Annotated in this window: 39 protein-coding genes (1 of these 39 running past the window's edge); 17 read left to right on the top strand and 22 right to left on the bottom strand. The window is 55.6% G+C overall.

Translation table 11 applies throughout. From position 1 onward, the window contains the following. A protein-coding gene (locus AB1724_18430) for a DUF362 domain-containing protein (GenBank protein MEW6079790.1) crosses the window boundary here: on the bottom strand, positions 1 to 327 show its 5' portion. Its footprint begins 855 nt before the window's first position; the window shows 327 of its 1182 coding nt (coding positions 1–327); the start codon lies at positions 325 to 327; the stop codon falls past the left edge of the window. 436 nt (positions 328 to 763) lie between these two features. Here AB1724_18430 and AB1724_18425 point away from each other — a divergent pair, with 436 nt between their 5' ends. Continuing rightward, on the top strand, positions 764 to 2563 hold the full coding sequence (locus AB1724_18425) for a response regulator (protein ID MEW6079789.1): 1800 nt from the start codon (positions 764 to 766) through the stop codon (positions 2561 to 2563). Here the strand turns inward: AB1724_18425 and AB1724_18420 are convergent. After that, positions 2560 to 4110 carry a B12-binding domain-containing radical SAM protein gene (locus AB1724_18420; GenBank protein ID MEW6079788.1) on the bottom strand — a complete coding sequence of 517 codons (1551 nt, stop codon included), beginning with the start codon at positions 4108 to 4110 and terminating at the stop codon, positions 2560 to 2562. The two genes, AB1724_18425 and AB1724_18420, sit on opposite strands and share 4 nt — an antisense overlap. Before the next feature lie 592 nt (positions 4111 to 4702). On the opposite strand from AB1724_18420, the gene AB1724_18415 reads away from it, so the two are divergent. Further along, positions 4703 to 5902 carry a DUF4382 domain-containing protein gene (locus AB1724_18415; GenBank protein ID MEW6079787.1) on the top strand — a complete coding sequence of 400 codons (1200 nt, stop codon included), beginning with the start codon at positions 4703 to 4705 and terminating at the stop codon, positions 5900 to 5902. 54 nt (positions 5903 to 5956) lie between these two features. Here the strand turns inward: AB1724_18415 and AB1724_18410 are convergent, their stop codons facing one another. Continuing rightward, complete coding sequence (locus AB1724_18410; GenBank protein ID MEW6079786.1) at positions 5957 to 6478, bottom strand: flavin reductase family protein; 522 nt, start codon at positions 6476 to 6478, stop codon at positions 5957 to 5959. 419 nt (positions 6479 to 6897) lie between these two features. Between AB1724_18410 and AB1724_18405 the strand changes: the two genes are divergently transcribed. Further along, positions 6898 to 7257, top strand: coding sequence for a hypothetical protein (locus AB1724_18405; protein MEW6079785.1), 360 nt, complete (start codon positions 6898 to 6900; stop codon positions 7255 to 7257). On the opposite strand, the gene rsmG is transcribed toward AB1724_18405, so the two are convergent. Continuing rightward, a complete protein-coding gene (gene rsmG, locus AB1724_18400; GenBank protein MEW6079784.1) occupies positions 7254 to 8666 on the bottom strand; it encodes a 16S rRNA (guanine(527)-N(7))-methyltransferase RsmG in 1413 nt (470 codons plus the stop codon). The two genes, AB1724_18405 and rsmG, sit on opposite strands and share 4 nt — an antisense overlap. Positions 8667 to 8747: 81 nt before the next feature. Between rsmG and AB1724_18395 the strand changes: the two genes are divergently transcribed. From AB1724_18395 to AB1724_18385, 3 genes are all read left to right on the top strand, one after another. Next, the gene (locus AB1724_18395) at positions 8748 to 9518 is read left to right on the top strand and encodes an RluA family pseudouridine synthase (protein ID MEW6079783.1); all 771 of its coding nucleotides are present in this window, start codon (positions 8748 to 8750) and stop codon (positions 9516 to 9518) included. Between the two features lie 396 nt (positions 9519 to 9914). Next, positions 9915 to 10961 carry a C40 family peptidase gene (locus tag AB1724_18390; protein MEW6079782.1) on the top strand — a complete coding sequence of 349 codons (1047 nt, stop codon included), beginning with the start codon at positions 9915 to 9917 and terminating at the stop codon, positions 10959 to 10961. A 107-nt stretch (positions 10962 to 11068) separates the two neighbouring features. After that, entirely contained in the window at positions 11069 to 12706 is a 1638-nt protein-coding gene (locus AB1724_18385; protein MEW6079781.1) for a hypothetical protein, read from the top strand. On the opposite strand, the gene AB1724_18380 is transcribed toward AB1724_18385, so the two are convergent. From AB1724_18380 to AB1724_18345, 8 genes are all read right to left on the bottom strand, one after another. Then, positions 12699 to 13874, bottom strand: coding sequence for a GGDEF domain-containing protein (locus AB1724_18380; protein ID MEW6079780.1), 1176 nt, complete (start codon positions 13872 to 13874; stop codon positions 12699 to 12701). The genes AB1724_18385 and AB1724_18380 overlap by 8 nt on opposite strands. A 210-nt stretch (positions 13875 to 14084) precedes the next feature. Continuing rightward, positions 14085 to 15764 carry a methyl-accepting chemotaxis protein gene (locus AB1724_18375; GenBank protein ID MEW6079779.1) on the bottom strand — a complete coding sequence of 560 codons (1680 nt, stop codon included), beginning with the start codon at positions 15762 to 15764 and terminating at the stop codon, positions 14085 to 14087. Between the two features lie 209 nt (positions 15765 to 15973). Continuing rightward, positions 15974 to 16225 carry a hypothetical protein gene (locus AB1724_18370; protein ID MEW6079778.1) on the bottom strand — a complete coding sequence of 84 codons (252 nt, stop codon included), beginning with the start codon at positions 16223 to 16225 and terminating at the stop codon, positions 15974 to 15976. An 8-nt stretch (positions 16226 to 16233) separates the two neighbouring features. Further along, on the bottom strand, positions 16234 to 16407 hold the full coding sequence (locus AB1724_18365; protein MEW6079777.1) for a hypothetical protein: 174 nt from the start codon (positions 16405 to 16407) through the stop codon (positions 16234 to 16236). Between the two features lie 16 nt (positions 16408 to 16423). Continuing rightward, the gene (locus AB1724_18360; protein ID MEW6079776.1) at positions 16424 to 17875 is read right to left on the bottom strand and encodes a putative sulfate exporter family transporter; all 1452 of its coding nucleotides are present in this window, start codon (positions 17873 to 17875) and stop codon (positions 16424 to 16426) included. A gap of 24 nt (positions 17876 to 17899) precedes the next feature. Continuing rightward, a complete protein-coding gene (locus AB1724_18355; protein MEW6079775.1) occupies positions 17900 to 21127 on the bottom strand; it encodes an efflux RND transporter permease subunit in 3228 nt (1075 codons plus the stop codon). Further along, complete coding sequence (locus tag AB1724_18350; GenBank protein MEW6079774.1) at positions 21124 to 22290, bottom strand: efflux RND transporter periplasmic adaptor subunit; 1167 nt, start codon at positions 22288 to 22290, stop codon at positions 21124 to 21126. The genes AB1724_18355 and AB1724_18350 overlap by 4 nt, the downstream gene beginning before the upstream one ends. Positions 22291 to 22572: 282 nt before the next feature. After that, on the bottom strand, positions 22573 to 23952 hold the full coding sequence (locus AB1724_18345; GenBank protein MEW6079773.1) for a TolC family protein: 1380 nt from the start codon (positions 23950 to 23952) through the stop codon (positions 22573 to 22575). 249 nt (positions 23953 to 24201) lie between these two features. On the opposite strand from AB1724_18345, the gene AB1724_18340 reads away from it, so the two are divergent. Further along, complete coding sequence (locus AB1724_18340; GenBank protein ID MEW6079772.1) at positions 24202 to 24660, top strand: iron-sulfur cluster assembly scaffold protein; 459 nt, start codon at positions 24202 to 24204, stop codon at positions 24658 to 24660. 31 nt (positions 24661 to 24691) lie between these two features. Here AB1724_18340 and AB1724_18335 read toward each other — a convergent pair whose 3' ends face one another. Further along, the gene (locus AB1724_18335) at positions 24692 to 25321 is read right to left on the bottom strand and encodes an RIO1 family regulatory kinase/ATPase (GenBank protein ID MEW6079771.1); all 630 of its coding nucleotides are present in this window, start codon (positions 25319 to 25321) and stop codon (positions 24692 to 24694) included. A gap of 326 nt (positions 25322 to 25647) precedes the next feature. Here AB1724_18335 and AB1724_18330 point away from each other — a divergent pair, with 326 nt between their 5' ends. Further along, the gene (locus tag AB1724_18330; GenBank protein ID MEW6079770.1) at positions 25648 to 26955 is read left to right on the top strand and encodes a putative porin; all 1308 of its coding nucleotides are present in this window, start codon (positions 25648 to 25650) and stop codon (positions 26953 to 26955) included. Positions 26956 to 27102: 147 nt separating this feature from the next. Here the strand turns inward: AB1724_18330 and AB1724_18325 are convergent, their stop codons facing one another. Next, positions 27103 to 28461 carry an alginate export family protein gene (locus AB1724_18325; protein ID MEW6079769.1) on the bottom strand — a complete coding sequence of 453 codons (1359 nt, stop codon included), beginning with the start codon at positions 28459 to 28461 and terminating at the stop codon, positions 27103 to 27105. 289 nt (positions 28462 to 28750) lie between these two features. Between AB1724_18325 and AB1724_18320 the strand changes: the two genes are divergently transcribed. The 4 genes from AB1724_18320 to AB1724_18305 all read left to right on the top strand — a co-directional run bounded on the left by AB1724_18320 (position 28751) and on the right by AB1724_18305 (position 34284). Next, positions 28751 to 29224 carry a DUF3015 family protein gene (locus AB1724_18320; GenBank protein MEW6079768.1) on the top strand — a complete coding sequence of 158 codons (474 nt, stop codon included), beginning with the start codon at positions 28751 to 28753 and terminating at the stop codon, positions 29222 to 29224. A gap of 42 nt (positions 29225 to 29266) precedes the next feature. Continuing rightward, a complete protein-coding gene (locus tag AB1724_18315) occupies positions 29267 to 31171 on the top strand; it encodes a DUF4105 domain-containing protein (protein ID MEW6079767.1) in 1905 nt (634 codons plus the stop codon). A gap of 235 nt (positions 31172 to 31406) precedes the next feature. Continuing rightward, on the top strand, positions 31407 to 31835 hold the full coding sequence (locus tag AB1724_18310; GenBank protein MEW6079766.1) for a PGPGW domain-containing protein: 429 nt from the start codon (positions 31407 to 31409) through the stop codon (positions 31833 to 31835). A 76-nt stretch (positions 31836 to 31911) separates the two neighbouring features. Continuing rightward, positions 31912 to 34284 carry a LamG-like jellyroll fold domain-containing protein gene (locus AB1724_18305; GenBank protein ID MEW6079765.1) on the top strand — a complete coding sequence of 791 codons (2373 nt, stop codon included), beginning with the start codon at positions 31912 to 31914 and terminating at the stop codon, positions 34282 to 34284. Between the two features lie 63 nt (positions 34285 to 34347). On the opposite strand, the gene AB1724_18300 is transcribed toward AB1724_18305, so the two are convergent. From AB1724_18300 to AB1724_18285, 4 genes are all read right to left on the bottom strand, one after another. Then, positions 34348 to 40989: an SDR family NAD(P)-dependent oxidoreductase gene (locus tag AB1724_18300; GenBank protein ID MEW6079764.1), complete on the bottom strand. Its 6642-nt coding sequence runs from the start codon at positions 40987 to 40989 to the stop codon at positions 34348 to 34350. A gap of 18 nt (positions 40990 to 41007) precedes the next feature. Then, complete coding sequence (locus tag AB1724_18295; GenBank protein MEW6079763.1) at positions 41008 to 42660, bottom strand: PfaD family polyunsaturated fatty acid/polyketide biosynthesis protein; 1653 nt, start codon at positions 42658 to 42660, stop codon at positions 41008 to 41010. Positions 42661 to 42831: 171 nt separating this feature from the next. Further along, on the bottom strand, positions 42832 to 43737 hold the full coding sequence (xerD, locus tag AB1724_18290) for a site-specific tyrosine recombinase XerD (GenBank protein MEW6079762.1): 906 nt from the start codon (positions 43735 to 43737) through the stop codon (positions 42832 to 42834). Next, complete coding sequence (locus tag AB1724_18285; protein MEW6079761.1) at positions 43737 to 44855, bottom strand: aminopeptidase P family protein; 1119 nt, start codon at positions 44853 to 44855, stop codon at positions 43737 to 43739. Before AB1724_18285 ends, xerD begins: the two co-directional genes overlap by 1 nt. A gap of 403 nt (positions 44856 to 45258) precedes the next feature. On the opposite strand from AB1724_18285, the gene AB1724_18280 reads away from it, so the two are divergent. The 5 genes from AB1724_18280 (at position 45259) to AB1724_18260 (ending at position 51852) form a co-directional block, all read left to right on the top strand. Further along, on the top strand, positions 45259 to 47430 hold the full coding sequence (locus tag AB1724_18280) for a molybdopterin-dependent oxidoreductase (protein ID MEW6079760.1): 2172 nt from the start codon (positions 45259 to 45261) through the stop codon (positions 47428 to 47430). A 231-nt stretch (positions 47431 to 47661) separates the two neighbouring features. After that, positions 47662 to 47847: a hypothetical protein gene (locus AB1724_18275; protein ID MEW6079759.1), complete on the top strand. Its 186-nt coding sequence runs from the start codon at positions 47662 to 47664 to the stop codon at positions 47845 to 47847. Between the two features lie 122 nt (positions 47848 to 47969). After that, complete coding sequence (locus AB1724_18270; protein MEW6079758.1) at positions 47970 to 48707, top strand: RluA family pseudouridine synthase; 738 nt, start codon at positions 47970 to 47972, stop codon at positions 48705 to 48707. Positions 48708 to 48734: 27 nt separating this feature from the next. Continuing rightward, on the top strand, positions 48735 to 51155 hold the full coding sequence (locus AB1724_18265) for an O-antigen ligase family protein (GenBank protein ID MEW6079757.1): 2421 nt from the start codon (positions 48735 to 48737) through the stop codon (positions 51153 to 51155). A gap of 4 nt (positions 51156 to 51159) precedes the next feature. Then, positions 51160 to 51852: a CpsB/CapC family capsule biosynthesis tyrosine phosphatase gene (locus AB1724_18260; GenBank protein ID MEW6079756.1), complete on the top strand. Its 693-nt coding sequence runs from the start codon at positions 51160 to 51162 to the stop codon at positions 51850 to 51852. Positions 51853 to 52112: 260 nt separating this feature from the next. Here the strand turns inward: AB1724_18260 and AB1724_18255 are convergent, their stop codons facing one another. The 4 genes from AB1724_18255 to AB1724_18240 form a co-directional block, all read right to left on the bottom strand. Beyond that, complete coding sequence (locus tag AB1724_18255) at positions 52113 to 54257, bottom strand: polysaccharide biosynthesis tyrosine autokinase (protein ID MEW6079755.1); 2145 nt, start codon at positions 54255 to 54257, stop codon at positions 52113 to 52115. A 12-nt stretch (positions 54258 to 54269) separates the two neighbouring features. After that, a complete protein-coding gene (locus tag AB1724_18250) occupies positions 54270 to 55085 on the bottom strand; it encodes a polysaccharide biosynthesis/export family protein (GenBank protein MEW6079754.1) in 816 nt (271 codons plus the stop codon). Positions 55086 to 55299: 214 nt separating this feature from the next. Then, on the bottom strand, positions 55300 to 56574 hold the full coding sequence (locus tag AB1724_18245; protein MEW6079753.1) for an outer membrane beta-barrel protein: 1275 nt from the start codon (positions 56572 to 56574) through the stop codon (positions 55300 to 55302). A 48-nt stretch (positions 56575 to 56622) separates the two neighbouring features. Next, positions 56623 to 57516, bottom strand: coding sequence for a FecR family protein (locus AB1724_18240; GenBank protein MEW6079752.1), 894 nt, complete (start codon positions 57514 to 57516; stop codon positions 56623 to 56625). Between the last annotated feature and the right edge of the window lie 155 nt (positions 57517 to 57671).

Here is a 57671-nt window from a genome sequence, read left to right as displayed (position 1 = left end):
CGCGTAGGCGAGGCCTTCGGCTTCCATCACGGAATCCAGCCCGACCGCCTGCATGACGCTTCTGGCCCGGTGCCGGAACTGTCCCGGCGAATCGCCCAGATGCAGGTTGGTGTTACGCTGTTTGACATACCGCACCACTGCCGCCAGGAAATCGCCTTCGGTACAGGCATTCTTTATTTTCATCAGCAGGTTGGGTTTGATCAGGATCCGGTCATCAGGCGTGATGTATGCTTCGGCTTTGATCAGGGTCAAGGCGGCGGCAACCGCCTCGTCAATACCGGTATAGTCATCGGTCCGGACAACTGCCACAATGGTCTTGTACCCCATGGTCTCCCTCCTTTTTTTTGATGAGCATGATCCCGGAAAATCAGAATGGTGAAGGCGGTAATACAGACGGTTTCGGATACCGCCTTTTCCGCGCACCATACCACGTCATCTTTTTAAAATTCAATCATTATCGCGCCCTGAACCTTACACCTTAAACCCTGCACCTTATACCCTGCACCTTAAACCTTGAACCTTAAGGCCACCTCTAAAAATTAGAATTTTGGTTCGAGTTCAAGGCGCGCGAAAATTTTAACCGCAGGAATACATGGAAGTATTTCGAGGATTAAAATTTGAGCGCAACACAGAAATCGGGCCAAAAGGCAATTTTTAGAGGTGGCCTTAAACCTTACAAACATTGACTTATCCTCCCCTTTAAGATAAGTAAACGAACAGGGGGAGTTTTTTTCGGGTTCTTTTTTCAATCAAGTGACATGGCATGAAAAATTTTCTGGAAAAGTGGTACAGCCAGGCACTGACGGCTTATGCCGGATCAGACCTCGACCGCCAGTTGAAGGCCCGGTTTTTCTTAACGCTGTGCCTGTCCATACTGGCCGTGATTGTTGTCCTGGCTGTTGTTGTCGCGGTTATTCAGCGTCAGATAATGGGGTATGTTCTTACTCCCGTCACCCTGGCCACGATGGCGAGTTTTATCGGCGTTTCCGTCTGCATTTTTCTGTTAATACGCGGCCGTTTTTTTCTTGCCACGCATCTGTTTGTGATCATCATTATTATTGCGGTCTGGCTGGTGATTATTTTCGATCCGGGTGTTCCCGTCGTCCGGTTAAACTCTTTTATCTTTATTGTCTGCCTCATGGGGCTGATGCCGCTGATCATCCACAGGAAGAAATCCGTCATTATATTCTACGGGCTGATCAATATCGGTTTTCTTTTCGGGTTTATCTATTTCTTCCGGCAGGAATTACCGATTCCGGATTATGCCGTTGTTGACTTTCTGTCCGACAATTCCCTGGCGTTAATTATCGCCTGCTGTGTCGCTTCCGCGGTTTTCTCCATTAACGACCAGGCCATCAAGCGGGCCAAAGCGGAAATTGAAGAGCGCAAACAGGGGGAGGAAATCAGGGCCCGGCTCGAAGCCCAGCTCCATCAGGCCCAGAAGATGGAGGCCATCGGCCAGCTGGCGGGCGGCGTGGCCCATGATTTTAACAATATGCTGTCGGTCGTCATCGGCAACACGGAACTGGTCCTGATGAAACAGCCGCTGGATGATGAGGCCAGAGAACAATTGAGCACCATCCGCAACACCGTCACCCGGTCCGCCAGGCTGATACGGCAATTGCTGGCCTTTGCCAGAAGACAGACCGTCGTACCGGAAACGCTCGACATCAATGAAACCGTTTCCGATATGCTGCCCATGCTCTATCCGCTCATCGGGGAAAACATTACCCTGCAATGGATGCCCGGAGAGAACATCGGCTATATCATGATTGACCCGTCCCAGATCGACCAGGTCCTGACGAACCTGCTGGTCAATGCCCGGGATGCCATCGGCAACGTCGGCCGGGTGACCATTGAAACCCGGAACATCGTCCTGGATCAGCCATATGACGACACATTCCCGGATGACATCAAACCCGGTCTTTATGTCCTGTTGACCATCAGCGACACCGGCTGCGGCATGAGCCAGGAGGTCTGCGAGCAGATTTTCGAACCTTTCTTTTCCACCAAAAAAGGAATGGGCACCGGACTGGGGCTGGCCACGGTCTACGGGATCGTCCGCCAGAACAGCGGCATCATCACGGTTTACAGCGAGCCCGGGCTGGGGACGACCTTTAAAATCTATTTTCCGGTGGTCGAAAGCCGGGAAATCCCCGAAAAACTGAACAATGAATCCAGCGCTATTATTCCCAAGGGGCACGAAACCATCCTGATGGTCGAGGATGACCAGGCCATTCTCAAGTTCGGCACCACCGTTCTGGAACAACTGGGATATACCGTGCTGGCCGCTTCCTTTCCGGAAAAGGCGCTTGATCTGATACAATCCGGAGAACATTCCATCGATCTGCTGCTGACCGACGTGATCATGCCCGGGATGAACGGCCGTGAACTGGCGCAGCGCATCCGGGAAATGATGCCGGGCATCAGCTGCCTTTACATTTCCGGATATACAGCCGATGTACTGGGTAAAGCGGAACTGACGGAAAAAGGGACCGGCTTTTTATCCAAGCCGTTTACCATCCGGGAGCTGGCGGAAAAAGTCAGGGAGGCGCTGGGTTAAACGGCGCCCGATTGCAGCTTACCGAAAAAAAGATCCAGCAGCTCCTCATCCATATCCGGGACCGGCACTATTTCCCTGCCGCCGCGATTCCGCGATTCCGTGTACAACCGCCGTTCGCGAATTGATTTCGCGATCAGCGTCCGGTCCGCGTCGGTCCGCCGTTCCGATTTCATCAGATTGACCAGGCGGCTCAGCCGGAAGGCCGTGACCAGTTCCCGGGTGGTCAGGGATCCGTTCCAGGGATAGGCGGATGATCCCGCGCACCGGCAGGGATCAATTCCGTCAAAAAAAGATTTGTCCTGATAATCCGGGATGCCCGGAACGGGATAAAACAGGGAGATCCCCACCCGGGTCTCCTGCCCGGCAAGGTACGCCAGAGTCGCCGCCACCTTCTCCCGGGTGTCGTTTTTCAAACCGCAGATAAAGTAGGTGATACAGGGAAGGTTGTTGCGCTTCAGGGTGGCGGTAATGGTCTCGTAAAGCTGCCGACTGGCCGACCTGTTTTCACGATCAAGCAGTTTTTCGTCGGTGCTGACCATGGAAAGGTTGAACTGTCTGAAGCCGGACCGGATCAACCGGTCCAGCAGGTCGGGTGTGATCAGCGTATAGTCAATGCCGTTTTCAGCCAGAAAACCGGCCTCCGGGAACACGGCCCTGAAACGGTCCAGCACCGAAAAAAAATACGCGGGATCGCAGAGGAAATTATCATCTTCAAAGTTGATATAAACCGGTTTCCCGCGTGTCTCCCGGGCAATTTTCATTCCGGCCAGGGTCGCCTCGATGGTTGCCGGCGGGATGGTACGAAACTGCCTGCCGTGAGAAATGAAGTTGGAACAGAAGCGGCATTTTTTGGGGCATCCCCGGCTGAGGGTTGTTGAAAAGTAAACCGCGGCGGTGGTTTCCATCGTCTTTTTGAGAGTAAAGGCGATTTCTCCCGGAAGCGTCTGTCGGGTACCGGACGGGGCGGTGATCAGCCCGTCGCTGTTTTTCCAAAACAGATTGGCAATCCGGCTGAAGTCACGCGAACCTGAGGCAATGGTTTCCAGAAAGTCCGGCAGAAAGACTTCCGCTTCTCCGGTAAAGGCGTAATCAACAGCCGGATGACGGATAAAATATTCAGGATGGGCACTGACCCCGGCGCCGCCGCAGGCAATCACAGGGCGCGGATCGGCCTTTCGCAATTTGGCGGCGAGATCGACGGCGGCGCTGGCGTAACAGAAGGCAAAACAGGAAATCAATATCAGATCAGGGGCATCAGCCAGTACCTGCCTGACGCAGTCTTCAGGCGCGGGACCGAATCGTTGATAGCGGGTAAAAAACGAGAGCTGGCCGGTCTCGCCTTCCATCAGATAGGGTTTCAGATAACCCAGGGCGGAAGGGAGATCCTGGTTTACGCCTTTTTTCGATTCCAGCGGGAAATTCAACAACCGGGTCTGCCAGCCTTTGGCTTGCAGAAGTTTACACAGGATTTCCGCGCCCAGACCGGCGGAGCGATGGGGGGTGAAGTAAAAATCGTATACCGGCGGGATAAGAACGACTGCTTTCAAACTTGATAGCCTTTCAAACGCGTTTTTAACTTTTTGGCCACCTCTAAAAATTGCCTTTTGGCTCGATTTCGGCGTTGCGCTCAAATTTTAATCCTCGAAATACTTCAATGTATTCCTCCGGTTAAAATTTTCGCGCGCCTTGACCTCGAACCAAAATTCTAATTTTTAGAGATGGCCTTTTGCTTTCGTTATCCGGCGAGGATGTTCTTTCCGGATATATCAAAAAATTACCATGAGAACGGCCCCCGCTCAACAACAAACCCTCTTCTTTCGGGGGTGCCATGACCCCAGATGACGGGCCCGGTCGTTCAGGTCAAAGGCCGTGGTCGAAGCACATTATTCCTATCGCCCCGGATGAGGGGATATCCGGAAAAAGTTGACTCCCGAATCCGGTCTGATATTATAGGGCACCTCTAAAAATTGCTTTTTGGCTCGATCTCGGCGTTGCGCTCAAATTTTAATCCTCGAAATACTTCAATGTATTCCTCCGGTTAAAATTTTCGCGCGCCTTGACCTCGAACCAAAATTCTAATTTTTAGAGATACCCTATATATAAAGGATGGGTTCATTGAATTTAAAAAGGGAGGTCGTCATGAAAAACCATTACCATTATTTCCGGATTCTCCCCGTACTGTTCCTGTGCCTGCTGCTGTCCGCCTGCGGCGGCGGTGGCGGCGGATCGTCCGATGGCGGGATCGGGACCATGTCCTTATATCTTACCGATGCCGCTACCGAGGAATACAGCGCTGTTTATGTCACCATCGATGAAGTCCAGGTCCACCAGGGAGACGCGGATGGAGAAGCCGACGAAGGCGGCGAGTGGACCACCGTGGCGGTCCCGGAAACAACTTACAACCTGCTGGAACTGGTCAACGGCGTCATGGAACAGCTCGGCCTGACGAACCTCCCGGCCGGGGTCTACACCCAGGTCCGCCTCTATCTGGGGGATACCCCGGACACCGGCCGGAACATCCTCAACGGTTCCCATCCCTTCGCCAATTACGTGATCGACACGGATGATAACGAGGTGCACGAACTGAAAGTGCCCAGCGCCTATCAGTCCGGCATAAAACTGGTGCACGAATTTGAAGTCTTGTCCGGCCGAACGATTGAACTGATCCTGGATTTTGACGCCTCCGCTTCGGTTTTCAAAGCCGGCCAGAGCGATCAGTACATTCTCAAACCCGTCATCAAAATCGTTGACACCGCCGGCAACGCCATCGTCAGCGGGACGGTAACCGGCCCGAACAACACCGAGGGCATAAGGGTTTCGGCCCAGACATTTCATCCGGCGGCGACAGATGATAAAGACCGGGTTCAGATCGCCGCCTCCACGCTCACTGATGAAGACGGGCGCTATTCCATGTATCTGGAAGAGGGTGAAGAATATACCGTCGTGGCTTACGCCCCGGGTTATTCCCCGGCATGCGATACCTTCCGGGCAGAGGCCGGGTCCGCCTACACGCAGAATTTCGTGCTCCAGGCCGCCTCGACTGGAATTATTGCGGGGACTGTGCTGATAACCGGCGGAGATCAATACGCCGGCGCCACCCTCAGCTTCCGAATGGAGCGTCAGTGCGGTGAAGGGCTCCGGGAGATGGAAGTCGACGCGGTCAATGTTTCAAACGGAATGAATAACGGGAACAATATCGCCGCCGGTGAATACGACCTGACCCTGCCCGTGGACACCTATAAGCTGGTAGCCGGTTCACCGGGGAGAACGACCCAGGTGGAAGATGCGATCGTACTGATACCGGGGAGAACGACGACCGTGAATGTCATATTCCCCTGATCCGTGCAGACGCCGCGGAAAACCAGCCTTTTCAGCTGATAAGACGGGTATGCATCACTTCGTCACGGAATTGTAAGTCGGCGCGTTAGCGGACGTTTTCCCTTTCAGGTAGTGATGATAATAGGTGTAGGTCAGGGGGTTCCCCTCCTTGAAGAATCCGGTGTTGACCACGTCACCGATGAAAATGGTATGCGTGCCGACATCCACGTCGTTGATCACGCTGGCCTCGGCCCACGACAGAATATGATCGTTTAGAATCGGGCATCCGTTTTTTCCGGTGCTGAAGGCAAGGCCCTTGAATTTATCAATGTCGCGCCCTGATCGGAACCCGAAAGGCCCGAGAAACTGCAGGGAAACGTTCTCTTCCACGACGCAGGCGGCAAAAACCCGGCTCTTCATGATAAATTCATGGGTCAGGTTCTTTTTATTGATGATCACGCCGATGCGGGGCGGGTCCGATGTGACCTGAATGACCGTGTTCACCAGTTGACCGTTCAGCCGCTCGCCATCACATGCTGTGACGATATACAACCCATAGCTCAAATCCTTAAAGACTCTCTTGTCCAGATCCGGCATTTTCTCTCTCCTTTCCATACCTGTGTTAAGGGCATCTCTAAAAATTGCCTTTTCAGAAATACCCTTTAGGAATAAAGGCCCTGAATATATCCTGTAACTGAAAATTCGTAAAACGCATATTTCCTTTTTTGGTAAACAATATAGGAAGAAACGCCCGGCCTCAATCTTTAAGTTGTCTTCTCTTTACCGGCCGCTGCCAACATCCGTTTTGATTTAAGGTCTTCCCGATGTTCATGAATAAATACCGGCCAACCGAAATGCGGACGGTCTTGTCCACAAGAAATGATCTTCACAGTTACTTCCCAATAATTAACAACGATAAAATATTGTTTAATTTTTTTTCTTGACTGAGCGGTCTAATAAAGGCTATAAAGAATCAGGTTTTACCGGACCACAATATATTTTCGGAAGGGTTTGGCATGATGAATAAAAACTTCAAATGGATCCGCCATAAAAACAAGCGCATCTTTTGCACCAATTATTCCGGTCTTAACGAAGAGGAATATTGCCGGACAGCGGATGAAGCCCGCCTGATTCTGGAACAGGAACCGGAAAACTCCGTTCTATGCGTGGCCATCATTGATTCCGGAAAAATTACCGAAGGAATCCGCCGGAAAGCCAGGGAACAGCGGGAGGCGACGCAAAAATATGTCAAAGCCCTGGCGGCTGCCGGCATGAAGGGCCCGGCCAAAATTCTGGCACAATTGATTTACCGGGACGTTCATTTTTCCGCTACTCTTGATGACGCGCTGGACTGGCTGGTGGAACAGGATCGCTAACCCCTCTTTTGTTTCCAGGCATAAAACGCGATCGCAACAGCGGTGGCGGCGTTCAGGGATTCCACCGCTTTGTCAATGGGAATAGCCACCGCCCGCTTCCGGAAATGAAGCGGCAACCCCTGCCCTTCCATCCCCGGCAGAAAAGCGAAGGTCCGGGGGAATGTTACGGTTGAAATATCCTCCCCTTCAGCGGAAAGAGCGATGACCGGCAGATCGCCGGGGATGTCTTTCAGGGCCGGCCCCTCCATCAGGTCCGCTTTCAGGACGGCACCGCCGGATGCCCTCAGCGCCCTGGGATGATAAGGATGGGCGCTTTCCGACAGGAGAATAATGTGGTCGACGCCAAAGGCCATTGCCGACCGGATAACGGCTCCGACATTCTCCGGGTCCTGAAACGGTACCAGCAGGGAACAGCCCGCTGGGAGGCCTTCGGACGGTTCCCAGCGCCGAACAGGAGGGGTGGTCACCATCAGGAGGGGCGCGTCCGTTCCGATGGTATCGATTTCCTTAAATAATGCGCCGGCCAGTTGATACCAGACGACAGGCGCCGGCAGGTCCGCCGGAGGCGGCAGGTGGTGTTCGGCGCTGATCCAGGCCCGGCATTGCCCGGGAAAATCCCGAAGCGTTTCTTTCACCTGTTTGGATCCGGAGATCAGGGCCAGCCCTTCCTTTTTAATTCCCCGACCGGACTGGAGGCGTTTTAACTCTTTAAAAAAACTGTTCTGATCGCTCTCGACGCGACGAAACACATGCCGGTTCATGGCCGTGGACCTTCTTTCCCGGACGGGTTCATCCGTCCGCTCAAACACGATCAGCCGCCTGGCGTGGGGCGTATGGGGTATCTGGTAGTCGATATTCTGCGACAAACGAAACCGTGAAGGAAATTGTTCAACGGCTTCGGCAACTTCGGCATCACATTCCGGGCCTTTCATAAAGATGGCCAGGCCTCCGGACGAAAGGCAGCCACTGATCCGGCCCAGGGTGACGCCGATCTCTTCCACGGCCCGGGTGATCACCCCCCGGACCGGGGTTTCAAAATCAGCGGTAATGCTTCTGCCGACTACGGTAACGTTGTCCAGCTTCAGCCGTTCCACCGCCATTTTCAGAAAGTCCACACGCTTGCCGCGGCTCTCCGCCAGGATTATTTTCAGCTGGGGATTAACGATTTTAAGCGGTATGCCCGGCATGCCGGGACCGGTGCCCAGGTCAAGAAGCGAATCCGGAAGGCGCATGAGCCGGCCAGGTAAGATAGAGTCCGCATAAAGTTTCAGGACCATATTGGAAAAATTATGGATGCGGGTCAGATTCAATTCCGCATTGTGCCGGCGAATCAGGGTATGGTATATCCAGAGCTGTTCCAGTTGACCTGAAGTAAGAACGATGCCGGACCGGCGCAGAAGTTCCGCCATGTCGTTTGACCGGTAGTTTTCATCGCGCGGTGAAGCCGGTTTTTTCCGGTGATCAGGCTTTGCGGGTTTCATACTATTATAATGAATGATCAGGTTCTCAATTTTTATATACCGTCATGGCCGGTTCTCTTTTCCGATAACCACCTTCTGGCCCTTTATAAACCAGCCGGGCTTCTGGTTCAAGGGGATCGTACCGGAGACGCTACGTTAATCGCTATGGGCCGGGAGTGGGTGAAGCGGCAATATCACAAACCGGGGAACGTTTTCCTGGGAATGGTGCATCGCCTTGACCGGCCGGTGGCCGGGGTGGTGCTTTTCTGCCGCACCTCCAAGGCCGCCGGTCGCGTCAGCGAACAGTTCCGGTCCGGTCAGACGCGGAAAAAGTATATGGCCGTGCTGGAAGGAAAATTAAAAGATCAATCCGGACGGCTGGTTAACCATCTGGAACGCCGGGGTAACTCCGGTCGGGTGGTGACGCGGGCGACGTCAACCAGCGATGAAGCCCGGCTTTCCTTCCGGCTTCTGGACACCGCCGGCGATTCAAGCCTGGTTGAGATCGACCTTGAAACCGGCCGGCACCACCAGATCCGACTCCAGTTCGCCCACATCGGTCATCCGGTTCTGGGAGACTTACGATATGGCGCCTCCGGTCCCCTGCCGGAAAAGCAGATTGCCCTTTTTGCCGCCAGCCTCACCGTAACCCATCCCACCCTCGGCCGGGAACTGACCTTTTCCGCCCCCCTGCCCCGGAAATGGCCCTGGCCGAAAATACCCTCTGGCGGTGAAGCCCCCCCCTGGAACTGGCGGGAAATCGAGTCGGAAGTGTCGCCGCAGTTATCTTCAACACAATGAATATACTATTAAAATTATCATCGACAACCCGCCGGACCAGGATAATCGCGAAAGGCAAATGGTATCTATTTGTAATCTCGAGTTTTAATATAATCAATTTTCTTTGGTTTTTTGAAAATTTTGTTTGACAACCAGGGAGTCAGCCGGTATACATTCCCTAACTTTAAGTAACCTTGAATTAAAGAGGCCAAAATCAAAAAAGCGGATAACTCTCAATCCCGACTGACTTTTTACAGAGAATTGATTGTGATTCCTTTGAATCTAAAAAACAAGCAGCACCCTACCCGACCGACGCGATTTTGCCTTTCCCTCTGCCTCATCTTTTTCCTGTTGATCAACCTTTCTGCCAGTTCCGTACTCGCCCTTGAAGAATCATACTACAAGTTGAATACGGATGTGCGTGAAAAAGATTTTCTAAAAGAAACAAGTAAATACCTGGGAATTCCCTACCGGATAGGCGGAAGTACACGAAAAGGAACCGATTGTTCCGGTCTGATCCGGCAGATTTACGGTGACCTTTTCAGCCTCGATCTTCCCCACAATGCGGCGGCGCAAAAGAAATTTACCCAGAAAGTGCCGCAGCAGGAATTAAAAGCAGGCGATCTGGTGTTCTTCGGCTCCAAAAACGGCAGGATTAATCATATCGGCGCCTACCTGTCCGACGGAAAATTTATTCATGCCTCCAGAAAAAGCGGAGTAACCATTTCCAGGCTTTCCGACCCCTACTGGCGGAAACGGTTCGTCTGCTCCGGACGTATTCCCGGGATTGAACTCAATGAATCCGAAACCTATTGCGACGCGGACAATCAGGGGTCGCCGGGAAATCATTTTCGATGGAGCATGGCTACGCTTCAGTCGGACACAGGATCGGGAATGTCCAGTGATGTCCTGTTGGATTCCTTTGTCGATCTGAAAATGGAAACTTTCTTTCTGATGCAGGATCTGCAGCCCTTCCAGTCAGGCCTTCTGGACCCGCCAACTGAAGGAAAATTCATCGGTAATATGGAACAATTCTCCCTCCGCCACGGGGTCCGACTGTCCACGGGCTGGACGCCTTTTACCTGGCTTCAACTGGCGCCCTACTGGACTTATGTCATTGACAGCGATCCGGCGCTGGAACGGTCCTCGGACATGACGAACATGGGCTTGAGCGCCGAAATCGTCCATCCGGATCTGCGGTGGTCATTCTCCTTCGCCGCCCAACCCTCCCAATACTCTCTTCAAACCGAACGGTCTTATCTGTGGGACACGGACTGGCGTGACATGGATCTGTTTTTCGGGTGCCGTTACCGGATTTCGGATACCTGGAAATTCTCCCTGTTCGGAACCGGAAGATTCGGCATGGAAGAAACAGATACCTTCTCTTCGCTCGGCAATAGAGAGTTGAGCCTGCTGCCGGATGGCATTGATGAACTGGCCGTTCGCCTGGACTTTGCTTTTTAAAATATCCCCGAATTACCGATCATCACCATATTTATCCCTGACCATGGTTGCGCTGTCCGGAGCTTTCATGCCGCTATTTTCAGGCCCACGAATCACAGGATAACATCATGAAAATAAAAGAAATTTTTTTATTCATGCTGCTCTTCATTACCCTGCTGATAACGGGCCTGGCCGTGGTGGATGACTACGGCATTTCGTGGGATGAATACCGAAACCGGATTAACGGTTTTTTCTCTTACAACTATCTGGTCAACGATGACTATTCCCTTTTCAACTACCAGGACCGGTATTATGGCGTGGCCTTTGACCTTCCCCTTATTGTCGCTGAAAAACTCCTGGGGCTGCGAACGTTCCGCCATATTTTCCTTATGCGGCATTACGCCACCTTCCTTTTTTTCTATTGTTCCTGCCTGATCTTCTATTTTTTATCAAAACGGATGCTGAACAGCATTCCGCTGGCCTTTACCGCCGTCGGACTGCTGGCCATCAGTCCACGGATATTCGCCGACGCCTTTTACAACTCCAAAGACATTGTTTTCATGGGGATGTTTATCATCGCCGTCTACACCATGATGATTTTTCTGGAAAAAATGAGCGCCGGCAGCGCCCTGCTGCATGCCGCCGCCTCCGCTTATCTGACCGATATCCGGGTCATGGGCATCATGGTGCCGTTCTTGACGATTGCCTGGGTACTGTTCCAAACCGCCGGCACCGGCCGAACCGTTGTCATGATCAAGCGGACATTGCTTTACCTGGTCGCCTATGCGGGCCTCACCACCCTGCTCTGGCCCTATCTCTGGCCTGCCCCCCTCGGAAACTTCACGGACGCGTTTATTCACATGAGCCGCTATCCGAATGCAGTTGAAACGCTCTACCGCGGGAAAACCCTTATGACCGACGCCCTGCCCTGGCATTACCTGCCGGTATGGATGGCCATCACTATCCCTCCGGTGTATACCTTTTTTTTTGTGACGGGCGCGTCGGGCATTCTGGCCGGTCTCATCCGCGGGGCAAAATCAGATCCGGCGGGAAAAACGGAAGATCTGCTGGTCATGGCCTGGTTTTTCGGGCCGGTCATCCTGGTCGTTGTTCTGGGATCGACCCTTTACGACGCCTGGCGTCAGGTGTTCTTCATCTACCCGGCTTTTGTGCTGCTAAGCGCAAAAGGCTTGAAATCGATACTGAAAATAACGTCCCGATGGGGCGGCCGATTAAAACCCATCCTCCGGGCCGGCCTGATTTCCTGCCTGACGGTTCAAATGGTCTTGGTTCTCTGGTTCATGATCAAAAATCATCCCCACGGTAATGTCTATTTTAATATCCTGGCCGGAAAAAACTATGACGGGATTAAAAACCGTTTTGAAATGGATTACTGGGGGCTGGCCTACAGGCAGGCGCTGGAAACCATTCTCAAAACCGACCGGCGGGAGGAGATCACCGTGTTTGCCGCCAACGATCCGGGCGTGATCAACTCCTTCATCCTTCCGGAAAAGGAGCGAAAGCGGCTCTGGTATGTCATCGATCCGCGGGAGGCGGACTATTTTATCACCAACTACCGCTGGCGGAAAACGCCTTACGATCTGGATAATGAAGTGTTTTCCGTCAAGGTCAAGGGCGCTAAAATCGTGTCGGTTTTCAGGCTGGACCGTTCACCGGAAAAGGCCGAAGCCGCGGGACGATTCAGGGGACGTTTTTTTGAATATTTTGATGACGCCTCCGGAATAGCGGTCAAAGGAATCAACTGATGGTGACCCGGTTCCGGCCTTTTTTCTTGGATTTATAAAGGGCGATGTCAGCCTCTTTCATCACCCTGATCAGTTTTTTCCCGCCCCATGAATCGCTTGCCCCGAAACTCAGGGTAATTTTTATCGTTTTGGGTTCCGCTGGTTTGGTCTTTACGCCGGTCTTCCGATAATTCTCACGGCTTTTTTTATTTCTGACGATAAACGGTGTCTGCGCGATTTTTCTCCTGAGGGTTTCAAGATGTTCGGCCGCCGTCTCCCTGCTTTTTCCGCTGAAAACGATAACGAACTCCTCGCCGCCGAGACGGAACGTCTTCCCGCCGCCCCCGACCGAGGACAATATTCCGGCGACCAGTTTCAAAACCTCGTCGCCGGTATCATGGCCGAATTTGTCGTTAAACTTTTTGAAATGATCGATATCCGCCATGGCAATGGCGTATTTGGCCCCGAGCGTCGCCGTGAATTCATTGTATGACCGCCGTCCCGGCAGGCCCGTCAGTTCATCCATATATGAAATAATATAAATGGAAGAAAGCGCCCCGATGAACATCAGAAAAAAAGCGGACACCATGTGAAGTTCGGTTGGTTTTATTCCCCGGGCGGCCAAAGCGGTAAAACCGATCATGATCCCCAGGGCAACGGAAATGTCATGGCTTCTGTCCCGGAAAACATGACGGACAGCCGCCGCAAAAAGAAGAATGAACGGCAGCACCGGAAACGGCAGGTTCACCGCGGCATAAATCGCGCGCACGGCGCGATGGTCGGGCTTCAGATACAGGGAATGGTCGTAAACCGTAACATAGAAAAGCAGGCCGACCTGGACCAGGATGAAAACGGCCTTGTTCAGCCCGTGCACGGTAAAGACGCCCCGTTCGCGAAAACCGGCCAGAAAAAGAACATTCAGGCAAAAAAAGGTCATGAATTCTTGTTGGGGGATGGCGGAAACAAAAGGGATGTTGCCTTTGAAAAACAGGAGGAGAAGCAGGGCCAGCAGAAACGACAGCCGGCTTTTATTGAACCGCAGGCAGACAGCCAGGGTCAGACCGGCAAAAACCCAGACCAGATGAGGAGAAAGTTTCAGAAAATTTTTTACAAAATCAAAATCATCGCTGAGATAAACAAGCGTGGCGGCACCCGCGATCAGGACGCAAGAGAAGATATGCTTGATCATGCCCTGTTCTTATTTTCTCCAGTGCCCGGAATTACGATTCCCCCTCGATCCTGCGTCCTCGGTCCTCGCACCCTGCGACTCTGGAAGGCTGAAGCCTTCCGCTAAACCTTAATCACTTCCAACTTAAAACTTAACACTTAAAACTTAACACTTAAAACTTAAAACTTAAAACTTATAGTTTTAATTCCGGGCCGCGCCCGGTTGTGACGCTTAAACCTTGAACTGCCCCACCAGCCGATGGAGCTGATCGGCCAGTCGGGAGAGGCCGGCCGCGTTTTCCTTCAGACGCGAACTGTTCTCCGAAACATCAATCGCGCTCTGGGTGACGCCGGCAAGGTCCTCCGCCACCTGGGTGGTGAAATTCGAACTTTGCGAAACGCTGTCGTTGACGTCGCCGATGGCCTTGGAGATTTCCGACACGTTGATGGCGATTTCCTTGGTGGAAGCGGACTGCTGTTCCACGGAGGAGGCGATAATCGTCACCGTTTCATTGACCTTGTCGATGATATCGCCTATTTCCTTAATATCCCGGACCGTCCAGGAAGTGGTCGCCTGGATCCCGGAAATTCTTTCTTTGATGTCCAGTGTCGCTTCCGCCGTCTGACGGGCCAGAACCTTGATTTCATCCGCCACCACCGCGAAGCCCTTGCCGGCCTCTCCGGCCCGGGCGGCTTCGATGGTGGCATTCAAGGCCAGCAGGTTGGTCTGTTCCGATATCTCGTTGATCATTTCGGTAACCTTGCCGATCTCATCGGCCGCGGCCCCCAGTTCACCCACCCGTTGCGACGCCTGATGAGATTTCTCCACGGCCTTGCGGGTTACTTCAGCCGCATTGTGGGAACTCATGGCGATTTCATTGATGGTCGCGGTCATTTCTTCGGCAAAACCGGCCACCTGATCCGTACTGGAGGTGGCTTCCTCCATGGAAACGGCGATGGTTCTCATGCCGGCGTCCATCTGTTCCATGGCCGCGGACACGGAGTTGGTTTTCCCGACCATTTTATCGGAAGTTCCGCTCATCACGTCGGACATGCCGGACAAAGCCGTGGAAGCGTCCTTGAGGGTGCCGACATCGGTTATAATGGAACGAGTCATTTCCTGCATGTTTTCAACAAACGTATTAAACCAGCGGGAAAGATCTCCTACTTCGTCTTCATTCCGGATGGCCAGTCGTCTGGTCAGGTCTCCTTTGCCTTTGGCGATGCTTTTGACCATGTCCGCGGCGCTCCGCAGGGGCAGAATGACGGAGCGGCGTAAAATCAGACTGACGAAAACCGTCGATATAGCAGCGATCAGACAGAAGGCCAGGAGATTCAGGTAGCGCTGCCTCTGGCTGTATACGATAATTCCGGACAAGTCCTTTTTCAGCCTGTCACTGTATCCGGTCTGCAGCTCCTGCAGTCTTTTTTCAAGGATCCTGGTTTCTTCCGCCAGCGTACTCATCTGATTCTGCCCCCCGTTGCCGGCAGCCTGATCACCATCCGTTTTGACAATAAAAGCCAGGTAGGTCCGACGGGCGGAATCGGAAAAGACGGTAACCTTTTTTATCAGGTTATCAATATCTCCGTTTTCCCCCTCGTACTGCAAGGCCAGACGGCTGATGTCCTGAAGAGACTGAAGAAGGATGGCGGACTCCCTGTCGGCTTCTTCAACGAGGGTCTCGTCACCGGTCAGAAAAATGTCCTCAAACGCTTTTATCTGCCCTTTGAAAGCCGCCAGAGCGGCCTGACTCTGATGCGCCGCGGGGGAAAGATAAGCATGAACGGATCGAAGCCGTTTTTCCGTATCGACCGCTTTTACAAACCCGAACAGCATGGAAACAAAATAACCCGTCAGCAGGATACCGAGGCCGATATAAATCTTTTTGGAAATACTTAATGAACGCCACATGTCACAATCACTTCTGGTTAAGACTTTAGACCACCTTAAAACCATGCCTTTTCAGGCAACACCTCTTATTTGTTATAAAATCTATTAATAATATACCAGAAAAAGATAATTATCCAGAAATATCTTGCGGAGAAAAAACGTTTACGGGAAAAAACGAAAAGGGACAACCTTCAATGGATTACAAAAATAAACAAAGAACATCCCCGCCGTTACATTTCCATTATACGGAGATGCTCGCGGAGCCTCTCTCGCCAGCGCTCAAGCGCCAGGCGACTGTCTTGCCACCGGGTCTGATCGCCGGATGGAACGGGGGCAGCCGGGTTCAATTGATCATTGAAAACATCACCGGCGTGCGGATATTTTTCCTCAAGAAGGCGGATGACATTTTCCAGCTTCCGGATGGCGTCCCGGCAGATGCCGATTTCCCGCCGGGTGGTAATCCTGATCTCGTCGTATTCCATAAAAAATATCAGTGCCCGCCCGGGAAAAAGGTATAGCTGACAAGCAACAAAATGCCGAGCAACGCGGTCCCCAGGATCAGGCTGTAGGCGATGAGCTTTTTCTCCACCGGCATCAGGGGTTCATACTCTTCCGCCATTCTGGCGATCTCTTCCGACAGTTTCGGTTTTTCTGACGCTGACATGGTATCCTCCCCGAACTTATGAAATGACAGGCGGTTTGACGCCATGGAAAAAAAGCCACGAAATGGCCAGTCCGATCCAGATAATGAATCCGAACAATGATATGACATATACGGCGGCCAGGCGGCCGATCCCCTCTTCCCAGAGTTTCTTGAAATTGGAAACCAGGCCGATGGAAAAAAAGGTCAGGGCGAAGAAAAAGGACCGGAAGACGTCCGCTTCGCCGGTGGCGGTTTTGGCCGCGTCCTTGAGAGAAGGAATGTTGAGCAGAAGCGTCAGCATGAGGGCAAAGGTCAGGACATAGCCGATGACGAACTTGGGAAACCGCCGCCAGATTTCCCCGGCACCGATCTTTTCGCCGGGCTTGCATTCAATCTTGGCGCACCAGATCCAGGCCAGCACAAACGCCCAGACACCGATGAACACGTCGATGAAGATCTTGACCGTGGCGGCCGTGTTCATGATCCAGTCCGATTCGTAGGCGATGCCGTCCACGGCCAGGGCCTTGGCCCGGATCAGGGAATCGACGATCTGGCCGCTGGCCACGGCGGCCCCGTCGGTTTTCACCGCCAGCCCCATCCAGGCGCCGGCCACCATGGGTTCCCGGTAGAGGAAGGACTGGGCCAGAAACGGCAGAAACAGCAGTTCCACCACGGCGAAAATCACCACCAGCGAAGATACCATGATGGGAACAACGGGCCTGGCCCGGATGGCCCCGCCGGTGGCGATGGCGGCGGACACCCCGCAGATGGATATGCCCGACGCCAGGGGCGCGGCCCATTCCCTGCTGAATCGGAAGTATTTACGGGCTACCAGATAGACCAGGGCCCAATATATAAGGTAAGCCTCCACAATGGCGCACAGCCCCCGGAACATGACGGCGGAAGCCAGACCCAGAGCGCCGGCCGCCTTGACGCCGACCAGGGCGCCGAGAATGACGATGGCGGTTTTGATGTACCACTCCGGCCGGGTGGCTTCTTTCAGGGTTTCGGCAAAAGCCGGGAAGAAGTTGCCGATCACCAGTCCGCCGAGCAGCGCGAAAATAAGGCCCGCCTCACCGGTCAGTTTCAGCGACCAGCTCAAACCGAATTTGGTCATATCGGCCGGGTTGTTGGCGGCGATGTTGGCCTGGTGGCCGAGAGCATAGCAGAGAAAGGTCAGCCAGAAAATAACGGTGAACCCATAGAAGAATTTTTTCAGTTCACCGCCCAGGGCTTTGATGCCGATGCTGAGGATGGCCATGAACGCCAGGTAGGTCAGCACCAGCGACAGCCACCCCGACAGGGCCGCGTAGTTTTTAGATACCGGTGACAGCAGCTTGGTGATATCGGTCCACAGGTTGACTTTAAACCCCCAGCCGAGCAGATCGGTACCCGCCATGGTCCCCAGGGAAAGGATGAAAATAAACAGACCGATCCAGACCGACCACCAGTCTTCGCTTTGGAACAACCCCTCCTTTTCGCTTTCCATTTCACGCCCTCCTGAGAAAAATATTTATAAATGTCCCCCGTGGGCAAATTCCCATCTTTTCTCCAGATAATAGAGCACCGGCACGGTCATGCGGGAGAACAGCAGGGACGCCACTTCACCGGCCATCAGGGAAATGGCCAGGCCCTGAAAAATCGGATCAAACAGGATCACCGAAGCGCCCACCACCACCGCCGCCGCCGTCAGCATCATGGGTCGGAAGCGGATGGCGCCGGCGTCAATCACCGCCTGGTCCAGGGGCACCCCTTCCTTTACCCGCAGTTCGATGAAATCCACCAGGATGATGGAGTTGCGGACGACAATGCCGGCCCCGGCGATAAATCCGATCATGGAAGTGGCGGTGAAAAATGCCCCGGCCAGCCAGTGGGCCGGCAGAATGCCGATGAGCGAAAACGGAATGGCCACCATGATCGTCAGGGGCGTGGTAAAGGAATGGAACCAGCCCACCACCAGCACGAAAATCAGCACCAGCACCACCGCGAAGGCAATGCCCATGTCGCGGAAGACCTCGTAGGTAATGTGCCATTCCCCGTCCCATTTCATGGAAAATTGACGATCGCTGTCCGGCAGGCCGGCCGTGTGCTGCCGGATGCCATATCCTTCCGGCAGGCGGAGGGCGTCGATCTTCTTTTTCATCTCCAGGATGGCGTAAACCGGGCTCTCCCTTTCACCGGCCACGTCGCCGATGACATACACCACCGGCATCAGGTTCTTGTGGTAAATACTCTTTTCATTGATCGTCCGGACCGGGGTCACCAGGGTCGACAGGGGCACCAGCGTGCCGTCGGCCGCGGCGACTTTAATGCTTTCCAGCTGTTTTACGCTCGCCCGGGACGCCAGGGGCAGTTGCAGGACAACCGGGATATCCTCTCTTTCCAGGGGCTGATGCAGCAGGCCGACCTGCCGACCGCTGACGGCCAGTTCCAGGGTCCGGGCGATCCTGGCGGTATCGATGCCGTTCAGCGCGGCCCTTTCCCTGTCGATGACAAAATCGTATCGCGGCTGATCGTCTTCCATGTACCAGTCCACGTCCACCACGTCCGGTGTCTGTTTAAATATCGTCATGACCTGACGGGCGATCTCCCGCTGCCGGTCGTAGTCCGGACCGTAAATTTCCGCCACCAGGGTGGACAGAACCGGCGGCCCGGGCGGCACTTCGGCCACCTTGATCCGGGCGTTATACTTTTTCGCGATCTCCTCCAGGCCGGGCCGGACCCGTTTGGCAATGGCATGGCTCTGCTGCTCCCGGCGGCCTTTTCCAACCAGGTTGACCTGGATATCGGCCATGTTCGGTCCCTGCCGCAGATAATAATGACGGACCAGCCCGTTGAAATTAAACGGACCGGAAGTGCCGGTGTAAATCTGGTAATCCGTCACTTCATTCACCGCGGCGATATAATCTCCCATTTCCATGGCGGCCGCGGCCGTCTCCTCCAGGGTGGCCGATTCCGGCAGGTCAATGATCACCTGGAATTCGCTCTTGTTGTCAAAAGGCAGCATCTTGACGCGGACCAGCCCAACCCCCACCAGGGCGCAGGATATCAGCAGCAGCCCGAAAACCCCGGCAAAGAACAGCCAGCGTGTTTTCGGATGATGAATCAGGGGATCCATGGCGCGACGGTAAAGTCGCGTGCTCCAGTCTTCGCTCTCATGGCTCATTTCATGACCGGACCCGCTCTGGTCATGCTTGATCAGGCGGATGGAGGCCCAGGGCGTGATGACAAACGCCACCAGCAGGGAAAAAATCATGGCGGCCGAGGCGCCCACGGGAATGGGCCGCATGTAGGGGCCCATGAGGCCGCCCACGAAAGCCATGGGAAGAATGGCGAAGATCACCGTCAGCGTTGCCAGAATGGTGGGATTACCGACCTCGCCCACGGCTTCCACCGCCACCTGGGCCCGGGGCCGTCCCTGGTTTTCGGGAAGCCGGAAATGGCGGACCACGTTTTCCACGATGACGATGGCGTCATCCACCAGGATGCCGATGGAAAAAATCAGCGCGAACAGGGTGATGCGGTTTAAGGTATACCCGTATAAATAGAACACGGCCAGGGTCAGGGCCAGGGTGACCGGGATGGCCAGGGCCACCACGCCCGATTCCCGGCGGCCGAGGGTGAACCCGATCAGCAGGGTGACCGAAACAATGGCGATCATCATATGATACAGCAGTTCGTCTGATTTTTCCTTGGCCGTCTCACCGTAATGACGGGTAACGGTGACGTTCAGATTGTCGGGAATGACTTTACCCCGGGCGTCTTCCACCCGCTTTAAAATTTTTTCCGCCACGCTGATGGCGTTGGCCCCTTTCCGCTTGGCCACGGTCAGGGTCACGGCCGGATGGACGCCGCTGATTTTTTTCCGGTCAAGCCCTTTCTCGTCCGCGGCCGGACCTGCCCCGAAAAACACATACTGGTTCGGTTCGCCGGGACCGTCCGTGACCGTGGCCACGTCACGCAGGTAAACCGGCCGGTTGCCGGATACGCCGACCACCACCGCTTCCACCTCCTGGCGGTCCTTGAGAAAACCGCCGGAATGGATCAGCACCTGGCCTTCGGTCGTGGGGACCGTGCCGGCGTCAGTCTCCTGGTTGGCTGCCTGAAGCATCATCGCCACCCGATCCAGGTCCAGACCATAGGCGGCCAGACGGACCGGATCGATGTGAACCTGGACTTTCCGGGGTTCGCCGCCGATCAGGGTGGTGAGGGAGACGTTGTCTTCCCGCTTGATCAGGTTTTCCATCTCCGCGGCGGCCCGGCGGAGTTCATGGTGGTCAAAATGCTCTCCCCAGAAGGTCAGGGCCAGAATCGGAACGTCATCAATGTAGCGGGGCTTGATCAGGGGCGGAGACGCGGCCCAGGGGATCCGGTCATAATGGGCCATCAGCTTGGACTGCAGACGGACGATGGCCTTTTCCTCATCCTGTCCCACCAGGAACCGGACAATAGCCATGGACATGCCCGGGCTTGAGGTGGAATAGACATATTCCACGCCGGGGATCTCCCAGAGCAGTTTTTCCATGGGAGACGTGATCCGCTGTTCCACCTCTTTCGCGTCGGCGCCCGGCATCTTCACAAAAATGTCCACCATGGGAACGATGATCTGGGGCTCCTCTTCCCGGGGAAGCGCGATGACGGCCGCGATGCCCAGAAGAATGGAAGCGATGATGACCAGGGGCGTCAGCTTGGAGTCGATGAAATACTCGGCCAGAGCGCCGGCAATTCCTTTCCTGCTCATGAAACGACCTCCACTTTTACACCGTCTTCCATGTCCGGCGGCGGAGCCGGCAGGTACCGGTCGCCGTCCTTCATTCCGGAAATGACTTCCACCGACGGTCCTGATTCCCGTCCGGTCCGGAGCAGGCGGAACCGCGCGATATTCTGATCATCCACCAGATAAAATCCGGTCAACTGACCCCGCCGCACGATCGCCGACCCGGGGATCATCATCATGCCGGCCTGGCCCACGGGCAGGGCCACCCGGGCGAAAATCCCGGACCGGAAATCATGGCCCTCGGGCAAGGCCACCCGGACATGAAAAGAACGACTCTGCTGATCCGCCGCCGGATCAATCCGGCCGACCGTTCCCTGGACCACCAGGTTCTCCATGGAGGGAATGGTGACATCCAGCTTCTGGCCGAGGGAGACGGTTCCGATATGGATTTCCGGCACCTCCAGCAGGACGCAGAAGATGCCCTCCATTTCCATGGTGAGAAGCGGCGTGCCGGGCGAGGCCATGGCCCCCACGTCGATCAGCTTGGCCGTGATGGTCCCCTTGTAGGGCGCCCGGATGATGGCGTCGGTCAGGGTGGTATCAGCGGATTCCGTTCCGGCTTCGGCCTGCTGCACCCGGTTGGCGGCGGCCGCCACCATGGCCTCGGCCTGGGCCAGAGCGGCGGAGGCCTGCCGGTTGCGGGCCTCTATCTCGTCGAACTCCTGCCGGCTGACCGATTCTTCCTGAAGCAGCTTTTTATAACGGTCATAAGTGGCACGGGCCAGATCCGCGCCGGCCCTGGCCGCGTCCCGGGCGGCTTGCGCCGAAGCCAGGGATCTCCGGGCCTCATCCAGGGATGCCCGGGATCCGCGCGATTGAGAGGCGGCCTGCCGGTCGTCCAGCTCCATGAGCAGGGCGTTCTTTTCCACCGTGTCCCCTTCCCGGACATGAACCGCCTTGACCGCCCCCATCATTTTGCTGGCAATGGTGCTGGAGGTTCGGGCCTGGACGGTTCCGACGGCCTCGTAAAAAGACTGGCCGGCGTTCATGGAAGCCACGGCCACCTGCGCCCTGACGGTTTTCCCGGATTCACTCCTGGTGGCGCCGGGTTCTATCTTGTCCCCGCAGCCGAATCCCAGAAAAACAAACGCAAGACACAAACCATATGAAAAAATTCTCTGTGCCATTCATCCCTCCTGACAACTTATAAATAATGTCATCACTAACGCTTATCCGTCCATCATCCGATATGAGAATAATCGCCCCGTCGTCATCCCGGCCCGTGGAGCGAAGCGAAACGTGAGCCGGGATCCAGTATACATATTAATTTTATTCATTTTTCTGGATTCCGGCTCGGAGGCCGGAATGACGAATGTTTTGGTTTATTGGACAGCCTGTGAAGCCTTCCGCTACATTTCATCTTAAACCCTGAACCTTAAACCTCAAACCTCAAACCTTATACCCTGCCCCTATTCCCCGTCCTTATCGTAAGCCGAATTCTCGCTGATGGTTCCCGCGGCCAGTTCCAACCCGGCCATGGCTGCCTTGAAATCATGCAGGGCCGCACAGTAACTCATTTTCGCCTGCTGGTTGGCCAGCTCCGCGTCCAGCAGGCTGACGATGTTCAGCAGTCCGTTCTGATAACGGTTCTTGACGATCCGCAATCCTTCATCGGCCTGATTCAGCGCCGACCGGGCCACTTCAATCCGCTGCGATGCGCTTTGGGCCTCGAGAAAGGCGCTCTGGACCTGCACCCGTATGGCGAGTTCCATGCTTCTGATCATCTGACGGATCTGGCTCACGTCCGCCCTGGCCCCGCGAATACCGGATGTCGTGTTGAACCCGTTAAACAGGTTCAGGTTCATCACGGCCCCGACCGTATAGCTGTCGGCCGTGTCATGAAAATCCTCGGTGTTGATGTCATAAGATCCGACCAGCCTTACGCTTGGCAAATGTCCGGCCTTGGAAACAGTCACATTCCGCCGGGCCATCTCTTCCAGGCAATTAAGCCTCTTCAGATCGTGCCGGTTGGCCAGCGCGACCCCGATCCAATGGTCGACATCCCCTGAAAGCTGGCAGCATTTTTCAAAAGGAGACGTTAAGACCAGGGGCGTGTCCACCGGTTTCCCCATGGTGGCGTTCAACGCGGCCTGGGCCGTTCTGACCTGACTTTCGGCCTGAAGACGCTGCTGTTCCAGATCGGCAAGGGTCACCTGGGCGCGCAACAGATCGCTTTTCACGGCCAGTCCGCTGTCAAACCCGGATTGAACCATTTTCAGGTTGGCGTTGGCGGATTCGATGGACTGGGTCACGACCTTCAATTTTTCCTGGGACAGCATCATGCCGACATAGGCGACGGCAGCCCTGGCAATAATTTCCTGCCGGGTGCGGTTATAAACGAGCGTGTCCGCTTCCAGATTCTTTTCGGCCTGCTTGAAACCATTATAAATTTTCCCTCCGGCAAATACCGGCCAGGACAGGGCCAACACCGATGAGAAGTTGTTGAGTTCTCCCGGATCATTCAACACCGTCGGGTCAAAATCCGTTAAGGCAATGTTTTCCTGATTCATTTTGGCGCCGAACACCCACATGGGGGTAGTGGTCCGGTTGAACATTTCCATGAAATCGACCTGGGGCATGAATCCGGAACGAGCCTGTCCCAGACCTGCCGACGCCTTGTCCACCCGAAATCCGGCGGCCAGGATCTCCGGATTCTCGGCTGCCGCGTTCTTCATGGCCTCTGCCAGGCTCAACCGGATCGCCTCCGGATGAGGTGTTTCCGAATAGACCGGAAAAGAGAGAGCCAGACAAACTGCCGTAAACAACCATACGCACCGCATTCTGCTCATGCCTTTGCTCCGCTGGTAACGTTGTAAATTAATAACCATTATAAACCAGACGAATCGCCATATATAATGAACACCGTTGAATATATTCTTGTTATCACAAATCAAGCCTGTTTCTCAAGCCCGATGGTTGACATTAGGGATAAGATATATATAAGGTTCGGGTGCAGGGTGCAGGATGAAACGTAGCGGAAGGCTTTAGCCTTCCAGCGCCTCAGCGTGCAAGGTACGGAAAAATAAGGAAAGCAAATCATGACGGACCCGTTGGATCAATTTGTGGAGCAGCTCCAGAATCAGATTTACGAAGAAACCCGGGCGGAGTTCGGCGAGACGGTCTATAACCGCTGGCGCAACCCGAAATACATGGGACGCATGGATCTGCCCGACGGGTACGGAAAAATCAAGGGAGACTGCGGCGATACCATGGAAATTTTTTTAAAATTCAAGGATGACCGGGTCACCGCCGCCGCCTTCATGACGGACGGCTGCGGGCCCAGCCAGGTCTGCGGTTCTTTCGCGGCGGAACTGGCGATCGGTAAAAATCCTGAAGAACTGAAGGCGATCAGCGGTGACGTTATCCTGAAGGTGATCGGGGGACTTCCCGAGGAAAACGAGCACTGCGCCTACATCGCCGCCGAAACCCTGCACCAGGCGCTGCGACAGCACCTCGATCAAAAAATCAAAACCACACCGGCCGGCAATCAGCCCTAACGGGTGTGTTCAGAGGATCTTTAAGGTATCTCTAAAAAATCGCCTGTATGAATGACCGCAACCGGTCACGTATTGCCCGGATGCTCTTTTCCGCCCGGCTGCGGTAATCATATTGTTCTTTTTCTTCCGGTCCCACGGCATCAGGGCAGCAGCGCAGCTTGTGCTTGGTGATCGCCCGGCAGTCATCGACCAGGAAACGGCCGTAAATTCTGTTGAGTACGGGCCAGCGGAACTCACCGGCGGAGATAGACGCGCCCCAGTCAATGATATAAGGATTACCATCCTGTCCGACCAGGATGTTCCCTGAGGCCTTTAAATCACAATGGGCCATGCCTCTTTCATGAATCCGGTCGACCAGGGCCTTAAGGGCGTCGAAAAAAGCAGAACCGACTTTCCGCTGCCTGATGGCCTGCTTTAAATCCATGCCGGTTATCGCTTCCACCACCAGAGACGGACCGGCGTCAATCCGCAGCAGACGCGGCACGCCCCTGACACCTTCCAGTTTCCGGTAGGCTTTGACCTCACGCCAGATTAAAAAACGCCCGACAATATTTCGGAACAAAAATCCGTTGGCGCTGAAATCCTTGACAATGGCCGGGCCCCCGTCTTCCTCTTCCACCCGGATCAACGGCCGGGTGGATGTCGCCTGCCTGAGAATCACGGCTTTATCTTCCTTGCATTCGTATCAACCATACTACGACCGCATTAAAATTGTTCATAAATATCCGTTTATAAAAACTTTCCTTATTTATCCAACACCCGTAAATATATCAATAAAATATTTCCCCCCGGCACCTTCACCCCTTAACCTTGTACCTGTACCATATTTCACACGGTTTTTATCATTCCCTAACAATCCCTTAATATTTCAGATTTAATTTTCTGGCAGTAGAAAACATAAAACCAGAAGGACACCGCAAAAAAGACAAGTTGAGAATAACAATGTTAAAGTGGAAAACAAACCAAAACCAAGCAGGGAGGAAAGAAATGAAGAAAGCGTTATTGATGTGGATGGGTTCGTTGACGCTGGCGCTGGGGTTCACTTGCGTGAATATGGCGACAGCAGGTGAAAGCACCAAGTTGCTCGACAAGCTGGTGGAAAAAAACGTCCTGACGGCGGAAGAAGCCAAAAGCATCCAGGTGGTTCCCTCCTGGGTCGAAAAAATCAAGCTGAGCGGCGACCTGCGGCTGCGTCATGATACCCAGTGGCGGGAAGAAGGGGATCATGATTATGACCGGCACCGGGAACGCTTCCGTCTTCGGCTTGGATTGGATGCCAAAACGTCCGATACCACCAAGGTGGTTGTGAAACTGGCCTCCGGTTCAGGCGAGCAGAACTCCACCAACGCCAGTTTTGACGATCATGCCCGGGGAAAGGAAATCTGGATCGATCAGGCCTATGCCGCCTGGGACGCTACGGATTATCTCAAAGTAACCGGCGGGAAACAGGCCAATCCCCTGTTCACCTCTTCGATCGTATGGGATTCGGACGTGAACCCGGAAGGATTGTCCGAGTCATTTAATTTTGAAATGACCGAAAACGCCAAAATGTTTATCAACCTGGGGCAGTGGGTGGTGGAGGAACTGAACAGCAAGGAGTTCAACACCGATCCCATGATGACCGCCTGGCAGGCCGGCGGAGAATTCAACCTGGCCGAAGATATCGGCCTGACGGTAGCCGCCACCTATTACGATTTCACGCATCTGGATGACCTGGCCTGGGGCGATGGCGTTCTGGGAGACGATGAAACATTTCTGGGCGGCAACAAGAGCCTCGGCCAGCAGATGATATTCGACGCCGACGGCAATCTCCTGAATGAATTCGGTTGCGTGGAAATCGGGACCAGGCTCAAGATGAAAAAGGTCCTGCCTGTTCCCGTTTCCCTGTTCGCTTCCTATATCACCAACCTTGAGCAGGATATCGATGACCTGGTCGAAGACGGCGTCAACCCCGGTGACAGCGACCCGGCCAAACTGCTGGCCTACGGCGGTGATGACCGTGACGCGGGCTGGCAGGTCGGTTTTGACGCCGGCAGCAAGAAGAAAAAAGGCGATATTTACTTCCAGTACCTCTATCAGGAACTGGAAGATTACGCCTTTCCGGCGGTATTCGTGGATTCGGATTTCCACGGTGGCGGCACCAACTGCAAAGGCCACAAGCTGGATGTCGTTTATTGCGTGACGGACAATGTCTCCCTGGCGGCCGCGGGTTACATGACCGAGCGCGAAGACGAAGACAAGGACGGCCAGAAGGATGAAGACCGGCTGCAACTGGACGCGATATTAAAATTCTAAAGGTGCAGGGTTCAAGGTATAAGGTGTGAGGTTTGAGGTGTAAGGTGTAAGGGGCAATATAGGGGCACGGCACGCCGTGCCCCTACAATAAAAAAAAGCGGGACGACCGTCAGGCCGTCCCGCTTTTTTTATTGAATTCAAGAATGCTTAGAACTTCAGGTTGGTTTCCACAAAAACCTCATGGGCCATGTCATCATTGGTGTCGGGGAAAGCGTCACCCGGATCAATCATGCTGGCGTCAATAGCGAAGGACAGGTATTTGTTGTAAGGAAAGGTTACGATCGCCTGATAATAATCACCGTAATCATTATCATGCTCGAAATTGGCGCTGGTGGTGGAAATGTCATCGATGATCAATTTGGTATAGGAAAGAGTCGTTTTGACTTTGCCGATGGTAACATCGGTACCCACGCTGGCCAGGTTCAGGTTAGAATAGTTAACTTCACCGGCAACCGAGGTGGATTGAGGATAGCCGGTGGAAAACTGGGCCGGCCCGTTAATAAACACCCAGGAGAGCAGGTCGCCGAACTGGGGCCAGCCGCCGTAGAACGCATCCCAGCCTTCAAAATCATCATCGCCGGCATCCTGATCACCGCTCATGGAAGTATAGCCGACAAAGGGCCGCAGCTTGACGGAATCTACCGGAACGGCATAGCCGAGTTCCAGCTTGTAGCCCAGGGCCTGCTGATCCAGCACATCGTCGGTTGCCGCGTCCCGGTAGGCATCACCCCACTGATAGGCGGCTTCAGCCGAGTAGTTCAATCCGGAGTCAAAGGTACGGGACAAACGGAAACCGCCCATCCAGATATCCTTGTCGATTCCGTCATCCGTCCGGTTCAGGGCGTAAACTTCCTGCTTGCCGCCCATGACCGGGCATTCGCCGGTCAAATAAGCGCCCATTAAATTGACATCATCGCCGCCGCTGATTTCCGCCCGGTTGTTCTCTTCGTCCTTCAGGTAAAAAGCGTCGATCTTGGCGGTTTTGGACATCCGCAGGGTCGCCTTGATACCGTCAAAATAAAAAGCAGTGGACGCTGCATCCGATTCGCCGTCGGCGACCACGAACCCGGTGCCGTAAAACAGGTCCTGACGGCCCATACGCAGATCCAGGGGCGCGCCGAATAAATTGGTCAGGTCGATATAAGCGTTGTCGGCAAACACGTTCTCATCGGTGTTGACACCGGTACCCACGTTTTCACCATAAGTCTGGTTAGCAAAACGAATATAACCGGACACGTTCTCCGCCACGCCCACCTTGGCAAAAATTCTGGAGCGCAGGCGATAGGTTTCATAATCATCGCCGTCATAGGATTTGCCCGTAACCGGATCCACGCCGCTGTCGGCAAAATTCCAGAAGTTATTAAAATCATACCCCCGGAAACGGATGTCGCCGCCCAGATCCAGTTTCACCCCGCTTGTCGCCTCCCCCTCCGCGACCGTCAATTGCACGGCAAAAGCCGGCACGGTCAATAACAGCATCATTAAAACCAGTAATCCTTTTTTCATTTTCTCCTCCCGTTGTTGGTTGAAAATTACCTTCTGCACATCATATAAGAAGTAATGATGATGCCCCATTCCCGTTAATTTTGATTATCATGGCCAAAGAAATCCGTGCTGTCAATATTTTAATACAAGGCAAAGATCCGGTTAGAATATTGTAATTGACAAACAAACGACGGATGTGTAAATTTTTTATTACGATCAAACAAAAACAGACCCCAGAGGCAGGGGTCACCGTTCTGTCGAACAGTCGTTTCTAAAAGGCCTGCAATCAACCAAAAAGGAGGACATGAGGATGAAAAAGAAGATTCTTGCAGTTGTGTTATGTCTCGTCATGATCAGTATGGCCGGTATCGCCGGCGCCAATACCGTTCGCCAGGATTGCGGTTGCGGACTGGGCGGAATGGCTCTGGCCGACAAGGAAGGCTTTCTCTGGAACATGGTCGGTACATTTCTGAACGGATTGTGCGGGAACCAGACCTTTGCCATGTCTACCGGCACCCTGGACTGCGGCGCGCCGAAGAAGTTCGCGACCAACGACAAGATGAAGGTTTTTGTCGCCGACAACATGGATGTCCTGGCCGTCGACATCGCCCAGGGACAGGGTGAATCCCTGGACGCCCTGGCCGAGATCGCCGAAGTGCCGGCCACTGAAAGACCGACCCTGTACGCCGCGCTTCAGAACAACTTCGACACGATCTATCCTTCGGCCCAGGTTTCTTCCACCGAAGTCGTCGATCAGATCTCCCGGATCATGCAGACCATCTAACCGTTCTTGATGGTTCACCTCGCAAATATAAAAAAAGGGCGCATGGCTTCTTTTTGCCATGTGCCTTTTTTTTTCATATTCGTCTTTCTGCTGGCCTCATTTTATCCCGCCCGGGCCCGCGCCGGACAGCCGGACGTGGATGGGCTGATCGCCCTCTCCCGCGAGAAAAACCTGTCGGAAGACCGTTACTGGCATATCCTGATGCATTACCGGAAAACGCTTTTCGGTTTCAGGAGCCAGGTGGATGACCCGCGTTATTTTCTGGCGCCCGACGGTAAAACCAATCCCCGGGCCGAACTGGAATCTTCCATCACCGCCCTGTTCCAGCCGGACGACGGAGCGGCCGCGTCCTATGTGTGCCGATTTTACGGCCGGTACATGTGGCTCAGGGAAACCCTGGCCATCCCTGCCGATGCTTTTGCCGACCGGATGTGCCCGGAGATCGACCGCATTGATCCGGTGACGGCAACGCTGGTGTTCCCATCCAGCTACCTGAACAACCCGGCCTCCATGTTCGGTCATACGCTCCTGGCCATCAACACCGAATATGAAAACAGGCGCCTGGCCTATGCCGTGAATTACGCGGCCAGGGTCGACACCACCAGCGATCTGGCCTTTGCCTTTAACGGTCTGTTCGGCCTCTTCCAGGGATATTATTCAGTGGATCCCTATTATAAAAAAATCCAGGAGTACGGCGATATCAATCAGCGGGATATCTGGGAATATCCCCTCAACCTCACTCCGGATGAAATCAGGCGCCTGATCCGACACGTCAAGGAATTCGACAAAGGCGTCTATACCGACTACTTTTTCTTTGACGAAAACTGCTCCTACAACCTGCTTTTTCTTATGGAAGCGGCCCGGCCGTCGGTCGACCTGGTTTCGCGATTCGATGGGCCGGCGGTTCTTCCCCTGGACACCGTCCGGGAGATCGGCAGGGCCGGCCTGATCGCCGACGCGGTTTTCCGGCCGTCAAAAGCCACCCGCATCCGTCACGCCATGGAAACCCTCGATCCCGTGTCTGTCGAATCGGCCCTTGACGTTATCAACGGCCGGATGGCACCGGCGGAAGTCGGCACTGCCCTTCCCTCGCTTGCTGCCGACCGACAGGCCGGCGTGCTGGACCTGGCCGCCGAACAGTTGCAATACCTTCTGGTTAAAAAAGACATCGACCGGGAGACTTACCAGGAAAGATTCCTGCAGACACTGAAGGCGCGCAGCAAACTGGGCATAATGAACGGCACGGATGATGAGGAAATTCCACCTCCGCCCCGGCCGGATACCGGCCATGACTCCGGCCGGATCAGTCTGGCCGGCGGGGAAAGCGGCGGCGACGTCTTCGGTGAGGTGCGCTACCGGCCGGCTTTTACCGATGTGCTGGATATGGATCATTTCCAGAACCAGGGCGCTCAGATTGAATTCATCGACGCCAGGCTCAGATATTTCGCCGCTTCAGGTCGGTTGAAGCTCCAGCAGATGGATATCATCGATATCATTTCCATCCCCGGCCGGGATGACTTTTTCAAGCCCCTCTCCTGGAAAGTGGATACCGGTTTCCATCGCAAACCCATGGCCGACGGAGATGAATCCCTTTATTACCGGCTTAACGGCGGAACCGGACTGGCCGCCGAACTCCCCGTTTCCGGGATAACCTATGCCATGGTAACGGCGGAAGCGGATGTTTCCGGGGCGATGGAAAAGAATTACGCCATGGGGCCGGGCGCAACCTGCGGACTGATCAAAACAATAACCCCTGAGGTAAAAATGCATCTTTATGGGGAAATCAAAGGATTCGCCCTGGGAGATACGCATACGGAACAGGCTCTGGCCTTCTCAAACAACCTGAAGGTTTCGAAAAACAACCACCTGGCAGTAGAATTGAAATGGTCGCACGTCCGGCAGTGGGCAGGAATAGAAGCTTCGGGTGTATGGCATGTTTTTTTCTGATAAGTTATAAGTGTTAAGTGTTAAGTGGTTAAGTTTTAAGCGTCCCAGCCGGGCGCGGCCCGGGACCAAACCGATAACTGACAATTACTTGCGGTCTTGTTAGCTTTAAGTGATTAAGTGGTTAAGTTTTAAGTGTTAAGGGTTTAGGGTTTAAGGTCCAGGGCTCGTGGGCCCTGAACCCTTCACACTTAAAACTTAACCACTTAATCACTTAAAACTTTTAAACGGTTAACCGATGACGGAAATCATTCCGACCCAGATCGAATTTTTCAAGACCCACGGTGAATATATCGGAGGAATGACCCTGGTATCGATTATTTTATTCGCGGGTACCCTCGTCATCGTTCCCTGGCTGATCGTCCGACTGCCCGCCGACTATTTTTCTCATCGTTCCCGCCGGGAAGCCCGACAGGAACTAAAGCATCCCGCCGTCAGGCTCATGATCCGCATTTCCAAAAATGCACTGGGATTATTCCTGATCGTCGCCGGACTGATCATGCTGTTTATTCCCGGCCAGGGTCTTCTGACTATCGGGATCGGTATTCTGCTGATGGATTTTCCCGGGAAATACAGACTGGAGCAGTGGATCGTCAGGCACAGGCCGGTGATCAAATCTATTAACCGGATCCGCCGGCGCGCCCATCGTCCGCCGCTGGACCTTTGACCTTATCTTGTGTAAAATTATAAATTCGAAAGCAAACCGGATAAAGATTAATCCAAGCACATGAGGAAGCATCAACATGATGAAAACAATGGCCAGGCTGATTTCAGGAGTGGGTTTTCTGTTCTTTTGCGTGCCGCTGATTTGTTCCGCGGACCTTTACTTTCCGCATGTTTCAACCAAGTCCCTCTGGCAGACGGAAATCGCCGTTATCAACACCGGCGACCAGACCGTCACCGGGACATTGAACGGCTACAGCGATGCCGGCCTGATTCTTGACACCATCGTTATCTCTCTTCCTCCGCTCGGCCGCCGGCAAATCACTGTCGAGACCGAATTCGCGGACTCCGACAATATCGGCTACATCATATTTGATACCGACGGCACCGGACTCCAGGGATACACCAAGTTCTACCAGAACGGGAAATTCCGGACGGCCATTCCCGCGGTAACCGAGATCAACACCGGCGATATCTATATCCCTCACATCGCCTCGAACGACACCTTCTGGACCGGCATCAGCCTGCTGAACACAAACGACGCGCCGATAAACGTGCGTTTCAGCTTCAACGACGGCGCCATGAATTATCACACCACCCTCGCCGCCGGGCAGCATAAAGTCATCAGCAGTTCCACCCTGTTCGGCGGCCAGGAACGGCCGGACATGAAGTCCGGCGTGATCACCGGCGCCGCCGGCGTCATCGGTGTGGAGCTGTTCGGTAACGATACCCAGCTCGACGGCCTGTTGCTCACGGACGATACGGCCGCCACTATCTATTACCCCCATGTGGCCGACATGACCAAGTGGTGGACCGGTATTGTGGCCTACAATCCGTCGGATACGGCCTGTGACATCACCATCACCCCCTACAGCGAAACAGGTACGGCGCTTGCCCCTTCCATCCTGAATATCGGCGGAAAGGAAAAGTATGTCGGCGTGGTGAAAAACCTGGACCTTCCCGCTCAGACGGCCTGGTTCAGGATAGACGCCACCCAGCCCCTGTCCGGGTTTGAGCTCTTCGGCACGCTGGACGGAAAGGTGCTGGCGGCTTACGCCGAACAGAACGGCGGCGGATCGAAACAGGGCGTATTCGCCAAGATCGAGCAAAGCGGCTGGACGGGCATCGCCTTTGTCAACACCGAGGACGATGCGGCGTCCGTCACCCTGACCGCCTACAACAATACCGGCTCGGTCGTCGCCACCGACACCATCACCGTCAACGGCCATGCCAAGGTGGTCGACAGGCCGGAAAACATCTTCTCGCCCCAGAGCATTGCCAGTGCCACCTTCATCACTTATGTCTCCGATAAAGATGTCGTGGGCTTCCAGCTCAACGGCTCTTCCGACGGCAAGATGCTGGACGGACTGCCGGCCCTGGCCGGAGAATCCCTCGATAACGGAGGAGGAGACGATGACGGCAATGGCGACGATCCGCTCATCGGCGAATGGCGGCTGACCCGGATGGAAGATAACGAGGGTTTCGGTTGTTCGGTTTCCTGCCCCGGAAGCACGACCTGCGTTGGGTTTGACGTTACCTGCGGGGAGGAGACATCCCGGTTCAACACCGACGGATCGGTCGTATACACATCCGACGGGGAAAGCGTCAGCGGCACCTACACCGTCAGCGGCAATGAAATTACCGGATGCCTCGCCGGGGAGGGTTGTGAAACGGTTCAATACAGCATTTCCGATGACACCCTGATCCTGGAGGAAGAAGATCTCTCGGGGTTTAAGGTAAAAACCTACTGGGAGCGGATCTCATCCGATGATGGATCGGGCGGCAGCGGACCGTCGGGCAATGTTCTCCTGCTGGAAAGCAACAACAGCTACGCCCAGGCAGGCACGACCATCTTCCCCGCTTCCGGCACTCCGGCGGACTTTACCGTCGAGGCATGGATTTACCCCACGGCCGGCCAGAGAAGCTATATCCTGTCGGATGACGCCTATGATTTCTTTGTAGATTATAATGCCGCCTATTCCAACAACGGCCTGGGAATAGGCTTTTATGTCTGGGGAGAAAGCGGAAGCGGATGGGACGGTCAGACGGTGTTCGAGTCCGTCGCGCTCAACCAGTGGAATCATGTCGCCGGCATGTTCGATGCCTCGACAAACCAGATAACGCTTTCCATAAACGGCGTGTTGTACCCTCCGTCCGACTTCAGTTACAGCGGCTTCTATACATCCTCGAGCCAGAAATTCGCCGTCGGCCTCAATTCATATGATTTCACCGGTCCCTTCTCCGGCAGAATCGACGAGGTCAGGGTTTCAGATAGCGTCCGCTATACGGCGGACTTTTCTCCACCGGCCGGAAACTTTACCACTGATGCCGATACCGTGGGCCTGTGGCATTTTGATGAGGCGGCCGGCGCGACGTCCTTTGGTGATGATTCCGGCAACATCCATTCGCTGACCGGTTTGAACGGGGCGCATACGGGGGCCGACACGAACTGATGGCCACCTCTAAAAATCACCTTAAAACTTAAAACTTAACACTTAAAACTTAACACTTAACACTTAAAACTTAAACGCCTTCTCCAGCGACTTGTCCATGACCGCTTCGTAGCCGGTCATGCGGGCCACGACAATGCCGTCCGCGTCCAGGAAGGTAAAATCACCGCCGATGCGGTGACCGGACCGCTGGTTCACTTCCAGAACCGTGATCACGCCGTCCGCCGGGAAAGACGGCCGGTACTGCCGGAACGTTTTAAAGGAAACCGGCAGGCAGACCATGCCGGCGTTTTCGTAGCACCAGACAATGCCCAGCTGGAAAGCGGTGTCCAGCACCAGGGGATCGGCCAGCCAGGTGTTTCGCAGGGGCTGGGAGATCCATTGACGCGGCGGCGGCGCGCAGGCCACCAGGGCCTTGATCCCGTCCGGAGTGCAGGCGGGTATTTCACGGATTCCGGCCAGTTCCCGGCCGTGGAACAAAATTTTCTCATAGACTTCCCGGACCGGCCTGGCGTAACCGCCCGAGGCCAGGGAAGCGGGTTCACGAAAAGCCGGCGGTGTTTCGTAGTCGGCGCAAAGCACGGCCCGGGCGGCATACTTCAGGCGTTTGCCGGCGGCATCTTTCCCGGCACTGACCTGGACCTCGACCTCGAACACCGAACCGTTTTTCTTCGGCTTTCCCGTCATCACCGCCACGTTTTCCGAAGCGCCGTCCAGAACGATACCGGAAAGGACCCGCATGTCATCGATACCGGTCAACAGCAGGCCGGGGTTGGCGTGAAGCGCGCCGCTGCCGACCCATTCCGCGGCCAGGGCAAAAGGCACCACCGCCTTGCCGCCCAGCATGTGCGCCTTTAACACCGGAAAAGTCGACAGGCTGACCTCGCGTTCAAAGGCCACGGACAGGTCGCTGTTATTGACGGACACATCCGGTTCTTTGTTCGCATGGCCCGCGTCAGCCGGAGAGGCAGTTCCCGGAATCAGGTCGGAAAATCCGGCGCCGATCACAATCTCGTTCTCGTCCCGGTCGCGGCCGCCCATTTCGGCCAGCAGGCATTGAGCGCCCGCTTCCAGAGGAATCAGGGCCAGCCCGTTCTTTTCAAATTCCCGTTTCAAAGACGGCGTCACCATGCCGCCGTCCCATGGCCCCCAGTTGATGGCGATGACCCGGCATTCCGGCAGGCGAAAGGAAAGCTTACGGGCGGTTTTGTTCAGCACCTCGTTGGCCATGGCATAATCCACCTGCCCTCTGTTGCCCATGCGGGCGCTGACCGAAGAGAAAAAGACAACATAGCGCAAGTCCGCCGGATCAACGGCGGACAAAAGCGCCCGGGCGCCCGCCACCTTGGTATCAAAGACGCGGTCAAACTGCGGCCGGGTTTTTTCGACGATAAACCGGTCTTCCAGGACGCCGGCGCCGTGAATGAGACAACGGATGGTGCCCTGGTCCCGGCGGATGACGTCAATCGTTTTTTTAACGGCCTCCGGATCACGGATGTCCACCGGGTAATAAACGACCTTCCGGCCCAGGCCCCGGACATAAGCGATGGTATCGGACACTTCACGGTTGGCTATATATTTCTTATAAGATGCCTCCAGTTCCATGGGAGAGATCTTGCGGCCGGAAAACTCGTTTTCCATGATCTTCTTCTTGATCTCCGCTTCTCCGTTGACGCCGCCCAGCCATTCGGGTTCGGCCGCCGGCAGAGGGGATCGGCCCAGCAGCGCGATGGCGGCGGGCGCGCGTCCGGCCAGGGCCTTGACGCACTGTGCCGTCACGCCCCTGGCGCCGCCGGAAACGACGATCACGTCCCCCGCTTCCAGCCGGATATCACCTTCCGGACAGGCAGCTTCAACCAGCGCGATCACCCGCCTGGATCCTCTGGTCAGGCCCACCTCGACCGGGCCCGTCTGGTTCAGGATCTCCGCCGTAACGGCCGCCGCCACGGCGTCGGTGTCCGTCCAGCCGGGATCCGCGTCAACGGCCCGGCAGGCCACTGTCGGCCATTCAATGGCGGCGGTTTTGACCAGGCCGGCCAGGGCTCCCTGCAGGGGGTTGAAATCGGCCTTATCGCCAAAGCCCATGGCGCCGTCCAGGCGGGTAATGGCCGCGAAAACCGTGTCCTTTCCACCTTCCGAATTTTTCACCAGTGCCGGACCGGCCTTGGCCGCCAGTGCGAACACGTCCTTTACGTAAGCTTCATCGGCAGCGGACCAGAGCGTGTCAACCCCGACCTCGATCCTGGAAACGATCACCAGTCCGCCGGCTTTTGAAAAATCTTGGCCGGAGTCAATGGTATTTAAAAAACAGGACCGGACGCCGGAAGATATCATCCGGTCGCAGATGGCCTGTCCCAGGTCCGGATCATTGCCGGTCACAAAAATCATCAGACCGTCGGCGATTGTCACCGGCCGTCGGTCCGTCAACGGCATGTCACGTAATTCGATCCGCCGTCGCGGGACTCGAACCGTCGCCGGTTCGGTTATGGCCGGTGTCGGCTCAATGGACGCGGTTTCCTGCCCGGAAGTCGTCGCCGGTTTTATCGAAGCGCCGGCCAGGGAGAGCAGGTGATCGCAGATCTGGCCCAGGGTCCGCATCTCGGCCAGGTCCTCAGGCGCGGCCGAGGGGATGTCCGGATGTTCCTCTTCAAAGACCGACAGGATCTCCACTCGCTTGATGGAGTCGATGCCCAGGTCGTTCTCGATATCCATTTGCAGGTCCAGCATCTCCGGAGGGTATCCCGTCACCCGGCTGACGATATCCAGCATGGCGCTCTGGATCAGGGCCGCCGATACACCGGCCGCCGCCGTATTTCCCGTTGTCACGGCGGTGTGCGCGCCGGCCAGGGACAGCAGGTGATCGCAGATCTCGCCCAGGGTCCGCATCTCGGCCAGGTCCTCGGGCGCGGCCGAGGGGATGTCCGGATGCTCTTCTTCAAAAACGGACAGGATTTCCACCCGCTTGATGGAGTCGATACCCAGGTCGTTCTCGATATCCATCTCCAGGCCCAGCATCTCCACCGGATAGCCGGTCACCCGGCTGACGATGTCGAGCATGGCGCTTTGAATCTCCGCCGCCGATATGCCGGCAGCCGCCTTTTCCGTTATCACGGCGGTGTGCGCTCCGGCCGTGACGACAGCTCCGGCCAGGGACAGCAGGTGATCGCAGATCTCGCCCAGGGTCCGCATCTCGGCCAGGTCCTCGGGCGCGGCCGAGGGCACGTCCGGATGTTCCTCTTCAAAGACGGACAGGATCTCCACCCGCTTGATGGAGTCGATGCCCAGGTCGTTCTCGATATCCATCTCCAGGCCCAGCATCTCCACCGGATAGCCGGTCACCCGGCTGACGATGTCGAGCATGGCCCGTTGAATCATGGCGGCATCCACCGCCGGAGCGGCCGGGCCAGCCGGCGGCGGCGTTTCGGCCGCGGTCGTCACCGGTTCCGGCAAAGGCGCGGGCCGGACCGGTTCAACCACGGGCATGACGGATGGCGGCCGGACCGGCCGTGGAGTGGTTTCAACCGGGATGGCGCTGCCGTCCATGACAAAGGCGCTCAAATGCCGGGTTTTTTCCATGACAACGCCCAGGGCCCGGCCTGCTTCGGTTTGTGTTTCCAGAAACTTCTGGTGCGCCAGGGCGGTCTGCTGCTGAAGGGACTGCATGGATTTGAGGCTTTCCGAGACCACCTTCAGGGCATCCCGCAGCACGCCGCTGTCGGATGCCGCCGAAACCGGGGCCGGCGTCACCGGCGCCCGTTCCGGCGCGTGAACCGGCGGAGCGTCCTTGCGCTCTGCCGGCGGCTCTTGGCGGACCGGCGGGGGAACAGCGGCGACGGCCTTTTTCGGCCGCGGCGGCTTTTCCCTGCGGTAATTGGCGCCGAGAATGGGAACCGACATCTTCTGTTCACGGACGACCGGGACGGGCGGGTCTTCCCATTTTTCCAGGTTCACGGCATGACCGACGGCGGCGAAGAAACACAGGGTCCGGGCCAGGTCCTCCAGGCCGGATTTACGGCCGCCGGAAGCATCCAGGGCCAGGGCATGAAACTCTTTGCCCTTGAGAATGGACCGGACCAGTCCGGTCAGCACGGATTTGGGACCGATTTCCATGAAGATCCGGGCGCCGTCCGCGTACATCCGTTCGATCTCGTCAACAAAACTCACCGGGTTCAAAATCTGTCTGCCCAGCACTTGCCTGATCTCATTGTCATCCGTCGGATACAGGGCCGCGGTGGTGTTGGAATAAACCGGGATGGCGGTGGCGGCGATTTCTTTTTTGCGCAGATAATCACGGAAAGGTTTGGCCGCGTCCTGAACCAGCGGGGTGTGAAAAGCGGCCGATACCGGCAGACGCGTGGCCCTGATCTTGTTCTGCTTGCAGATGGCCAGGGCCCGTTCGATCTCGGCCTCCCGGCCGGACAATACCCCCTGATCGTAACTATTGCGGTTGGCCAGCACCAGGTCCAGGCTGTTTTCCGCGACCAGGGCTTCGATCCGGGCCAGGTCCTCCTTGACGGCCATCATGGCCCCGGGTTCCCGGCCCGCCGCGGCCATGTATTTGCCGCGGGCGGCCGCCAGAGCGAGAAAGGTCTCCTCGTCCATCCACCCGGCCTGGCAGAGGGCGGTGAGTTCGCCGAAACTGTGACCGCAGGTCATGTCGGCGGCCAGGCCGAACCGGGCCAGAATCCGGGCCATGGCCAGGCTGGCGGCGCCGATGGCCGGCTGGGCGATATCCGTGCTCCGCAGCGCTTCCTCGGCCTGTTTTTTCACGTCTTCGGTTAAACCGGCCGGGAAAATATAATCGGACAGCCGCTTTTCCGCGGCGTCATGAAAATTCTCAAACTGCCGGTTGGCGGTTTCAAAAACGCGGTGAGCTTCCGGGAAAATGACCGCCAGGTCACGAGCCATGTAAGTATACTGACTGCCCTGTCCCGGAAAAATAAAAGCGGTTTTGCCGACCGGTCCGTCCGGATGATCCGACGTTCCGTAAAACACGTTCTCCGTGGAAGTAAAGGCGTGCTCCGCCTTTTCCACGGTGTCCAGGGCGGCTTGAAGCGTTTCGGCCGCCTTGTCCCGGGACAGATCGATAACCACCAGGGCCCGGTGCTTGTCGGTATGACGAAAAGCGTTTCGCGATTCAGCCGCGTGCCGGCCGACGATTTCCGAAAACACCCCGGCACCGGAAGCGGCCGCCACGGCCGCGTCCCGGAATTCGGACATCTTCCGCAGTACCTCCGCTTTCGTCGATCCGGAAAAGGCGGCGATTTCCACGGTGTTGTCCCAGGCGGTGACCGTTTTTTCGGCGGCATATTCCTCCAGGACCATATGGTAGTTGCTGCCGCCGAAGCCAAAGGAACTCATGGCCGCCCGCCGGGGATGTTTCCGGTTGGAAAGCCAGGGCCGCAGCAGGGTGCTGATATAAAACGGGGACTGGTCCATGTTCAGCTTGGGATCGGGCTCGCCGATCTTCAGGGTGGGGAGAATGGCCTTGTGATAGAGGGCCAGGGCGGTTTTGGCCAGGCTGGCCGCGCCCGCCGCCGCCTTGGTATGGCCGATGATGGACTTTACCGATCCCAGGGCGCACTGTCCCTGTCCGGCGCCGGCTTCCCTGTATAACCGGGACAGCGCTTCAAATTCAACGGCGTCGCCGACCCGGGTGCCGGTGCCGTGGGCTTCGGCCATTTCAACGGTGGCCGGTGAAATATCCGCGTATTCATATGCCCGCCGCAGGGCTTTTAACTGGCCTTCCGCCACCGGCGCGTAAATGCCCGCCGACCGGCCATCGCTGGATGTGCCCACGGACCTGATGACGGCATAAATCTTGTCTTTGTCTCTTTCCGCGTCCTCCAGGCGCTTGAGCAGAAAAACGCCCAGCCCCTCGCCCAGCACGGTGCCGTCGGCATCTTTTGAAAACGGCCGGGCGTCTCCGGAAAAGGACAGGACCGACGTCTTGGAAAAGCACATGTGCATGAAAATATCGTTCAAGGTGTCGATGCCGCCGGCGATCATCATGTCGCTGCGGCCGGACATCAGTTCCAGCACGGCCAGGTTGACGGCCGCCAGGGAACTGGCGCAGGCGGCGTCCACCGCGCAGTTGGTCCCGCCCAGGTCGAAACGGTTGGCGATTCTCCCGGCCACCACGTTACCCAGAAGTCCGGGGAAAGAGTTCTCCTGCCAGGAGACATAAGCGTCGGCGATCCGCTCCACCACCTGTTCCGCCTGATCCCGGGAGACACCGGCGTCTTCCAGCGCCTTTTTCCAGATGGGAAATCCCAGCCGTGAACTCAACGGGATCACCAGTTCCTGGGTTCCGGTCACGCCGATGACCACGCCGGTGGCATCCCGGTCCCAGGGCCTGCCGCCCTGCCCGTATCCGGCGTCTTCCAGGGCCATGCGGGTGACCACCAGCCCCAGCAGTTGAGAACTGTCGGTGGCTTCCAGGATGCTGGGCGGAATATTGAATTCGGTGGGATCAAACGATACCGGGGAAAGGTAACCGCCCCGTTTACAATAAACGAAATCACCGCCGGAAGGATCCTGGCGGTAATAATCAACGGCCGACCAGTGCGTGGCCGGGACGTCGGTAATGGCGTCCTCGCCCCGGGTCAGCAGGCGCCAGTACTCTTTTAGACTGGATGATTTCGGGAACAGACTGCCGATTCCCACGATCGCGATGCTCTGATCTTTCTGACTGCGCAACAGCTTCAATTCGACCACCTTCTTGGATTATTGATTGATCCATTCGGAAATTTTTTCAAGGGGCAGCGGCGTTACCTTGCCCGCCGATACCGGCAGCAGACCGCCCTGATTTTGCAGCCAGCCGAAGCGGGTGATCACCGCGGCGCCGAAAAGCAGGTTCATGGCCACGGTCGTCACGTCGCGGTTCTCCGCTTTTTCCAGAAAACTGCCCCGGACCCATTCATTGAAAGCGCCCATGGCCGGGCCGCACCAGATCTGATAATCGACCTTGCGGTCCTCCTCGCCGGTGATGCCCCACATGGAAGACCGTCCCAGGTAGGACCGGAAAACCAGGGCCATCTTGTGCCGGGGATCTTTTTCCGCCCGTTCGATCTGCTTCGGGTCCCGCTCTTCGAAAAACCGGCGGGTGTCCCGCCACTCTTCATCAAAACCCCGCCGCAGCAGGTTTTTTTCGATATTCTCCCGCTCCTTGGCGGGCAGCTCGGTATAATCCTTATACCGCACATACAGGTCGTAAAGCTTGGCGGCCCGCATGGGAAACATGGTGCCGCGTTTGAGCACCTGCACTTTTCCGCCCATCTCGAACATATCCGCCGCGGGCGCCATGGTGACATCGGCCTGTTCCGCGGCCACCAGCATGTCGCGGACCAATGGGGTGACGCCGGCTTCGACGCAGGACTGGTTCACGGAGCCGGTCAGCACATAGGCGGCGCCCATGGCAAAGGCGGCGGCGGCGGACACGGGCGTGGCGATACCGCCGCCCAGGCCCACCGGAATGTTTCGGGGATAATGGTATCGGGCGCACAACTCGTCGCGCAGGGTCATCATGGTCGGCAGCAGCGCCAGGGCCGGCCGGTTATCGGTATGCCCGCCGGAGTCGGCTTCCGCCGTCAGGGCGTCGGCCATGGGAATTTTCTCGGCCAGGGCGGCTTCTTCGGCGGTAATCAGCCCCTGCTCTACCAGACCGGTTAAGATCTTTTCCGGCGGCGGAGAGAAAAACCGGGCGGCCACTTCCGTTCGGGACACCTTGGCCACGATCCGGTTGGGGACGATAATATTACCGTGATGGTCACGATGAATCCCCCTGACCCGGTACAGGACAATGTAAGGCGTCAACCGCATGAAGGCCGAGGCGCTGATCAGGTTAACGCCTTTCTTCAGGTACAGATCGACAATGGCTTTTTCCAGGGACGATTCCACCGGTGAATGGATCAGATTGACGCCGAAGGGAAGATCGCCCAGGGAGGCCTGCAGTTCGCTGATGGCCGCCTCTACTTTAGACGGCGGCAGACCGGCCGCCCCGAAAAACCCCACCATGCCGGCCCGGGCCATGGCCTGGACCATTTTAACGGAGGTGATGCCGTTGGCCATGGCCCCGGCGACATAGGCATAACGGAGGCCGATCATCTTTTTAAATTCAGGATCGCCGAACTGCTCCGGCGGCAGCGGCGGCGCGTAGCCGATCAGGGGAAGGCCGCCATCCGCGGCCGGTTGCCTTGCCGCCGTCAACCTGGCGCTGCCGCCGACGGACGCGCCAACGGCGTTATTCATCTTCACCAGAAACAGAGGCCGGGAAACGGAAAACAGCGCCCGCCGGATGGCGTCCTCACCGGATTCCGGCGTCACTTCTCCATCGCCGTACCAGATTCCATTGACTGCCCCGCCTGGACCAGTCTCCATTGGATCAGAACTCATTCCCACCCCTTCGCGTCTGCATGGTGAACGTTTACGGCCGTCTCATCCGCTGAAACATGACGGCGGCTTCATCGAATCCACCGGAAAACCCCGGCTTGCCCATAACCTGTTAATTTTTAGAATTCCTACCAATATTGTCAAGCAATTAGTTTTCGCTTATCGCGCTTGAAATCGCGGATGATAGCGGGAATGCACGTCTTTGAGATGGCCGAAGGCCACATGGGTGTAGATTTGAGTGGTGGCGATATCGGTATGCCCCAGCATCATCTGCACCGAGCGCAGATCCGCGCCGCCTTCCAGCAGATGGCTGGCAAAGGAATGCCGCAGCGAGTGGGGCGTGACCCGTTTTTCGATGCCGGCGGCCCGGGCGTATTTTTTGAGCAGTTTCCAGAATCCCTGCCGCGTCATGGGGTTCCCGCGCCAGGCGATAAACAGGTAGCGGCTGGTCTGGTTTTTTAACAGCAGGGGACGGATATTTCTGATGTAGTCCTCCAGTTTTCCGGCGGCAATACTGCCGATGGGCACGACCCGTTCCTTGGCGCCTTTCCCGAAGACCCGGACAAAGGAGACTTCCGTGTTCACGTTCTGCACCGTTATATTGACCAGTTCCGACACCCGCAGGCCGGCGGCGTAAAGCAATTCCAGCATGGCCGCGTCCCGCTTGCCTTTGGCGTTGCCGGTATCGGGCGCGTCCAGCAGCGCGGCCACTTCCGAAACCGACAGGACATCAGGCAGTTTCAGGCCGATCTTGGGCATGTCAACTACCGTCACCGGGTTGTGCCGGATAATTTTTTCCTGGGTCAGATACTTGTAAAATCCCCGCAGGGCCACCAGGTGACGGGCCCGGGAACGTTTGTCCAGGCCGCTGCTTCTCATGTCAATCAGGTATTTGAGCACGACCGGCATGTCATCGGCGGAAACATTTTCAATCTGATTGTTTTTCAGAAAATCGACGTACCGTGCCAGATCGCTGCCGTAAGCGGCCAGGGTGTTTTTTGACAGGCCCTTCTCGACCAGGAGGTAATTTAAATACTGGTCGACATGTTCATGGAGGTTGTCCATCAGATTCTTTCCGGAACCTGGCCGTCGCTTTGATTCAGAACCTCGGCGCCGTCGGCGCGGACCACCACCATATTCTCGATTCTGACCCCGCCCCATCCGGCAAGATAAATACCGGGCTCGACGGTAAAGACCATGCCCTCTTCCAGAGTTCCCGTGGATAAGGGACTGACCCGGGGCGATTCATGAACCGCCAGCCCCACTCCGTGCCCCAGGCCGTGGCCGAACCGGTCCTGATATCCGGCTCGTTCGATGTGTTGCCGGGCCACGGCATCAACCTCTCTGGCGGATATGCCCGGCCTGACCGCCTCAATCGCCAGTTGCTGGGCTTCGTAAACCGTCCGGTGAACCTTCCGGTAGGTGTCATCGCCGCGGCCTTTCATGAAACTGCGGGAGATATCGGCGCAATATCCGTTCAGCCGCGCTCCCCAGTCGAACAGTACCGGCAGCCCATCGGAAAGCGTCCGGTCGCCGCAGACCGCGTGCGGCCGGGCGCTGTTTTCTCCAAAAGCCGCGATGATCGGAAAGGCCATGGCCTCGGCGCCGGCTTCCCGCAGTCTTTTTTCCAGCAGCCAGGCGGCCCGCGTTTCCGTAATGCCATTCTTTAAATCATGTGAGATAAACGCCTCAAAGGCCGCCTCGGAAATCTCCAGGGCGCGCCGCATGGTTTCAATCTCTTTCTTCTCTTTTTTTATCCGCACATCCGCCAGGCGCGCGTCTACCGGTTTCAGGGTGACGCCGACGTAATCGGCCGCGAGCTGGTCCATGATTTTAAGATACTCCGCGTGGGGCATACGCTCGGCTTCAAATCCCAGGCAGCGGGCGTTGAGTTGTTTTAACATCGGCGGAAGCTCTTTTGCAAATCCCTGCCTGACCTGGTGAATATCATACCCGACGGCTTCCTCCCGGGCCTGAAGCGTGAAACGGGAATCAGTCAGCAGCAGCAGCCGGTCACGCGTGATCAGCAGCGCGCCGGCCGACTCGTTAACGCCGCCGTCCTCACCGGTAAAACCGCTCAGGTACCGGCGGTTCTCCGCCGTGGTCACCAGCAGGGCATCGATGTCTTCATTATCTAATTCCGCACGGGCTCTTGCGATACGATCATCAAACTGGCTTTTCAAAACAGGTTGCCTCCCGTCAGTTGTACTCGCGGGTCGCGATTAGTATCCATATTAAATGCCCCCGCCGCAAGCTGCGAGGAATTAACCCAAAACGATTAAAAGACGACGATTTAAAACGGAGACTATCACAAAACCACTAAAAATCATATCGGGGTCGCGGAGGACTGGAAGGCTAAATCCTTCTCCTGCACTTTCATCATCACACCCGCCATCCCCAACGACCGCTCAAGGGCACGGCACGCCGTGCCTCTACATCCCTGAACCCTTAAAACTTAAAACTTAACACTTAACACTTAACACTTAAAACTTAACACTTAACCCTTAAAACTTTCCCCCTGTACCTCAAGCCTTGCCCCTTCCCCCCTTATCTATTATATTCTTTCAAACCATGGAGAATAAAAATATGTCCACGACACAAACGCATCACTACATCTGTCCCATCTGCGAAGCCGAATGCGGGCTTGAAATCATTACCCGCGACGGCATGATCGAATCCATCCGCGGCGACCGGGAAAACGTTTTCTCGAAAGGGTTCACCTGCCCCAAGTCTCTGGCGATCAGTGAGTTGACCCAGGACCCGGACCGCCTCAGGCACCCTGTCCGCAGGAATGGAAAAAAATGGGAACGAATCGGCTGGCGGGAAGCCTTTGCTGAAATCGAAAAACGGATCAGGGACATCCGCCGTCGATATGGCCGCCATGCCGTGGCGCTGTATGTCGGGAACCCCAACGCCCATTACCACGGCAACATGATTTACCTCGGCTTTCTGCTGCGGGCGATGAATACCCATAACCGTTATTCGGCCAGTTCGCTGGACCAGCTGCCGCTGATGATGGTCTGTTACCTGCTGTTCGGTCACCAATTCCTGTTTCCCGTTCCGGATATCGACCGGACGGATTATTTTCTCATTATCGGCGCCAATCCGGCCGTATCCGGCGGCAGCATCATGACCGCCTCCGGCATGCCGCGGCGCGTCAAAGACATTCAGCAGCGCCATGGCAAAGTAGTGGTGATCGATCCGGTCCTTACCCGGACCGCTTCTCTGGCCGATCGGCATCTGTTTATCCGGCCGGGCACGGATGTTTTTCTCATGGCCGCCCTGGTGAACACGGTCTTTGAAGAAGGACTGGCCGATCCGGGAAGACTGGCTTCGTTCACGGACGGTATTGACACGATCAAAGCCGCCGTCAAAAACTTCACGGCGGAGAAAGCGGCCGGCTTCACCGGCATCAAAGCGGAAGAGATTCGTCGGCTGGCCATGGAATTCTGCCGGGCGGAAAAGGCCGTCTGCTACGGCCGCATGGGCACGTGTGTTCAGGAATACGGCACGCTGACCTCCTGGCTGATCATGGTCTTCAATATCATCACCGGGAAGATGGACCGGCCCGGCGGTCTCATGTTTCCGACACCGGCTCTGGATTTTGTCGACTTTCTGGCCCGAAGCAATGAGAAAGGTTATATCGCCAGACATCACAGCCGGGTCAGCGGACTGCCGGACTTTGCCGGTGAATTTCCCACCGCGGTAATGGCGGAAGAAATTCTTACGCCGGGCGATGGGCAAATCAAAGCGTTGATCACCATCGCCGGCAACCCGGTTCTCTCCGCGCCCGACGGCAGGCTCATCGATCAGGCCCTTGGAACACTGGACTTCATGGTGGCCATGGACTGGTACGTCACCGAATCCTCACGCCACGCGCACATTATCCTGCCGCCCACCGGTATCCTGGAACACCACAACTTCGGCACCATGACCAATCTGGCCGGAGTCCGCAATTTCGCCGCGTACTCGCAACCCGTAATCAGGCCCGCTCCGGACACGCGCCATAACTGGCAGATCCTTTCCGAACTGACGGCCTGCTTCATTGCAAATCCGCTGCTCCGCCTGGCGCTTAAACTGGCCAGACCGGAACTGCTGCTCGATCTGATGCTGCGCTTCGGGCCCTACGGTTCGGGTCTGAATATATTCGGCTCCGGCCTGACGCTGTCGAAAGTCAAACAGGCCGAGCACGGCCTGGATCTGGGCCCGCTGGCACCCCGTCTTCCGGATCGTCTGTTCACAACAGACAAACGAATCCATCTGGCTCCGGAAATGCTGGTTGCCGCGCTTAAAAAATTAGACGCGGACGCCGCCACCGGTCCGATCGCCGAAGAGACCGGAACGTTCGATCTGCTTCTGATCAGCCGCCGCAACCTCATGTCCAACAACACCTGGCTGCACAACTGCCGGAGCATGCGGAATCAAACCAATCGCTGCACCGCTTTGATTAACACCGGTGACGCGGAAACAAGATCGATCGCGTCCGGTGATTTTATCCGCGTCGCATCACGAGTCGGCAGCATTGTCATTGAAGCCGAAGTAACCGATCACATCATGCCGGGCGTCATCAGCATTCCCCATGGCTGGGGTCATGATCGCGAGGGCGCGCGGCTGCGTGTGGCCGCCGGGTATCCCGGCGTCAGCATTAACGACATCACCGACAGCAGCCGGCTGGATATCAGCGGCAACGCGGCCTTGTCAGGAGTTCCCGTCAGAATTAACAAAACGGATGCCGATGGAACAAACGCTTTATCATAACCAACGGCCATCGAAATGAGATCGGCTGACCACGGTTGATGTTGTCGACGATTATCCGGATACGAAAAAAAAAATGAAAAAAATTCAACAAAAAAATAAAAAAATATTGACACACTATATATAGTATTATAAAAAAAAATTAACACAACCTCATGCGGTTCTTACCGCACCGTGAAACCTCGTTAAGGGAACGAGGTTGGTTAATTAACCAGAAAGGAAAAGGAGGGGCTCATGGCACCAGCAAAGAAGGCAGCAACCAAGAAGACGGCCGCGAAGAAGAAAACCGCGGCCAAAAAACCTGCTGCGAAAAAACCCGCGGCCAAGAAACCTGCCGCAAAAAAACCCGCAGCAAAAAAAGCTGCCGCCAAAAAACCCGCGGCAAAAAAAGCTACTGCCAAGAAGACCACAAAAAAGTAGCAAGGTACCGGCACACAAGATTTACCGTTTTACAAAGACAGGGTGGCAACGAACAATTAAGTTTTTGCCACCCTGTTTTTTTTGATGAAGGTGTAAAAAGATAAAATCGGATCAAACGAGAAATGGCAGAATCAACCCGACGTCCTCCGTCCCGACATCGCCCCAGGGGGCTTGAAATTCTTTACGATGACCGATACATTCTGGTCATCAGCAAGGAAACGGGGATTCTTTCCATGAGCTTTCACCGGGACCAGAACAACACCGTCGAGCGGATTCTCACCGACTATGTCCGCAAAGGCTGCAGCCGCTCGAAGAACCGCGTGTTCGTGGTCCACCGGCTGGACCGGGACAGCTCCGGTTTGATGGTCTTCGCCAAAACCTATCTCCTCCAGCAGCGCCTGAAAAAAAACTGGGACAAAACGGAAAAGCTTTACCTGGCGGCCGTGCATGGTCACGTCAATCCGGCGTCGGGCATCATTGAAAGCAATCTAACCGAAGATAAAGACCAGTTTGTCTCCTCCACCGATGACCCATCAAAAGGACGACCGGCGCGAACCGGATACCGCGTCATCAAGCAGACCCGTTTAATGAGTATCGTCAAAATCAAACTGTATACCGGCCGCAAAAACCAGATCCGGGTTCATTTTGCCGAAAAAGGGTATCCGGTGATCGGCGACCGCAAATACGGGCGGCCGGACAAGCCATACGAACGGCTGGCCCTGCATGCCAAGTCCCTTGCCTTTAACCATCCCCAGACCGGTGAGCGCATGCGTTTCAATACGGAAATACCGGCGTTCTTCCCGCGGATCGCGGGCGGACTGGATGAATCGGACTGGGGTAAACCATACGAAATGGAATGACGGGATAAAAGACGGGAGGATACGACGATGACCATCTCGCGCCAGTCAACCACACCCATGCTGCGGGCCAGCCGCGCGACCTTCATCCTGCTGCTTCTGTTCGCCCCGCTGGCCTTCGGCAGTGTCGAGCCCTGGGCCTTTTTCATTCTTGTTCTGCTGACCGGTCTTTCCCTGCTGTTTTATCTGACCGACCGTCTTCAGACCGGCCAGCCCCTGTACCAGGTGCCCTGCCTTATCCCGCTGCTTCTGGTGGGGGTGTACCTGGTGTTTCAGTTGACTCCGCTGCCGGCTTCGATGCTGGGCGTCATTTCGCCCCGGTCGTTATCGTCCTGGCAGAAATCCGCCGGGCTTTTCGCCAGCGGCATTTTATATCCGGTCTCCCTGGATATCCGGGGCGGCGTGGTCGAGCTGTCGCGCTTCCTCGTCTGCTGCGGGTTTTATGTCCTGGCGATTCAGCTCCTGTCCGACGGAAATATGTTCAAGCGCGTCACGTTGACCATTGCCTTTTTCGGCGGACTGCTGGCCCTTTCTTCCATCTTGCAGGCGATATTTACCGTTGACCGTCTGCTCTGGTTCCGGCCGCTGGCCGCCCGCCTGAATCCGTTCGGCCCTTACGTGAACAGCAATCACTACGCCGGGCTGATGGGCATGCTCTTCCCGGTTGCGCTGGCCCTGGCCTTTGCCCTTCGTCCGTCGCGGCAGTTCGGCTCCTGGCGTGAAAAAATTCTCGGTTTCCTTGACGATGAAGACTTCCTGCGGTTTCTTCTGCTCGGCCTGGGCGCCGTCGCCATGGCCCTGTCGGTGGCCATGAGCCTCAGCCGGGGCGGCATGATCAGCCTGTGCCTGTCCCTGATCTTCTTTGTCATGGCTGTTTTCCGTACGGCCCGCACCGGCCGGGGTTCGCCGCTGGCCGGTTTGGCGGTGATGACGGCCGTGCTGATTGTCGCGCTGGTCGCGGCGATGAACTGGTTCGGCTGGGAAAACGTGTTTCACGAGTTTGACAGTGTGGGCGCGGAAGTCGAGTCCACTTCACCGGCGTCCCGGTACCAGATAGCGAAAACCGGCCTGAACACGATCAGGGACTTTCCTCTGACCGGTTCGGGTTTCGGCAGTTTCCGGAATGTCTTTCCCCGGTATATGGACCATGACCCGTTTCATGTGGTGGACCACGCTCATAACGATTACCTGGAGTTAATAATTGAAGGCGGGCTGATCGGAGCCCTGCTCTCTTTCGCGGTCTTCCTCTGTCTTTTCCTGGCCACGCTTCGTTTTCTGAAAAAAAGGGTCGAGCCTTACGCCGTGCTGATCTGCCTGGGGGCCATGGCGGGGCTGGTCGCGATCCTGCTCCACAGCCTGGTGGATTTCAATCTTCACATCAACGCCAACGCCCTGTATGCCGCCTTTCTGGGCGCGCTGATGGTTTCCGCCGCCCACACCCGTTTCCGGGATCATTTAAAATCCGGCACCTATCTGACGCCATGCGGCCCGGGCACCTCTCTGGCCATGATGATCGTTTTCATCATTATATGGATACCGCTGCTGGTCTTATCGGCCGGACAATGGGCCGGAACGCATTACGCGGCGCCGTTCAAACGGCTGACCGCCGAGGCGAAAAAAGATCAGGCGGTGCGGGAAGCCATGTCAACAGCCACTCAACGGGCATCCCTGGTCGATCCGCTGGAAGCGATATACCGGGTCATGACCGGTGATATCGCCATGGCCTCCGGTGATTTCTCCCATGCCCTGACCGCTTTTCAAAAGGCCATTCTACTGGCGCCCACCCGTTCCGAATTTCTTCAAAGAGCCGGCGCGGCGGCCTATTACAGCAACCAGGCCGGCCTGGCCGACACCCTGATGGCGGCCGGTATTGATTTTTATCCGTCGCGGCCGGAATTTTACGCCCGGTACGCGGCCTTTCTCCTGAAAACGGATAAAGATTCCGAAGCCAGGGATGTCATCCGGAAAGGGCTGCTGCTGGGCCCGAACACCATCGAGATGTTCTTCAACGTCATGCGGGACGCTAAAATGACGCCGGCGGAAATGTATATCGCCATGGCCGATCGTTCTTATGCCTGGGCCAGGTTCGCCGCTTATATTGAAAAAACCGATTATGATTTCATGAAAAAGGAAATTCTGCTGAAGGCGGTCAATGCCGCCGACCGGGAGGAAACCCCGTCACCGCGCGTCTATTCCACCCTGGCCGCGTTCTGCGTCAAGGAAAAGAACGATGAAGAGGCCATCGCGGTGCTTGAAAGAGGCATCGCCAAACTTCCCGACCAGGTCGGTTTGATGTATGAACTGGCGACTATTTTTGACCGGCTTCAGATCACGTACAAGGCCGTCGAGCTTTATAAAAAAATCCTGCTGCTCAATCCCGGGCATAAAAGCGCCCGCTCCCGGCTGGAGAACCCGGTGAAAAGCGGCAAACCGGTAAAGGGGAACCCGTAACTTCATGATTGATATTCACAACCATATTCTTCCGGGAGTAGACGACGGCGCGGCCGACATGGACGAGGCCATCCAGATGGCCGCCATCGCGGCGCGTGACGGCATTCGTCATATCATCGCCACGCCCCATCTGCCGGGAACGGGCCTGGACCGGGCCGAAATCGAAGACCGGACGGCGGCGTTGAACGCCTGTTTGAAAGAAGCGAAGATCGATGTGCGCGTGTACCCGGGAGCGGAAATACCGGTTTACATGCTGGACAACGACACCTGCCGGATCGGTCTGGCCGGGACCCGCTATCTGCTGACGGAATTTCCACTGACCGGCATGCTGCCTTTTTCTTCTGACATCTTCAGCTTTTTGACGGGGCTCGGCTACAGGATCATCATTGCCCATCCGGAGCGATGCCCCACTGTCATCAAAAATCCGGAATGGCTGCTGGACCTGTTGAGTCCCGGCGTCATGCTGCAGATCACGGCCGACAGCCTGAACGGCAAAATGGGAAAAGAAGTGCTGTCCCTGACCCGGTATCTGTTGAAAAAGCAGGTGGTGACTTTCATGGCATCGGACGGACACAACGTTTATGACCGACGGCCGGAATTATCGGCGGGCGTCAAAGCCGCTGAGAAATATCTGAAGCAGCAGGCCATCCGCCTGGTAGACGATAACCCCCGGAAGATTCTCTCCGCCGCGTCCTGACACCTATCCCTCGCGGCGTCAAAACCCATCCCCCAAAAAACACCAAAGGCGCGACATCGCCGCGCCACTTAAAACTTAACACTTAACCACTTAAAACTTAACACTTAACACTTAACACTTAACCACTTAAAACTTAAAACTTAAAACTTAACCACTTAAAACTTAACCACTTAAAACTTAATACTTAACCACTTAATACTTAACCACTTAACCACTTAAAACTTAACACTGCGCCGCTCCGCGGCGCTATACCCGCGTCGCTATTCTTCCCTCGCATAATAATACTGGGTGTATTTATAATAATACGGATAGTAATACCGCTGCCGGCTCATATCCACGGCATTGACCACCTGCCCCACAATTTTAGCGGAGGTAGCGCCCAGGTTATTGACGACGCGGACGACATCCTCGTAACGCGTCACTCCCGAACGGGTGACCAGAACGATTTTTTCCACATAACCGGCCAGGACACTGCCGTCGGAAACGCTGGCCATGGGCGGGGTGTCGAATATCACGATATCGTAATTCTTGCCAAGGTCCTTGATGATCTTAACCGTCTGTTCCGAGGCGAGCAGGTCCGACGGGTTGGGCGGGATCGTGCCCGCGGGAATCAGGTGCAAGTTGGGTATGTCGGTTTCCTGGATCGCCGCGTCTTTCTTGATTTGCCCGGTCAGAATTTCCGCGAACCCGTTCCGGCTGCTCTTGCCAAAAACCCGGTGAAGGGTCGGCCGCCGCATATCGCAATCGACCACCAGCACCGACCGATCGGCCTGGGCAATGGCGATGGCCAGATTAGCGCAGGTGATGGTCTTGCCGTCGCTGGGATAAACGCTGGTCACCATCATGGTTTTAGGAAAGCCCGTCGGAGTGGACAGGGAAAGCGCGGTTCTGACGGTCTTGTAACTCTCCGCTTCCGAGGAGGCGGGATGCTGGCTGACGATAGTTTCCGGGTTTTTGCCGTCCTCGCCGCTGATGTAAGGGATGGAAACAATCGCCTTGACCCCGGTTTTTTCCTCGGCGTCTTCGCACAGGGAAATAGTGTTGTCCATGTATTCCAGAAAAAAGGCGGCGCCGATACCGCCGACACAACCGATGACCAGGGCGATGAGCAGGTTCCGGGGCAGGTTCTGGTTGGAAGGCGACGCCGGGGTGCGGGCCGGCTCCACCACATACACGTCCACATCCCGGATCTGCTTGGTCATGGACTGTTCCTTGATCCGGGACACCAGGGCATCATAGAGCTGCCGCCGGGTTTCAATCTCTCGCTTTAAAATGTTGTACTGGATGGATTTTTCGTTCAGCCTGGCCGCCTCGGCCTTGATATCGTCAAGCTGCCGGTTCAGGCTCTCCTGGTTGGTCGCGGCCAGTTGCATTTCATTTCGTATGCGCTGAACGATGTTGCGGGTTTCCGCCTCTTTTTTCGCCTGCAGTTCGTTGAGGGTATCCCGGGCCTGAATACGAAGGGGATGTTTTTCTCCGTACTTCTGGCTTAAGGTAATCATATTCTGTTCGGCCTCGCGGATCAGGCCGCGAATCGTCTGCAGAGAGGTTTCGGCCGCGATGGTCGGAATGGTATCCAGGGAATCCACCGACGTGCGGTCGATCTGCGCCATAATCGTCTTCAGTTCCCGCTGTTTGGATTCGGCCTGACTCAACTCGGTGTTGATCTGGGACAGCCGCTCCGGAATGATGGTAATGCGGTTTTCAATGGTAACGATATCCTGGGCAACCAGATAATTCTGCAGCGCGTGTTCTGCCTCCTCCAGTTTTTCCCGTTCCGTGACCGCCTTTTTCTCCATCCAGTCGATGGTATATTCCGTATTGGTCATCTTCATTTCAAGCAACTGCTCGATATAAGCCCGCGGCATGGTGTTGCAGACCAGGGCGGAAAAAGCCGGGTTGTGGGAAGTATAGGACAGGGAAAGAATCTGGCTGTCGCGGACCCGCTCGACCTTCAACCCGGGCAGCAGGGTTGCGGCCAGTTTTTCCGTAACGGGCTTTTCTTCCGGCGCGCCGGTTGCCGCGTTTGCCTCCGCCGGTTTTTTGTCCTCTTTCTTGTTCTTTTTATCGGGAAACAGAGAAGCGTAGGTCTCGGTCAGCTTCATGATGTTGACCACTTTTTCCATCACGGCCAGGCTGGAAATAATCTGGATCTGGGAATTGAAAAAGGCGGGATCCTGCCGGGAAATTCCGTACAGGTCCTCGAGGGGATTGCCGGCCTTCTGCTCCACCTTGACCCTGGTGACGGCCGTGTACATGGGAGAGGCGCTTAAAGAAACCAGCAGGCCGATCACCAGGGCGGCCACAAAAATGGCGATAACGATCCGTTTCCGTTTTAATATGATCGTTACATACTCGCGCAGATGAATTTCATCTTCATTCTGATTCGGCAGGTCAAACGGCATATCGATTATCCATCAGAAGAAGCTTTCCGGCACCACGATCACGTCTTCCGGTTCCACCAGGTCATCCATTTTCACCTTGCTCAGAATCTGCTCCTCACCGTTGCCTTTGCGCACAATTTTAATGCCGCTGGTCGAGGCCAGGTCTGTAAATCCCCCGGCCTTGGTCACCGCCTTGATGACGGTCAGGCCCTCTTCATAGGAGTATGATCCGGCGGACTTGACCTGACCGGTGACATAAATTTTTTCCATTTTGGAGATAAAAATGCTGTCCCCGTCGTTGATGAGAATATTCTGGGTGGTATCCCCTTCCTCCACCAGTTTTTTCAGATCGATCCGAATCACTTCCTTGCGGCCGGCGTCCGGCTGGTTTTTGTCGGAGGCAACGCGGGTAACATAGGCATACTGTCCGGCATCGGGAGCCAGACCGCCGGCAGTGGAAATCAGCTCCAGCAGGGTGGTCTTTCCCCGAAGATCATAAAGGGCCGGTTTGTTGACCTTGCCGAGAATGGTGGCGTTCAAGCTCCGGTACTCTTCCACCACCACGGTTACCTGGGGGTTGACCAGGTACCCGGAAGCCAGTTTGCCGGTAATGACCTGGGACAGCCGGGTGGCGGTCAGCCCTTTTGCCCGGAACTCACCGATCAGCGGCAAAACGATGTTGCCGTCCCCGCTGACCTGGACCGTGCGGGTCAGGTCCGGATTTTCATACACGGTGACGTTGAGCCGGTCGCCCGGACCGATGGTGTAGTCATCGCAGAAACCGGTGGCGGCTGAAAACAGAAAAACCGCGGCCAGCGCCACAAGACAGTAACGGCGGAACTTATTCACCAACATGTGCCTCCCCGTGATCGTCTGTATTTAACCGGAACATACTATATTAGTATCCGCCTTTTGTTTCGTCAAATAAAAAGCATTTTATACTGCATCCTCCGGTCAAGCCCGGGAGACAAAACAAGCTATTACGACATCATGTGGCCGGGCGGGACATGGAGTCATCCCGCCCGGCCACATGGATTTCGTTAATAACAAAAAAACGCGCTGTTTAGAAACTGGCTGTCAGGGAAAGGGTATACTCGTTGGTGGTGTATTCCCAGTCTTCCTGGTCCGAATCACGGTCACTGTGATTCCAGGACAGTCGGCAGGTCAGCCACCGGTAGGGCGAAAAACCAACGCCCGGTGAAAAAGTCCAGGTATCGTTTTCAACGGAAACGTTGTCGTAATCGTCATTCTGATAGCTCAGCATCATGTTGGCGAACAGCTTGTGGGTAAACGCCTGGGTATAACCTAAACTCACCCGGTTGGTCGTGTAAAAGTCGGAGGAAGCCAGGTTGGACTCATAGTACCCCCTGACAGCGGTGGCCGTCACCATGGTCCGGGTGGTGAACATATGGCTGAGGGACACCTCCCCGTTCCAGGTGGACTCATCATCCTTGTCGGAGTCATCATAGTCTTTGTCGACGAAGCCGACACTGCATCGCCCGAAAGACTTGCTGGTTATCCGCCAGTCAACGCCCACGGACACCGTGTCCTCGGCGTTGTCCTGGTCTTCGGAAGCGTCATTATCGTAGCGGATGTCGATCCGATCATACTGGCAGAAGAGTTTTGTCTTGGGCTGGATATGAAAATTGACGGCCCCGAAAAAGCCCCGGTCATCACGGTCCCGGTATTCAAATTCATCCTGTTTGTAGGCCAGGGTGTAATAACTTCCTCCGGCGGTCAGGCTGAATTTGGGCGATAGGGCAAAATCGACAATGGCGCTGGTGACATTGTCCTGGTATTTGGCGTGATCAATACTGTCCGGGGTCTCATTCCACATTTCCTGGGCATATTGATGTTTGGCGGCAATGTCTATGGACAGGCCGACGGGCGCGTTGTACTGGAACTCACCGGCCACCCGCTGGGACGTGAAATCCTCGTCGGAGTTGTCGCTGTACTTTTTGAATTCCGGGTTGTAAACGGCTATCCCCTGAAACCGGCGGCTGGTGGACAACGACCGCCGGGACTGGGCCAGTCCGCCCGGGGCACCGGTAGCGGAGCTCATGCTCACGTCGGTGGCGCCGGTGCCGGGCAGAGCCAGCATTACGCCAGGAGAGATGATCGTGTAGTAGTCGGATTCTTCGTTTTCATTGGCGTTGGTCATGTTGTCGGTGTAGGTTCCGGAAACGCCCAGAAAGGGATGGATGATTCCGCTCTTTTTACCAAAGATATCACCTTCGATGCCTTCATCGGAAATGGACTCCACCGCCGCAAACACCGTCAGGCTCCCCAGTCCTATTAATAAGAAAACCCCCAGTCCGATTTTAACAAGTTGTTTCATGTCTTCCCCTGTTCAAGTGTTTTCTATTATATCCTCTGATATTATCCATTATTCCGTTGCGGGGCTATAGGGTGAAATCGGCTGATCGCTGAAGGACCCACTGCCCCCGGTACCGATACCGAAATCGCCGGCATCTCCTTCATCGCCCTCTTCACCTTCGTCGCCCTCATCTCCTTCACCACCTTCACCTTCACCACCTTCATCGCCGCCCTCATCCGTGGGAATCCCCAGGCCTTCCAGAATCTGGATTAACTGTTCCTCGGTAACATTAAACGGAGATCCTTCCAACTGCGCCAGCGTCAATATTAATTGCTGCATGGAGGTGACAGTGATGGGTTCCGCCAGCGGATTGGAGGTATTGGTCACCGACAGAACCGTCATTCCCATGGTGGTAATAATGGTCTGATCGCCCCGCTGTTCAATGATAAAATCCGATCCCCGCACCGCGGCCACGGATGTTTTGGTCTTGACGGCAAAGGTGGAATTCTGGAAATCCGCGAATTTTTTCACAAGAAATCGGGCCTTGCCGGTGATGAGACTGATCATGGCAGAGCGTTTCTTTTCCTGCGGATCAAACACGGCTTCGTTCAGCACCAGCGTGGTGCCCGGCGCCAGGGTCAGCACACTGTCATCCTTTAAAACAATGGCGATCTTGCCCTTGTCTTTTGAGGTGAGGGTGTCGCCGGTATACACCGGATAATCCTTGCGGGCGTAAAAAACAGTGCCCATATCGGCGTGCATGATCAAAACGTCACCGGAAACGGAACTGACCTTGCCGATGGGCGTTCCTGTCCCGGGAAGGTATACATCACTGACCGCCGTATCCCTGACGATTTTTTTCACTTCAGCACCCACCGGGGTTGACGGAAAAATAACCAGGCCCGCGAGCATCAACACACCCGCCAGCACCAGGACCGTGGTTTTAAAAATTGATCGATTCATGCATTGCCTCCTATCCGTCTTTTGTAAATCTAATATATGGAAATTATGATTATATTTAAAAAATAAAACTTATTCAATATTTTTTTGCGCCCCCCCCCGAAAACTTAAAACTTAATCACTTAAAACTTAACACTTAACACTTAATCACTTAATCA

The organism is Thermodesulfobacteriota bacterium (genome assembly GCA_040753795.1).
Taxonomy (GTDB): domain Bacteria; phylum Desulfobacterota; class Desulfobacteria; order Desulfobacterales; family Desulfosudaceae; genus JBFMDX01.
This window is presented reverse-complemented; position numbering and strand designations above follow the sequence as displayed.

What these genes read in the sequence shown, in the direction of transcription:
- AB1724_18425 (MEW6079789.1), top strand. Translation starts at nt 764, where the DNA reads ATGAAAAATTTTCTGGAAAAGTGGTACAGCCAGGCACTGACGGCTTAT.
- AB1724_18415 (MEW6079787.1), top strand. Translation starts at nt 4,703, where the DNA reads ATGAAAAACCATTACCATTATTTCCGGATTCTCCCCGTACTGTTCCTG.
- AB1724_18410 (MEW6079786.1), bottom strand. Translation starts at nt 6,478, where the DNA reads ATGCCGGATCTGGACAAGAGAGTCTTTAAGGATTTGAGCTATGGGTTG.
- AB1724_18405 (MEW6079785.1), top strand. Translation starts at nt 6,898, where the DNA reads ATGATGAATAAAAACTTCAAATGGATCCGCCATAAAAACAAGCGCATC.
- rsmG (MEW6079784.1), bottom strand. Translation starts at nt 8,666, where the DNA reads ATGGCGGAACTTCTGCGCCGGTCCGGCATCGTTCTTACTTCAGGTCAA.
- AB1724_18395 (MEW6079783.1), top strand. Translation starts at nt 8,748, where the DNA reads ATGAATGATCAGGTTCTCAATTTTTATATACCGTCATGGCCGGTTCTC.
- AB1724_18385 (MEW6079781.1), top strand. Translation starts at nt 11,069, where the DNA reads ATGAAAATAAAAGAAATTTTTTTATTCATGCTGCTCTTCATTACCCTG.
- AB1724_18380 (MEW6079780.1), bottom strand. Translation starts at nt 13,874, where the DNA reads ATGATCAAGCATATCTTCTCTTGCGTCCTGATCGCGGGTGCCGCCACG.
- AB1724_18375 (MEW6079779.1), bottom strand. Translation starts at nt 15,764, where the DNA reads ATGTGGCGTTCATTAAGTATTTCCAAAAAGATTTATATCGGCCTCGGT.
- AB1724_18370 (MEW6079778.1), bottom strand. Translation starts at nt 16,225, where the DNA reads ATGGAATACGACGAGATCAGGATTACCACCCGGCGGGAAATCGGCATC.
- AB1724_18365 (MEW6079777.1), bottom strand. Translation starts at nt 16,407, where the DNA reads ATGTCAGCGTCAGAAAAACCGAAACTGTCGGAAGAGATCGCCAGAATG.
- AB1724_18360 (MEW6079776.1), bottom strand. Translation starts at nt 17,875, where the DNA reads ATGGAAAGCGAAAAGGAGGGGTTGTTCCAAAGCGAAGACTGGTGGTCG.
- AB1724_18355 (MEW6079775.1), bottom strand. Translation starts at nt 21,127, where the DNA reads ATGAGCAGGAAAGGAATTGCCGGCGCTCTGGCCGAGTATTTCATCGAC.
- AB1724_18350 (MEW6079774.1), bottom strand. Translation starts at nt 22,290, where the DNA reads ATGGCACAGAGAATTTTTTCATATGGTTTGTGTCTTGCGTTTGTTTTT.
- AB1724_18345 (MEW6079773.1), bottom strand. Translation starts at nt 23,952, where the DNA reads ATGAGCAGAATGCGGTGCGTATGGTTGTTTACGGCAGTTTGTCTGGCT.
- AB1724_18340 (MEW6079772.1), top strand. Translation starts at nt 24,202, where the DNA reads ATGACGGACCCGTTGGATCAATTTGTGGAGCAGCTCCAGAATCAGATT.
- AB1724_18330 (MEW6079770.1), top strand. Translation starts at nt 25,648, where the DNA reads ATGAAGAAAGCGTTATTGATGTGGATGGGTTCGTTGACGCTGGCGCTG.
- AB1724_18325 (MEW6079769.1), bottom strand. Translation starts at nt 28,461, where the DNA reads ATGAAAAAAGGATTACTGGTTTTAATGATGCTGTTATTGACCGTGCCG.
- AB1724_18320 (MEW6079768.1), top strand. Translation starts at nt 28,751, where the DNA reads ATGAAAAAGAAGATTCTTGCAGTTGTGTTATGTCTCGTCATGATCAGT.
- AB1724_18315 (MEW6079767.1), top strand. Translation starts at nt 29,267, where the DNA reads ATGGCTTCTTTTTGCCATGTGCCTTTTTTTTTCATATTCGTCTTTCTG.
- AB1724_18310 (MEW6079766.1), top strand. Translation starts at nt 31,407, where the DNA reads ATGACGGAAATCATTCCGACCCAGATCGAATTTTTCAAGACCCACGGT.
- AB1724_18305 (MEW6079765.1), top strand. Translation starts at nt 31,912, where the DNA reads ATGATGAAAACAATGGCCAGGCTGATTTCAGGAGTGGGTTTTCTGTTC.
- AB1724_18295 (MEW6079763.1), bottom strand. Translation starts at nt 42,660, where the DNA reads ATGGAGACTGGTCCAGGCGGGGCAGTCAATGGAATCTGGTACGGCGAT.
- xerD (MEW6079762.1), bottom strand. Translation starts at nt 43,737, where the DNA reads ATGGACAACCTCCATGAACATGTCGACCAGTATTTAAATTACCTCCTG.
- AB1724_18280 (MEW6079760.1), top strand. Translation starts at nt 45,259, where the DNA reads ATGTCCACGACACAAACGCATCACTACATCTGTCCCATCTGCGAAGCC.
- AB1724_18275 (MEW6079759.1), top strand. Translation starts at nt 47,662, where the DNA reads ATGGCACCAGCAAAGAAGGCAGCAACCAAGAAGACGGCCGCGAAGAAG.
- AB1724_18270 (MEW6079758.1), top strand. Translation starts at nt 47,970, where the DNA reads ATGGCAGAATCAACCCGACGTCCTCCGTCCCGACATCGCCCCAGGGGG.
- AB1724_18265 (MEW6079757.1), top strand. Translation starts at nt 48,735, where the DNA reads ATGACCATCTCGCGCCAGTCAACCACACCCATGCTGCGGGCCAGCCGC.
- AB1724_18260 (MEW6079756.1), top strand. Translation starts at nt 51,160, where the DNA reads ATGATTGATATTCACAACCATATTCTTCCGGGAGTAGACGACGGCGCG.
- AB1724_18255 (MEW6079755.1), bottom strand. Translation starts at nt 54,257, where the DNA reads ATGCCGTTTGACCTGCCGAATCAGAATGAAGATGAAATTCATCTGCGC.
- AB1724_18245 (MEW6079753.1), bottom strand. Translation starts at nt 56,574, where the DNA reads ATGAAACAACTTGTTAAAATCGGACTGGGGGTTTTCTTATTAATAGGA.
- AB1724_18240 (MEW6079752.1), bottom strand. Translation starts at nt 57,516, where the DNA reads ATGAATCGATCAATTTTTAAAACCACGGTCCTGGTGCTGGCGGGTGTG.